The 54227-nt window shown below is 64.5% G+C and carries 58 protein-coding genes and 2 pseudogenes (1 of these 60 running past the window's edge); 33 read left to right on the plus strand and 27 right to left on the minus strand.

What is annotated here, in order from left to right; genetic code table 11:
• Window positions 1–377 precede the first annotated feature (377 nt).
• On the minus strand, window positions 378–836 hold the full coding sequence (locus AC0L3H_RS22730; protein ID WP_091598943.1) for a GNAT family N-acetyltransferase: 459 nt from the start codon (window positions 834–836) through the stop codon (window positions 378–380).
• Between the two features lie 293 nt (window positions 837–1129).
• Between AC0L3H_RS22730 and AC0L3H_RS22735 the strand changes: the two genes are divergently transcribed.
• Window positions 1130–1570 carry a hypothetical protein gene (locus AC0L3H_RS22735; protein ID WP_473492862.1) on the plus strand — a complete coding sequence of 147 codons (441 nt, stop codon included), beginning with the start codon at window positions 1130–1132 and terminating at the stop codon, window positions 1568–1570.
• Between the two features lie 31 nt (window positions 1571–1601).
• Here AC0L3H_RS22735 and AC0L3H_RS22740 read toward each other — a convergent pair whose 3' ends face one another.
• Entirely contained in the window at window positions 1602–1805 is a 204-nt protein-coding gene (locus AC0L3H_RS22740; RefSeq protein WP_473492863.1) for a hypothetical protein, read from the minus strand.
• Window positions 1806–1844: 39 nt separating this feature from the next.
• A complete protein-coding gene (locus AC0L3H_RS22745) occupies window positions 1845–1970 on the minus strand; it encodes a hypothetical protein (RefSeq protein ID WP_473492864.1) in 126 nt (41 codons plus the stop codon).
• A 193-nt stretch (window positions 1971–2163) separates the two neighbouring features.
• Here AC0L3H_RS22745 and AC0L3H_RS22750 point away from each other — a divergent pair, with 193 nt between their 5' ends.
• Window positions 2164–2466, plus strand: coding sequence for a hypothetical protein (locus tag AC0L3H_RS22750; protein ID WP_287068828.1), 303 nt, complete (start codon window positions 2164–2166; stop codon window positions 2464–2466).
• Between the two features lie 284 nt (window positions 2467–2750).
• Here the strand turns inward: AC0L3H_RS22750 and AC0L3H_RS22755 are convergent, their stop codons facing one another.
• The gene (locus AC0L3H_RS22755; RefSeq protein WP_473586966.1) at window positions 2751–3446 is read right to left on the minus strand and encodes an XRE family transcriptional regulator; all 696 of its coding nucleotides are present in this window, start codon (window positions 3444–3446) and stop codon (window positions 2751–2753) included.
• Window positions 3447–3904: 458 nt separating this feature from the next.
• On the opposite strand from AC0L3H_RS22755, the gene AC0L3H_RS22760 reads away from it, so the two are divergent.
• The 3 genes from AC0L3H_RS22760 to AC0L3H_RS22770 all read left to right on the plus strand — a co-directional run bounded on the left by AC0L3H_RS22760 (window position 3905) and on the right by AC0L3H_RS22770 (window position 5386).
• Complete coding sequence (locus tag AC0L3H_RS22760) at window positions 3905–4297, plus strand: hypothetical protein (RefSeq protein WP_473586967.1); 393 nt, start codon at window positions 3905–3907, stop codon at window positions 4295–4297.
• A 110-nt stretch (window positions 4298–4407) separates the two neighbouring features.
• Window positions 4408–5007: a DUF6456 domain-containing protein gene (locus AC0L3H_RS22765; protein ID WP_473586968.1), complete on the plus strand. Its 600-nt coding sequence runs from the start codon at window positions 4408–4410 to the stop codon at window positions 5005–5007.
• Window positions 5008–5113: 106 nt separating this feature from the next.
• Window positions 5114–5386: a hypothetical protein gene (locus AC0L3H_RS22770; protein WP_473586969.1), complete on the plus strand. Its 273-nt coding sequence runs from the start codon at window positions 5114–5116 to the stop codon at window positions 5384–5386.
• 284 nt (window positions 5387–5670) lie between these two features.
• Here the strand turns inward: AC0L3H_RS22770 and efp are convergent, their stop codons facing one another.
• On the minus strand, window positions 5671–6237 hold the full coding sequence (gene efp, locus AC0L3H_RS22775) for an elongation factor P (protein WP_128170705.1): 567 nt from the start codon (window positions 6235–6237) through the stop codon (window positions 5671–5673).
• Between the two features lie 129 nt (window positions 6238–6366).
• On the opposite strand from efp, the gene epmA reads away from it, so the two are divergent.
• The gene (gene epmA / locus AC0L3H_RS22780) at window positions 6367–7410 is read left to right on the plus strand and encodes an EF-P lysine aminoacylase EpmA (protein WP_473586970.1); all 1044 of its coding nucleotides are present in this window, start codon (window positions 6367–6369) and stop codon (window positions 7408–7410) included.
• Window positions 7411–7413: 3 nt separating this feature from the next.
• Here the strand turns inward: epmA and AC0L3H_RS22785 are convergent, their stop codons facing one another.
• Both AC0L3H_RS22785 and AC0L3H_RS22790 read right to left on the minus strand, forming a co-directional pair.
• A complete protein-coding gene (locus tag AC0L3H_RS22785) occupies window positions 7414–7782 on the minus strand; it encodes an endonuclease domain-containing protein (RefSeq protein ID WP_473586971.1) in 369 nt (122 codons plus the stop codon).
• A gap of 116 nt (window positions 7783–7898) precedes the next feature.
• The gene (locus AC0L3H_RS22790) at window positions 7899–8495 is read right to left on the minus strand and encodes a DUF922 domain-containing Zn-dependent protease (RefSeq protein ID WP_473586972.1); all 597 of its coding nucleotides are present in this window, start codon (window positions 8493–8495) and stop codon (window positions 7899–7901) included.
• Between the two features lie 231 nt (window positions 8496–8726).
• On the opposite strand from AC0L3H_RS22790, the gene msuE reads away from it, so the two are divergent.
• The 5 genes from msuE to AC0L3H_RS22815 are packed head-to-tail and all read left to right on the plus strand — an operon-like array spanning window position 8727 to window position 13409.
• Window positions 8727–9278 carry an FMN reductase gene (msuE, locus tag AC0L3H_RS22795; RefSeq protein WP_128170707.1) on the plus strand — a complete coding sequence of 184 codons (552 nt, stop codon included), beginning with the start codon at window positions 8727–8729 and terminating at the stop codon, window positions 9276–9278.
• Window positions 9279–9338: 60 nt separating this feature from the next.
• Window positions 9339–10703, plus strand: coding sequence for an LLM class flavin-dependent oxidoreductase (locus tag AC0L3H_RS22800; RefSeq protein WP_473586973.1), 1365 nt, complete (start codon window positions 9339–9341; stop codon window positions 10701–10703).
• A 26-nt stretch (window positions 10704–10729) separates the two neighbouring features.
• Window positions 10730–11578: an ABC transporter permease gene (locus tag AC0L3H_RS22805; RefSeq protein WP_473586974.1), complete on the plus strand. Its 849-nt coding sequence runs from the start codon at window positions 10730–10732 to the stop codon at window positions 11576–11578.
• Between the two features lie 57 nt (window positions 11579–11635).
• On the plus strand, window positions 11636–12634 hold the full coding sequence (locus AC0L3H_RS22810) for an ABC transporter substrate-binding protein (protein ID WP_473586975.1): 999 nt from the start codon (window positions 11636–11638) through the stop codon (window positions 12632–12634).
• 13 nt (window positions 12635–12647) lie between these two features.
• The gene (locus AC0L3H_RS22815) at window positions 12648–13409 is read left to right on the plus strand and encodes an ABC transporter ATP-binding protein (RefSeq protein ID WP_473492880.1); all 762 of its coding nucleotides are present in this window, start codon (window positions 12648–12650) and stop codon (window positions 13407–13409) included.
• A 71-nt stretch (window positions 13410–13480) separates the two neighbouring features.
• Here the strand turns inward: AC0L3H_RS22815 and AC0L3H_RS22820 are convergent, their stop codons facing one another.
• From AC0L3H_RS22820 to AC0L3H_RS22835, 4 genes and pseudogenes are all read right to left on the minus strand, one after another.
• A complete protein-coding gene (locus tag AC0L3H_RS22820) occupies window positions 13481–15448 on the minus strand; it encodes an acyltransferase family protein (RefSeq protein ID WP_473492882.1) in 1968 nt (655 codons plus the stop codon).
• Window positions 15449–15991: 543 nt separating this feature from the next.
• Window positions 15992–16354: an SPW repeat protein gene (locus AC0L3H_RS22825; protein WP_027154285.1), complete on the minus strand. Its 363-nt coding sequence runs from the start codon at window positions 16352–16354 to the stop codon at window positions 15992–15994.
• A gap of 138 nt (window positions 16355–16492) precedes the next feature.
• Window positions 16493–16713: pseudogene (locus tag AC0L3H_RS22830) on the minus strand (alkylphosphonate utilization protein).
• A gap of 358 nt (window positions 16714–17071) precedes the next feature.
• On the minus strand, window positions 17072–17299 hold the full coding sequence (locus tag AC0L3H_RS22835; RefSeq protein ID WP_091598836.1) for a hypothetical protein: 228 nt from the start codon (window positions 17297–17299) through the stop codon (window positions 17072–17074).
• A gap of 176 nt (window positions 17300–17475) precedes the next feature.
• On the opposite strand from AC0L3H_RS22835, the gene AC0L3H_RS22840 reads away from it, so the two are divergent.
• Entirely contained in the window at window positions 17476–18405 is a 930-nt protein-coding gene (locus tag AC0L3H_RS22840) for a hypothetical protein (protein ID WP_473586976.1), read from the plus strand.
• A gap of 140 nt (window positions 18406–18545) precedes the next feature.
• Entirely contained in the window at window positions 18546–20549 is a 2004-nt protein-coding gene (locus AC0L3H_RS22845; RefSeq protein ID WP_473586977.1) for an AI-2E family transporter, read from the plus strand.
• A 258-nt stretch (window positions 20550–20807) separates the two neighbouring features.
• Here AC0L3H_RS22845 and AC0L3H_RS22850 read toward each other — a convergent pair whose 3' ends face one another.
• The 7 genes and pseudogenes from AC0L3H_RS22850 to AC0L3H_RS22880 all read right to left on the minus strand — a co-directional run bounded on the left by AC0L3H_RS22850 (window position 20808) and on the right by AC0L3H_RS22880 (window position 27989).
• The gene (locus AC0L3H_RS22850; RefSeq protein WP_473517207.1) at window positions 20808–21737 is read right to left on the minus strand and encodes a phosphatidate cytidylyltransferase; all 930 of its coding nucleotides are present in this window, start codon (window positions 21735–21737) and stop codon (window positions 20808–20810) included.
• A gap of 165 nt (window positions 21738–21902) precedes the next feature.
• Window positions 21903–22559: pseudogene (locus AC0L3H_RS22855) on the minus strand (lysophospholipid acyltransferase family protein); the annotation flags it as partial.
• A gap of 8 nt (window positions 22560–22567) precedes the next feature.
• A complete protein-coding gene (locus AC0L3H_RS22860) occupies window positions 22568–22996 on the minus strand; it encodes a hypothetical protein (RefSeq protein ID WP_027154291.1) in 429 nt (142 codons plus the stop codon).
• Complete coding sequence (locus tag AC0L3H_RS22865; protein WP_473586978.1) at window positions 22993–24324, minus strand: phosphatase PAP2/dual specificity phosphatase family protein; 1332 nt, start codon at window positions 24322–24324, stop codon at window positions 22993–22995. Before AC0L3H_RS22865 ends, AC0L3H_RS22860 begins: the two co-directional genes overlap by 4 nt.
• Before the next feature lie 2 nt (window positions 24325–24326).
• On the minus strand, window positions 24327–26108 hold the full coding sequence (locus tag AC0L3H_RS22870; protein WP_473586979.1) for a bifunctional alpha/beta hydrolase/class I SAM-dependent methyltransferase: 1782 nt from the start codon (window positions 26106–26108) through the stop codon (window positions 24327–24329).
• 31 nt (window positions 26109–26139) lie between these two features.
• Window positions 26140–26742 (minus strand): CDP-alcohol phosphatidyltransferase family protein, encoded by a 603-nt coding sequence (locus AC0L3H_RS22875; protein ID WP_287194570.1) that lies wholly within the window; start codon window positions 26740–26742, stop codon window positions 26140–26142.
• Window positions 26743–26870: 128 nt separating this feature from the next.
• On the minus strand, window positions 26871–27989 hold the full coding sequence (locus AC0L3H_RS22880) for a nucleotidyltransferase family protein (protein WP_473586980.1): 1119 nt from the start codon (window positions 27987–27989) through the stop codon (window positions 26871–26873).
• Window positions 27990–28258: 269 nt separating this feature from the next.
• Between AC0L3H_RS22880 and AC0L3H_RS22885 the strand changes: the two genes are divergently transcribed.
• From AC0L3H_RS22885 to AC0L3H_RS22910, 6 genes are read left to right on the plus strand one after another with little or no spacing between them, the layout of a single operon-like run.
• The gene (locus AC0L3H_RS22885) at window positions 28259–29248 is read left to right on the plus strand and encodes a TIM barrel protein (protein WP_473586981.1); all 990 of its coding nucleotides are present in this window, start codon (window positions 28259–28261) and stop codon (window positions 29246–29248) included.
• Between the two features lie 39 nt (window positions 29249–29287).
• Window positions 29288–30346 (plus strand): sugar ABC transporter substrate-binding protein, encoded by a 1059-nt coding sequence (locus AC0L3H_RS22890; RefSeq protein WP_473586982.1) that lies wholly within the window; start codon window positions 29288–29290, stop codon window positions 30344–30346.
• A 56-nt stretch (window positions 30347–30402) separates the two neighbouring features.
• Window positions 30403–31956 carry a sugar ABC transporter ATP-binding protein gene (locus AC0L3H_RS22895; protein ID WP_473586983.1) on the plus strand — a complete coding sequence of 518 codons (1554 nt, stop codon included), beginning with the start codon at window positions 30403–30405 and terminating at the stop codon, window positions 31954–31956.
• Window positions 31953–32930 carry an ABC transporter permease gene (locus AC0L3H_RS22900; protein WP_473586984.1) on the plus strand — a complete coding sequence of 326 codons (978 nt, stop codon included), beginning with the start codon at window positions 31953–31955 and terminating at the stop codon, window positions 32928–32930. The genes AC0L3H_RS22895 and AC0L3H_RS22900 overlap by 4 nt, the downstream gene beginning before the upstream one ends.
• Window positions 32927–33805, plus strand: a complete 879-nt coding sequence (locus tag AC0L3H_RS22905; RefSeq protein WP_091598869.1) for a MurR/RpiR family transcriptional regulator — start codon at window positions 32927–32929, stop codon at window positions 33803–33805. Before AC0L3H_RS22900 ends, AC0L3H_RS22905 begins: the two co-directional genes overlap by 4 nt.
• A 30-nt stretch (window positions 33806–33835) precedes the next feature.
• Window positions 33836–34726 carry a ribokinase gene (locus AC0L3H_RS22910; RefSeq protein ID WP_473586985.1) on the plus strand — a complete coding sequence of 297 codons (891 nt, stop codon included), beginning with the start codon at window positions 33836–33838 and terminating at the stop codon, window positions 34724–34726.
• A gap of 297 nt (window positions 34727–35023) precedes the next feature.
• Here the strand turns inward: AC0L3H_RS22910 and AC0L3H_RS22915 are convergent, their stop codons facing one another.
• A complete protein-coding gene (locus AC0L3H_RS22915) occupies window positions 35024–35560 on the minus strand; it encodes an Hsp20/alpha crystallin family protein (protein WP_473586986.1) in 537 nt (178 codons plus the stop codon).
• Between the two features lie 58 nt (window positions 35561–35618).
• Window positions 35619–36083 (minus strand): Hsp20 family protein, encoded by a 465-nt coding sequence (locus AC0L3H_RS22920; protein ID WP_473586987.1) that lies wholly within the window; start codon window positions 36081–36083, stop codon window positions 35619–35621.
• A 230-nt stretch (window positions 36084–36313) separates the two neighbouring features.
• Here AC0L3H_RS22920 and AC0L3H_RS22925 point away from each other — a divergent pair, with 230 nt between their 5' ends.
• Together AC0L3H_RS22925 and AC0L3H_RS22930 are read left to right on the plus strand one after the other, a co-directional pair.
• Window positions 36314–36532: a hypothetical protein gene (locus AC0L3H_RS22925; RefSeq protein WP_023799042.1), complete on the plus strand. Its 219-nt coding sequence runs from the start codon at window positions 36314–36316 to the stop codon at window positions 36530–36532.
• 131 nt (window positions 36533–36663) lie between these two features.
• Complete coding sequence (locus AC0L3H_RS22930; protein ID WP_473586988.1) at window positions 36664–36912, plus strand: DUF982 domain-containing protein; 249 nt, start codon at window positions 36664–36666, stop codon at window positions 36910–36912.
• A 123-nt stretch (window positions 36913–37035) separates the two neighbouring features.
• Here AC0L3H_RS22930 and AC0L3H_RS22935 read toward each other — a convergent pair whose 3' ends face one another.
• Entirely contained in the window at window positions 37036–37323 is a 288-nt protein-coding gene (locus AC0L3H_RS22935; protein ID WP_091598882.1) for an usg protein, read from the minus strand.
• Between AC0L3H_RS22935 and AC0L3H_RS22940 the strand changes: the two genes are divergently transcribed.
• From AC0L3H_RS22940 to AC0L3H_RS22960, 5 genes are all read left to right on the plus strand, one after another.
• On the plus strand, window positions 37322–37546 hold the full coding sequence (locus AC0L3H_RS22940) for a hypothetical protein (RefSeq protein WP_473492906.1): 225 nt from the start codon (window positions 37322–37324) through the stop codon (window positions 37544–37546). The genes AC0L3H_RS22935 and AC0L3H_RS22940 overlap by 2 nt on opposite strands.
• A gap of 153 nt (window positions 37547–37699) precedes the next feature.
• Entirely contained in the window at window positions 37700–38017 is a 318-nt protein-coding gene (locus AC0L3H_RS22945) for a co-chaperone GroES (protein WP_023799038.1), read from the plus strand.
• Between the two features lie 58 nt (window positions 38018–38075).
• Window positions 38076–39704: a chaperonin GroEL gene (gene groL, locus AC0L3H_RS22950; RefSeq protein ID WP_473492907.1), complete on the plus strand. Its 1629-nt coding sequence runs from the start codon at window positions 38076–38078 to the stop codon at window positions 39702–39704.
• A gap of 98 nt (window positions 39705–39802) precedes the next feature.
• Entirely contained in the window at window positions 39803–40018 is a 216-nt protein-coding gene (locus AC0L3H_RS22955) for a hypothetical protein (RefSeq protein ID WP_091598888.1), read from the plus strand.
• Window positions 40019–40080: 62 nt separating this feature from the next.
• Window positions 40081–40398 carry a DUF982 domain-containing protein gene (locus tag AC0L3H_RS22960; RefSeq protein ID WP_473586989.1) on the plus strand — a complete coding sequence of 106 codons (318 nt, stop codon included), beginning with the start codon at window positions 40081–40083 and terminating at the stop codon, window positions 40396–40398.
• 208 nt (window positions 40399–40606) lie between these two features.
• Here the strand turns inward: AC0L3H_RS22960 and AC0L3H_RS22965 are convergent, their stop codons facing one another.
• The 5 genes from AC0L3H_RS22965 to AC0L3H_RS22985 form a co-directional block, all read right to left on the minus strand.
• Window positions 40607–41623, minus strand: coding sequence for an ABC transporter permease (locus AC0L3H_RS22965; protein WP_023799033.1), 1017 nt, complete (start codon window positions 41621–41623; stop codon window positions 40607–40609).
• Window positions 41620–43251: a sugar ABC transporter ATP-binding protein gene (locus tag AC0L3H_RS22970; protein ID WP_473492909.1), complete on the minus strand. Its 1632-nt coding sequence runs from the start codon at window positions 43249–43251 to the stop codon at window positions 41620–41622. The genes AC0L3H_RS22965 and AC0L3H_RS22970 overlap by 4 nt, the downstream gene beginning before the upstream one ends.
• Before the next feature lie 175 nt (window positions 43252–43426).
• Window positions 43427–44377: a substrate-binding domain-containing protein gene (locus AC0L3H_RS22975; protein ID WP_023799031.1), complete on the minus strand. Its 951-nt coding sequence runs from the start codon at window positions 44375–44377 to the stop codon at window positions 43427–43429.
• Window positions 44378–44684: 307 nt separating this feature from the next.
• Complete coding sequence (locus AC0L3H_RS22980; protein WP_473587012.1) at window positions 44685–44858, minus strand: EamA family transporter; 174 nt, start codon at window positions 44856–44858, stop codon at window positions 44685–44687.
• 35 nt (window positions 44859–44893) lie between these two features.
• On the minus strand, window positions 44894–45100 hold the full coding sequence (locus AC0L3H_RS22985) for a hypothetical protein (RefSeq protein WP_128171069.1): 207 nt from the start codon (window positions 45098–45100) through the stop codon (window positions 44894–44896).
• Window positions 45101–45332: 232 nt separating this feature from the next.
• Between AC0L3H_RS22985 and AC0L3H_RS22990 the strand changes: the two genes are divergently transcribed.
• From AC0L3H_RS22990 to AC0L3H_RS23020, 7 genes are all read left to right on the plus strand, one after another.
• Window positions 45333–46772, plus strand: coding sequence for a LuxR C-terminal-related transcriptional regulator (locus AC0L3H_RS22990; protein WP_473586990.1), 1440 nt, complete (start codon window positions 45333–45335; stop codon window positions 46770–46772).
• An 87-nt stretch (window positions 46773–46859) separates the two neighbouring features.
• Entirely contained in the window at window positions 46860–47084 is a 225-nt protein-coding gene (locus AC0L3H_RS22995; protein ID WP_023799025.1) for a hypothetical protein, read from the plus strand.
• A gap of 254 nt (window positions 47085–47338) precedes the next feature.
• Window positions 47339–49825, plus strand: a complete 2487-nt coding sequence (gene ligD / locus AC0L3H_RS23000; protein ID WP_473586991.1) for a DNA ligase D — start codon at window positions 47339–47341, stop codon at window positions 49823–49825.
• Window positions 49826–49914: 89 nt separating this feature from the next.
• Window positions 49915–50829, plus strand: a complete 915-nt coding sequence (gene ku / locus AC0L3H_RS23005) for a non-homologous end joining protein Ku (protein WP_473492913.1) — start codon at window positions 49915–49917, stop codon at window positions 50827–50829.
• Window positions 50830–50843: 14 nt separating this feature from the next.
• Window positions 50844–51929, plus strand: a complete 1086-nt coding sequence (locus AC0L3H_RS23010) for a tetratricopeptide repeat protein (protein ID WP_473587013.1) — start codon at window positions 50844–50846, stop codon at window positions 51927–51929.
• Window positions 51930–52153: 224 nt separating this feature from the next.
• Window positions 52154–52810: an alpha/beta hydrolase family protein gene (locus tag AC0L3H_RS23015; RefSeq protein WP_473586992.1), complete on the plus strand. Its 657-nt coding sequence runs from the start codon at window positions 52154–52156 to the stop codon at window positions 52808–52810.
• The gene (locus AC0L3H_RS23020) at window positions 52807–53577 is read left to right on the plus strand and encodes an exodeoxyribonuclease III (RefSeq protein ID WP_473492916.1); all 771 of its coding nucleotides are present in this window, start codon (window positions 52807–52809) and stop codon (window positions 53575–53577) included. Before AC0L3H_RS23015 ends, AC0L3H_RS23020 begins: the two co-directional genes overlap by 4 nt.
• Window positions 53578–53805: 228 nt before the next feature.
• Here the strand turns inward: AC0L3H_RS23020 and AC0L3H_RS23025 are convergent, their stop codons facing one another.
• Window positions 53806–54227, minus strand: the 3' portion of a protein-coding gene (locus AC0L3H_RS23025; protein WP_473586993.1) for a GFA family protein. Its footprint extends 46 nt past the window's final position; the window shows 422 of its 468 coding nt (coding positions 47–468); the start codon falls outside the window, past its right edge; its stop codon occupies window positions 53806–53808.

The following is a 54227-nucleotide window of genomic DNA, read 5'->3' on the forward strand; positions in this document are numbered from 1 at the left end:
GCTGCGTCTTGGTGTGTCCTTGCCGGGGGGGGCGGGGGGCCCCCCCCCCCGCCCCCCGCGCCGCGGGGCCCCCCCCCCCCCCCGGGGGGGGGGGGGGGGGGGCCCCCCCCCCCCCCGGAGAGGGGGCTTTCGTAGGGCGCAGTCCCCCTCTCCGTCTCGGCTTCGCCGAGCCACCTCTCCCCCACTTTCGTGGGGGCGAGGAACCCAAGCTGGAATGAATCGCGATCCTCCCCCTTCTGCCCCGCCGGGCATCTCCCCTGCAAGGGGAGATCGGCAGCTTCGCCGGCGACACCTACCCCGGAATGTTTGAGAGCCCGGCAGGCGGACGAGGGGCGGCGCCGACTTCAAACGATTGGCCTGACGGCAGGTGCCGCGACCTACAACCCCATCTTGTAGCCGAGATGGCTGGCGGTGAAACCGAGGCCCTCGTAGAAAGCGTGCGCCTTCTGTCGGCTCTTGTCGGTCGTGAGCTGAACGAAGCTGCAGTTGTGCGAGCGGCATTCTTCAACCGCCCATTCGATCATCTGCTTGCCGACGCCGCGAGACCGCCATTGCCGCGCGACGCGAACGCCTTCGATCTGGCCGCGCCAGGCACCTCTCCTGGATATACCCGGAATGAAGCTGAGCTGCAGGGTTCCAATCACTTGCCCGGCTTCGACAGCCACGGCCAGCAGTTGGTTGGGATCGGCATCGATCGCGCTGAAGGCATCGAGATAGGACGGCGCGAGCGGCGTCGACGCGTCTTCGCGACCAGCGCCAAGCGCATCGTCGGCAAGCAGCGCGACGATCGCCGGCAGGTCGGGCGCTTGCGCGCGACGGAATTTGATCTCGCTCATCGAGTGGGAGACATACGGCGCGGGCTTGGTGACGGCAAGTGCGGGTTGAGCGGCGGCGTCCTTGCGCATGACCATCTCGAGGACGGCGAGCTTTGCGCAAGAACTGTCTGTTCTCGGACACGACGGTTCAAATCTAACGGCTTCTGACGAGATTCTTAAGAAGAAGAGGCATAGAAGACTGCGCGCATTCGCCAAATGGGGTTGCCTTGGTCAATCGATCCGTCATCGCCAGCGTCGTGCTAACAGCGGCCATTTTAGTGGGGATGCCTGCAACGGCGGCAGCCGGTGCATCGTTGAAACCAAAAGACGGGCAGGCCGGCACCTGGACGGTCGAAGGTGAGTGCAAGCGCCTTGTCGCCCGCAACGAGAAGCTCGCTTGCACTGGTGAGGTCACGCGGACGAAATTCTCCGATGGGACAATTACTTTCAGGTTTTCCGACGGTGAGAACTGGCTGGTCTTTCGCACGAAGGAGGCGACGGCCCGGCTGTGGCAAGGCTACAAAACCATTCTCGACGTCGATGGCGTTGCCTTCGGCCCAGTCGGCAGCGCGCCTGAATTCATTACCAGAATAGCGGGTGCGGGATGCTCGTATGGGGCTCCTTACTTCGGCCAGGCCAATATAGATTGCAGGGCCGTTGTCGATTTCCGGATGTGGGCTGCGGCGGTCAACACGGACGGGCGGCTGCCGGTGCCGGATAGCGAATATATTCCGCCAACGCGATCCGCACCGTAGCTGTCATTCGCAGGTTTCGCCGACTTCCAGCTTACGCCGCCTGCCGTGACCAGAGGCGGTGGCCGTAGCGGCGGAAGAAGCGCGCCAGCAGAAGCTGCTGCCTGGCGCGGGCGAGATCGGCGCCGCGCCTTTCCTGGCGCCAGCGCGGCATGTTGCGATAACAGGCAATGAAGCGGGCGGCGTCCTCGAGCGCCTCCTCCGCCGACTGCCCCGGGCCGATCGCCGCCAGGAACAAGGCCTCGCCGAGCTTCAGCCGGTCGACCAGCGCCTTGCGCTAGCCATGGCCGAGGCGCGCCCGGCCTATGCCGTCGCGGCGGATAGCGGCGAAGGCGGCGAGCATGGCCGGGCTGTCGCCGGTATAGCCGCAGTCGCGGGCGAACTGGGCGGAGAGGGCGTCCATCTTCGTCTCCTTGGCTGGCGGCGGCGCGACGGAGACCCGGTCCCGTCGCCCATTCATCTGGGATGTCGTATATAAGCATAACTCAAAAAATGGCACAAGTTAAACTTTTGCATGGGTTGAGCGGAACCGACTCGACTCTTCGGGAAAAACCCCTAATGTTGTGAACAAAACAGGAACTGAGGCATCAGGGACGATGGCATTGCCGGGCAAGGAAGCAACGATCGCCGAGGTCGTCTCGATCGCGGTCGAGTGTATCGATTGCGGTCGAAACAGATGGTGGAAGCCGGCCGAGCTGAGGCGTTTCGGGGTGACCGCGCAGACGCCGCTGGCGGCGCTGTCGGGGCGGCTTCGCTGCTCGGCCTGTCGCGCCGATGGCCTGCCGGGCGCGGCGGTCTCGATCCAGGCGGCGTTCATCAATGAGCGGCAGCAGCGCCGCGCCGAGGCCCGGATGCTTGGCGAGCGCGAGGTTCCGCTGGAGAGATCCAGGCGGGCTTGATGGCGCCCGCTTGCGGGCAGGGGAATCGCATGGGAAGCCGAGGCTTCAAGGCTTTCACTCTACGATGTACCCCCACCCCTAGCCCCTCCCCACAAGGGGGAGGGAGACTCCGTTGGCGCTGACCTCGGCAGATTGCCTGACTCGGCGCTAAGGGAAGTAAAGGCGCGGCAGCATTCCCTCCCCCTTGTGAGGAGGGTTAGGGTGGGGGTCCTCTTCGCAAGAATCCCTATTGCCCCTGCCGGCGATGCCGTTGCGGGGAGAAGGAGCGCTCCGCCGCCGCCGCCCTAGTAACCCAGCAGTTCCTTGAGCGGGATGACGCGCCAGACGTGTTTTATCGCGTAGCGGTTGAAGGTCAGCGACTTCGGCGGATTGTACTGCTCGACGACCAACTCGGCAGCGGTCCGCTTGACCAGCTTTTTGAGGAAGGCCTTGCCGTTGCGCTCGTTTTCCTCGGGAAACATCTCGATCACCACGTGGTCGCCGGGCACAGCGTCGCGGCCGCCGCAATAGAGCATCTCGCCGGGCTCGTAGCGCGGCACCATCGAGTCGGAGAGCACGTGTAGCGCGAACACCTTGCGCAGATGGGCGATGCCGGGCGGGCGCTGGACATAGCCGGCGACCTCGCCGTTGAAGGTGAAGTCGCCGTCGTCGCCGCCGACCGCGGCACCCAGAAGCTCGATGTCCATCGGGCCGGCGGGCAGGGGGGCGGCGTCGGTGACGATCTCGGCGTCGGCGACATTGTCGGCGCCGTCGAGGAAGACGACCTCGCCCTTGCCGAGCGCCACCGGGTCGACGCGCAGGAAGGCGGCGGTCTTCAAAAGGTTCTCGGTTTTCGGCAGGTTGCGGCCGGTTTCCCAATTGCCGACAGCGGCGACGTCGGTGTCGTTGTGCTCGGCAATATGGCGCATCACCAGGCCGCGCTGCTTGCGCGCCTTGCGGATCGCCGCCCCGACCTTGATCGACAATGAGGTTTTCGCCATGGCGCCATCTGAAACATAAGAATCGGTTTCGTCCATGAAAGAATGGCTTGCATATTTTTTGAGTTATGCTTATTTATAGCCATGCACAAGCCACGCCCCATCTCGTTTTCCCATCCGTCCCGGCTGTCCTCCTCCCCGGCCGGGATGAAGCCCGAGGCTCGCGCCTCGGATTCGGTCGCCCTGCCGTCAGCGGCGGCGACCGGAACGGCCGGAGCCGTCCCCTCACGGCTCCGGCCCCGAATTTCGGCGCGTGCAATGCGGACCTTTCGTGCATCCGCACCGAGGCGGCACGGTCATCGTCTTCGACCGCCGCACGGGCAGGGCGGTTTCCCCTTGGAGAGGTAATCGGCGACGCCGCGCCGCCCCTCACCTGCCTGCCGGCATGCTCTCCCCGTGAACGGGGAGAGGAGGCAGCTTCGGCATCTACGCAACCCTTTCGGTCTCGATGGAAGAACAACATGCCCGCCTATACCGACACAAAATTGCAAAGCATCGCCCGCACGCCGGCCAGGCTGGCGCCGCCGGTCTGGCTGCCGCAGCGCCCGTTGATGCGCGAGATCCACGGGCCCGACGGCGAGGCCCTCAAGCTGCCGTCGCCGCGCCCCGCTGCCACCGTCGGACGCCAGCCGCATGTCGCGGCCATGCGCTTCATCGACTGCCTGTTCAACCGCTGCCGCGCACCGCTCGACCTGACGCTCGAGCAAAATCCCGAAAACGACGCGCCCGGCGGCCGGCCGGCACTGGCGATGCTGTGCTGCGGCTTGCGCACGCGGCCGCTGAAAAGCTACTGCGCCTATCACGCGGCGCGGTTCTGCGACCATCGCCGTACGGCTCTCGCGGACGCAGCGTGAGCGGCATCGGTCGAGAGTCTTCTCGCCAAGCACGGCGGCCCGGTTCCTCGCCCCTGCTGCGCGGAGGAGCCCAGGTTCTGCGAAGGCAGCAATGAAACGAGGAGCCACAGATGAGCAAGAAGACCGCCCAAAAGGCCAAGCCGCCCAAATTACCCACTGATGAGGCCGAGCAGGTGCGTATCCGCACGCAGGTCGGCCATGATTTCGCGCTGAAGGACGATGCCTTCGGCCGCAAGCGGCTGGCGACCGGCACGCTGGAGGCGAGGCGCGTCTATGAGGTGTCCAATAGCGGCCACACCGCGACCGGCGGGATCGTGCGCGTGCGCAACGTCGACCCGCTGACCGGCATCACCTCGCTGTCGCGCCAGCAGCGCGAGGCGGGCATGCGCTACCGCGAGGATTTTCGCGTCTCGGCACAGGACGGCGTCAAGCCGATGGCGCTGATCGAGCGCGTCGACGGCGGACGCATCGGCGGCGGCGTTGCCGACCGTATCCTGTCCGCCGGCCGCGCCTATGCCGACGCCACCAGGGCGCTTGCGCATTGGGAGGTGTCGGTCGTGGTGCAAAAAGTCTGCTGCGCCGGCGAAACGGTAAAAAGCCTGGCCGAACAGACCGGTGAGCCGCGGGATGTGCTTTCGAAACTGCTCAAGATCGGGCTGGACTTGCTGGCGGTGCATTACGGCATGATGCTGATGCGGCGGCCGCGGTGAAGGGGCAAACGGGGCGTTTGGCAATGCGTTTTGGCCAGCGTCCTCCAATTGAAGGGCGCGGGTTTCCCGACGGCCTGTTACGCTGCGCCATTGCTGGTAGATCACAATGCCAAAGATGCCGCAAAACGCTCATTTCGCAGATACGGCGCCGACGTCTTCGGCGCTGACCGCGTATGACGAGCACTGCATGCTGACTTATATCCGGCTGCTCGATGCTTCGGCGGACGGCGCCGATTGGCGTGAGGTCGCTCACGGCGTCCTGCACATTGACCCTGAGCAGGAGCCGGAGCGGGCATTCTGCGCCTGGGCGACGCATCTGGCACGTGCCCGCTGGATGACCGGGGTTCGTGTCGATCGGCATGATCGTGGCACGGAATGACGCCGGAGATTTTTCGTGGAACTGCCATCCCAATCTGACCGTTTAGACAGGAGACCAACTGGGAAGCGCCCGATGAACTCTTGGCAAATCAACACCTTGGAGGCCTGCTGCCTGCTTGCCGTCCCGCTGTCGATGATCCTTACGGTTCTGGTGGCGGGTTTCATCCTTGGCTGAATCTGCACTGTCCAGTGAAGGAGGCGGCACGCATGACGGCACCGGCCTGAGTTGCGCCTAGGCATTCATCGCGCGCGACACCTTCAGCGACGACAAAATGATCCTGCCTCTCAGTCCTTGGCGCGCTCCACATAGGCGCCATCGGCCGTCATCACCACCACGCGGGTGCCGGCGGTGATGTGCGGCGGAACCAGCGTGCGCACGCCGTTGGACAGCGTCGCCGGCTTGTAGGATGAGGACGCCGTTTGGCCCTTGGTCACCGGCTCGGTCTCGACCACCTCGAAGGTGGCGCGCTGCGGCAGCACCAGCGAGATGGCGATGCCGTTGTACTGCGAAATCTGCACCGCCATGCCTTCCTTGAGATAGGGCGCCATCTCGCCGACCACGCTTTCCGGCACCGCGACCTGGTCATAGCTTTCCGGGTTCATGAAATGATAGCCTTCGGCGTCGTGGTAGAGGAAGGTATGCTCGCGCTCCTCGACATAGGCGCGCTCGACCTGCTCGGTGGTGCGGTAGCGCTCCGAGACCTTCACCCCGTCGGAGATGCGGCGCATGTCGAGTTGGGTCACCGGCGTGCCCTTGCCCGGATGGATGTTTTCGGCAAAGAGGATCACATAGAGCTTGCCGTCCTTTTCGACGACATTGCCTTTGCGTAGGGAACTGGCGATGACCTTCACGGGCTTTATTCCTAACAGCGTTGACTGGCCTGGGAGCGCCGACCGGCGCAAATCGGCTGCGGGAGCCGTTCGCTGCGGCCTAGCGCATCTTGGCGGCAATCGCCAGTCCTCGATGCAAATCCTGTCGCCATGACCGCCGCCTCGCCCTGGTGGACGCCTGATGTTCACGCCGACCGGCGGCCGCGGTTGATCCTGCGCAACGCCATCACCGCGGCAGTGCGCGACTGGTTTGCCCGCCGCGACTTCGTCGAAGTCGAGACCGCGGCGCTGCAGGTCTCGCCCGGCAACGAGGCGCATCTGTCGGCCTTCGCCACCGAGGCGATCGGCCCGGATGGGCGGCGCCAGCCGCTCTATTTGCACACCTCGCCGGAATTCGCCTGCAAGAAGCTGCTCGCCGCCGGCGAGAAACGCATCTTCAGCCTGAGTGCCGTCTATCGCAGCCGCGAGCGCGGCCCGTTGCACCATCCGTCCTTCACCATGCTCGAATGGTACCGGGCCGATGAGACCTACGACAGCCTGATGCAGGATTGCGCCGGGCTTGTCGCGCTGGCCGCCGAGCGCGCCGGCACGAAACGCTTCGCCTTTCGCGGCCGCGAGGCCGATCCGTTCGCCGAGCCGGAACGGTTGAGCGTCGCCGAGGCTTTTATCCGCTATGCCGGTATCGATCTGTTGGTCACGGTCGCCGCCGACGGCAGCACCGATCGCGAGGCGCTGCATGCGGCTCTGGTCCAGGCGGGCTTGCGCACCGCGCCCGACGACAATTGGGCCGATCTGTTCAGTCGGGTGATGGTGGAAAAGATCGAGCCGGCGCTGGGGCAGGGGCGCGCCACGATTCTTTACGGCTATCCGATTTCGGAGGCCGCCCTTGCCCGGCCGGGCGCCGATGACCCGAGGACCGCCGAACGCTTCGAACTCTATTGCTGCGGCGTCGAGCTGGCCAATGCGTTCGGCGAGCTGACCGATGCCGACGAGCAGCGCCGGCGCTTCATCCTCGAAATGGACGAGAAGCAGCGCATCTACGGCGAACGCTATCCGATCGACGAGGATTTCCTCGCCGCACTGGCCATCATGCCGCAGGCAAGCGGCGCCGCACTCGGCTTCGACCGGCTGGTGATGCTGGCGACGGGGGCGGGCAGGGTCGAGGATGTGATGTGGACGCCGGTGGCGGGGTGAAAGTCAGCGCCTGTCCGCATCGGCCTCGATGATTATGTGCTGGCAGACATTGTCGATATCGCGAATGACGTCGTCGTTCCAGAAGCGCAGGATGGTCCAGCCGCTGCTCTTCAAATAAGTGCTGCGTGCTGCATCGCGCTGCGCGTGTTCAGTGTTCGCGTGCTGGCTGCCATCGGCCTCGACGACTAGGCGGTGTGTCGGACAGGCAAAGTCAACAATGTAGGGTCCGATTGGCGCTTGCCGGCGAAAGCTCAGCCCCATCAATCGATGGGCGCGAAGCTCGTTCCATAGTTTCAACTCGGCGTCGGTCATCACACGACGCATCGATTTTGCGTTCTTGCGCTGATGCGGCGGAACGAGATCGTGACCCATCAGACACCCTCGCTTTGGAGATTAGCGACGTCATGGATGACGGCGGATCTCCCCCGCAAGGGGGGAGATTGGCCGTCATCAACGCCTTCGCCAGCCTTGCTGCGGTTTCCATCCCCCTACCGCCCCATCAGCAAAGCGACGATCAGCCGCTGCAGATTGCCGCGCGGGGCGAATTCTACCCGGTCGAAATCGCGGCTTGCCTGCCGCTGCGCCTGGGAGAGTTCGGCAAGCCGCCTGGTCATTTCGGTCCTGATCTTGCTGCAGCCGGGATCGTCAGGGACGGACAGGCCGATGGTCGCCGTCTCGATCTTGCGGACCATGTCGAAGATGATGTCGCCATGCACCTTTTCGTGGGCGGCAAGGCCAGCGGCAAAAACGTCCCAGCTCTTCTGCACGGCGGCCGGAATTGGCCCGGACGCTTTGGGCAAGGTATAGGTTATGATGAGTTTTGGGCGCGCCGACACCAGCACGCAGGCATTGCCTTGCCGCTGGTAGTCCCTGACCCAGGTTAGCTTGAAATTGGTATAGGCCATGGCGCGGACCCTGCTTTTGCCGATCGTCGGCCCGCGTTCGCCCATCGAGGCATGGAGCTGGGGACCGGTCTGCCCTGAAACGGCGTAGGTCTCAACCTTCTCGACCGGCTTCCAGCCCGCCTGCGCCGGCGACGCCAGCAAAATGGCCAGGAGCAGATACTTCAGAACGGCTGTTTTCATGCGAATCCTCCGGGGCGATGCCTTTGGTGTGAAATCATCAACGCATGGCCGGAATGCGGTCAAGGCGCCCTTGCCGAACTCGCCGTTCGCATTTCGCGTCGAAAGAACCAATCAACGGCGATGTGCCGCAAACTCCATCCGCTTGGTGGGTTCGTTTTGAAATCTTCTTTCTCATTAAACTCTATAAACTTAGTAGAGTTAGCGCACACAAGCGTTTTGCGAGGAGCCAAAATGTCTAAAAATCTGGTGGTGGGGCTGTCGGGCAACCTGACCCGTCCGTCGAAGACCAAGGCGTTCATCAGCCACATCGTTGCGGAGGTGGCGAGCAGCACCGGTGCAGCCTCGACCGTTTTCGACATCGAGGATCTCGGTCGGTCGTTTCCGCTGGCAAGGCGCATTGGCGATCTGGATCCATCGGCCAGGAACATCGTCGAGCGATTGCTGGGCGCCGACGTCCTGGTGGTTGGCTCGCCGACTTTCAAAGGCAGCTACACCGGGCTTTTCAAGCATTTCTTCGACCTGCTCGACCCGTCATCCCTGCGGGGAAAGCCGGTCATCCTTGCTGCAACCGGCGGCGGCGATCGTCATTCGCTGGTGGTCGAACATCAGCTGCGGCCGCTGTTCGGCTTCTTCGAGGCGCTGACCCTGCCGACCGCGATCTACGCCTCCGACAAGGACTTCGCCAACGGCGTGCTGGTGTCCGAAGCCATCCATGCGCGCGCCAGGCAAGCGGTCGCCGAAGCATGCCGGGCGGTGCCACGCAGCGTCGGTCTTGCCGCCTGAACACGCCACCGGCCCCAGTGTCCTCAATCCGCTTCCCGCACAGCTCAGAAGGAGCCCGCAATGACCAGACCCAGCAAGTCGAGGCAGATCAAGCTTGGTGCTTTCCTGCCCGGTGGCGGACAGCATATCGCAGCCTGGCGCCATCCTGACGCGCCGACCGACGGCGCGACGAATTTCGAGTTCCACAGGCAGCTCGCGCTGACCGCCGAGCGCGGCCTGTTCGACGCCTATTTTCTCGCCGACAATCTGACCGTCGGCCTCGGCGCCCGCGAAGGCGGCAATGCCAAGATCGCCGGGTTCGAGCCGGTGACGCTGTTCGCCGCATTGGCGCCGCTCACCACCCATCTAGGCTTCATCGCCACCGCCTCGACCACCTATGAGGAGCCCTATACGCTCGCCCGCAAGTTCGCCTCGCTCGACCTGCTGTCGAACGGCCGGGCCGGCTGGAATGTCGTGACCTCGGCGGGTGACGAGACCGCGCGCAATTTCAATCGCGAGACGCAGCCTGCCCACGCCGAGCGTTATGCCCGCGCGCATGAACATGTCGAGACGGTCAAGGCGCTGTGGGACAGTTGGGAAGACGATGCCTTCATCCGCGACAAGAAGTCGGGGCGCTTCTACGACAAGGACAAGCTTCACGACATCGACCACAAGGGCCGGCATTTCAGCGTCAAAGGCCCGCTCAATGTGCCGCGACCGGTGCAGGGCCATCCGGTGGTGGTTCAGGCCGGGCAGTCGGAGGACGGACGCAAGCTCGCCGCCCAGTCGGCTGAGGTCATCTTCACCGCCCATCAGAACCTGGCCTCGGCGCAAGAATTCTACCGCGACATCAAGGCGCGCGTGGCGGCGGTCGGCCGCGATCCCGGGCAGGTGCTGATCATGCCGGGCGTAGCCCCCTTCGTCGGCCGCACCGAAGAGGAAGCCCGCGCCAAGCACCAGCAGCTGAACGAGCTGATCCTGCCCGAGGATGGCGTGGCCCTGCTCAATGGGCTAGCCGGCCAGACGCTCGACATCAGGGGTTACCCGCTCGACGGACCGCTGCCGCCGAGCCGGGAAACCGAAGGCATGAAGAGCCGCCAGGCGCTGATCCGCCAGATTGCCGACGAGCACAACTTCACCATCCGCCAGCTCTACCAGTGGGTGGCGACGGCCCGCGGCCACTACACCGTGATCGGCAGCGCGGCGCAGGTTGCCGATCAGCTGGAGGAATGGTTCGGCAACGACGCCGCCGACGGCTTCAACATCCTGCCGCCGTGGCTGCCCGGCGCGCTCGACGACTTCGTCGACCTGGTGATCCCCGAGCTGCAGCGTCGCGGCCTGTTCCGCACCGCCTACGAAGGCAGGACGCTGCGCGAGAATCTCGGCCTCAGGCGGCCGGAAAACCCCTGGACCGCCGCCCGCTCCAAGGTGCTGGCCGCCGAATAGATTCTCTTGAAGCAAAGGGCAAGACGATGAGTTTGCAACACATCGAGCAGCGGGTGACGATCGATGCACATGACGGCAGAACCGGCCTTGGCGCCGATTTCCCGCGCCTGGCCAACCGCACTGTGATCCGCTTCCTGTCCCGCTACGGCATCCTGATCGGCTTCCTCGCGATCTGGCAGGTGTCGAGCAGCGCGGGATGGGTCAACGCCGCGGTGCTGCCGCCGGTCGACACGATCGTCTCCGCACTGTGGAATGGTCTGGCCGGCGGCACCTTGCTTGGCGACATCGCCATCAGCCTGCAGCGCGCCGGCCTCGCCTTCGCGGCGGCGGTGGCGGTTGCCATCCCGCTTGGTCTGTTCATGGGCCAGGTGCGCGCCGTCGAAACCGCGCTTGACCCGATCCTGCAGGTTTTCCGGCAGACCTCGGCGCTGGCGCTCTATCCGGTGTTCATCCTGCTGCTCGGGCTGGGGGAGGCATCAAAGGTCTTCGTCATCTTCTGGGCGACGCTGTTTCCGCTGCTGCTCAACACCATCAGCGGCGTCAAGCAAGTCGATCCGAAACTGCTCGAGATGGCCCGGGTCTACGGCGCCACGCGGCTCACCGCGTTTCGCCGGGTCGTGCTTCCGGGGGCCGTCCCTTCGATCTTCGTCGGCTTGAGGCTGAGTGCGACCACGGCGCTCTTGTTGCTGATCGCATCCGAGATGATCGGCGCCAACAAGGGCGTCGGCTTCCAGGTGATGAACGCGCAGTACAACTTCCAGATCCCGCTGATGTTTGCAGCGATCGTCATCCTTGCCGGCCTCGGCCTGATCGCCAACCAGGCGCTGGTCAGCCTGCAGCGGCGGCTCTGCCGCTGGAGCAATCCCATCGACTGAACAGCTTTCAACCATCCTCTCCAACAGGCCCCATCCTCCAACACGAAAGTCCGGACCATGCCAATCACTCGCCGTTCCCTGCTTGCGAGCGCTCCCTTTGCCGCCGGCATCGTCGCCACCGGCCTGCCTCGCTTCGCCGTTGCGCAAGCCGCGCCGGTCACGTTGCGCTACCTCGCCAGCCGTGGCAGCATCTCGCCGCATGAGCTGGCGGACGCGCTCGGCTATTTCAAGGACGTCGGCGTCAAGCTTGAGAATGTCGGCTACTCCAGCGGCGGCCCGGAATCGCTGTTCGCGCTCGCCTCCGGCAGCGTCGATCTCGGCTCGGCCGCAACCGCTGCGGTGATCAATTCGATCTCCGGCGGCAACGACTTCGTCGCTGCCTATCCAAGCAACGGCATCAACGGCCAAGTGCGCAGCGTCTTCTACGTGCTGGAAGACAGCCCGATCAAATCGATCGCCGACATCGCCGGCAAGACCATTGCGGTCAACACGCTCGGCGCCCATCTCGACTACACCGTGCGCGAGGCGCTGCACGGCGTCGGCCTGCCGCCTGATGCCGCCAACCTCGTCGTTGTGCCCGGGCCGCAGCTTGAACAGACCTTGCGGTCACGCCAGGTCGATATCGCGGCACTGGGCTACTGGCAGGCGACGTTTGCCGGCGCGCTGGTCGACAAGGGCGGTGTGCGCGGCGTGTTCAACGACACCGACGTGCTGGGCGAACTGGCCGGCGGCTTCATTGTCCTGCGCCGCGACTTCATCGCAGCGCATCCGGACGGCGCCCGCAATTTCGTCGAACAGTCGACCCGCGCCGCCGACTGGTCGCGCCAGAACCCGAACGAGGCGCGCAAGGTGCTTGCGGAGATTTTCGATAAACGCGGCGAAAATGGCGAGCTGGCGCGCTACTGGACCGGCTTCGGCCTGCGCGAAGGGGCGAAGGTCGACGACCGCGACATAGACTTCTGGGTCGGCGTGCTCGAGCGCGACGGCCGGCTGCCCAAGGGCAGGCTGAAAGCCGCGGATATTCTTTACGGGCGCCGCGAAACGAAAACCAATTGATCGGGAGACGGCCATGGCCAGCACAAGCGGCGGCGAGGTCACGATACGCGACCTCTCCAAATCCTTCACCCTCGGCGGGCGCCCGCTTGCCGTGCTGAGGGCGCTCAACCTCGATATCCGCTCCGGCGAATGTCTCGTCATCGTCGGCGCCAGCGGATCGGGCAAGACCACGCTGCTGCGCATCCTTGCCGGTCTTGAGGCCGCCGACAGCGGCGGTGTCGCGATAGACGGCAGGCCGGTCCATGGCGTCGGCGCCGAGCGCGCGGTCATCTTCCAGGAACCGCGCCTGCTGCCCTGGCTGACGGTGCTCGGCAACGTCGCCTTTGGCCTCGAAGTGCGGGGCGTGCCCAAGGCGGAGGCCGAGGACAAGGCCCGCTTCTATACCGCGCTCGTCGGCCTGGCCGAATTCAGCGATGCCTATCCCAGGCAGCTTTCGGGCGGCATGGCACAGCGCGTCGGCATTGCCCGGGCCTTGACCGTGCAACCTGAAATCCTGCTGCTCGACGAGCCGCTAGGCGCGCTCGACGCCATGACCAAGATCGGCATGCAGGAGGAACTGGCGCGCATCTGGAGCGAGGAGAACGTCACCATGGTCATGGTTACCCATGATCTGGAAGAAGCGATCTATCTCGCCGACAGGGTGCTGATCCTGCCCAAGGAGAAGGGCGGCACAGCGCGGCTGGTCGAGGTTGAACTGCCGCGCCCCCGCGATCGCAGCGAGAGCCGGTTCGTGCGCTACCGCGAAGAACTGCTGCGCGAGTTTGGCTTGCACTGAGACTGGGGGCACTGAGACTGCGAGCACTGAGACTGCACCGAGACGCTGGTGAAAGGCGCGTCTTGCGCGCCTTACTTCCCGGCCGCCCCGGTCGAGAACAGCGCGCGCTCGACCGTCGGCTCCAGCGTTTGCGCAAAGGGCGTCGCCATGTGGTGGCGGTCGCGATAGGCCAGCTTGCCGTCGATGAAGACATGGCAGGTTTTGGCGTCGCAGAACCGGTCGGTCATGTCGATGTAGGTCGCGTTGGGGACGGCGCGCACGATGTCACGCTCCACCGCGGCCATGGCGTCGTTGGCGGCGTCGGTTCGCGGCGCGTCACATACCGATGGCGTCTGTCCACGCCACAGCGCGCGGGCCACGCAGGTGTCGACAAACAGGGTGTTGAACGGCACATCGCGGATGAAAGCGACTTTCAGCCCGGCCTGGCTGAACGCCTCCAGCGTTGCGCGCAGGCCGCCCTGCCAGTCCTGATCGAGGCTTTCGGATTGCCGGGCGTCGGGCGACAGTTTGCGCGAACTGGTCAGCGAGATCTCCGAGATCACCACCAGGCTCGGGCGCAGGGCGATGATCTCCTTGATCGATTGCTCGCGCCATTGATCGCACTCGGTGTAGTCGCGCTTCAGCTTCGAGCTCCAGACCGTCAGCCGCGACGCCCGGCAGGCGGCTTTGAGCCAGGTGACGACCTTGTAGTCGTTTCTCTTCGCCGCCTCGATCAGCGGCGTCGACCAGTGATCGGCATGCGAATCGCCGAACAGCGCGATCGAGTGCTCGGCATTCTTGGCGCCGAACTCACAGGCCTTCGGCGTCACGGTCTCGTAGTCGACAACGCAGCCTACCTTGGCGCGCGCGGTGGAGGGCTGCGCGGCAGTTTCGGCAATGATGCGTTGCGAGGGGTCGAGGCCGTCCACGGCAAGGCGCGCATTGGCGTAAGTCGCCACGACGCCGGCGCCGGTCAGCATTGCGGCGGGGATTAGTGCGCGCGCCGCGTTCGCCATCAGCCAGCCATTGCGACGGATCGGGTTTTCGATGAAATTATAGGTGAAGAGCGACAGCGCCAGCGTCAATGCCGCGCAGGCAAGCCGCCCGGGCCAGGACAGGTCGGGCACCATCATCGTCGCATAGACGATGACCGGCCAGTGCCAGAGATAGAGCGAGTAGGAAAGTTTCCCCAGCCATTGCATGGGCGGCAGCGCCAGCATGGCGCTCGGCCCTCTTTGGACATTGCCGGAGCCGCTGAGCAAAAGGAGCACGGTGCCGGCCACCGGCACCACCGCCGCGAAGCCGGGGAAGGGGGTGTCCTGCTCGCTGAAGGTCAGATAGGCACCGGCGATCAGCGCCAGGCCAAGCCATGCCAGTGCTGCGCCCAGTTGCGGGCGCTCTCGCCAGAATTTTGCCGGCGCCATCGTCGCCAGACCGCCGGCGGCGAACTCCCAGGCCCTGAGCGGCGAGAAATAGAAGGCCCAGGGCTGCGCCACAGTGGTGAGCCAGGCGCAGACGGCGAACGACACCGCGCCGGTGAGGCCGATCACCAGGATCGCCGTGCGCTTGCCCGGGCGCAGCCATGCCGCCAGCAGAAGCAGCCCCGGCCATACGAAATAAAACTGCTCCTCGACCGAGAGCGACCAGAAGTGGATGAAGGGGTTGTTCGCCGCGTCGGGGGCGAAATAGTCGAACGACCAGCGTATCAGCCAGAAATTGATCGCATAGGCCGAGGCGAACATGGCGCCTTTCGAATAGAGCGACTGTTCGTCCGGCGACAGGATGAAGTAGCCGGCGACCAGCGTGGCGAAGATAACGAACAGCGAGGCCGGCAGCAGGCGCCGGGCGCGCCTTGCATAGAACCGCCACAGGTCCAGCCTGCCGTCCTCGGCGATTTCCCGCAGCAACTGGCCGGTGATCAGGTAGCCGGAGATGACGAAGAAGATGTCGACGCCAGTGAAGCCGCCGGGCAGGTCCGACAGACCAAAATGGAACGCGACGACGCCGGACACCGCTAACGCACGCAGCCCTTCGATATCAGGCCGAAACGATGCTGACACGGCAAAACCCTCGCGAAGTCGTTGAAAAGCCACCCGTGCGAAGACTCGACGCAATGCATTGATATTGCAATGCAACAAATCTAACGCAGTGCAACATAAGTGGAAGTTTGCCGGGTGCAGCGCGGCATGCTCGTCGGCGTGTCCTAAGCGAACGCCGCGCCAGCGCTGCCATCCGCATCCGCGGCGGCGGTTTTTGGGCGGCCAGATTTTGGAGCACAAAAAGACAATTTGGCCGGGATACGGCGGGCGGGAGGCGTGCGAATTTGACTGGCGTCCGCTCTGTCTGTTCGTTTTAGCCGCATTTCTGCAACGCCAAATGATTCCACCAGGCTGCAAAAATACTCTAGCGGGCCCGATCTCAGGCTTTAGAAGGAGCCCGCCGCTCGCGCGCCGCGCTCCTCCCCTTAAAGCGCCTCGCCTTCGAAAGGAAATCGACGCGCTTTAAGTCTTTGTTTCTGTGCCTGTCGTTACCCCAAAACCGCTACGCGCCCTCGGTCAGGTCCGAGGGCATGCTTTTGGGCGACATGCATCAGTTGTCACCGATCACGCATGCGCTGGCGGATGATGACGGGAGTCCCAGACTGCCCAGGCCGATGCCGCAACCACCAGCACGCCGAGGACAACGTGGGTCGCCATTGCGTTGGCGTTTGCCACGAAGCCGAGCAGCCAGGGCGAGGCGATCAGCCAGAGCCCGACGACAAGGTTCACCCACTCTTCCCATTCGGCGAATACTGAAAGCGCCGCGAGAGCCAGGGCGCCGAGCAAGATCGCGGCAATCCAGGCGTTCCAGGCAGCAGTGGTTTCAGCAGCGAAGCCGACAACCCAAGGTGAGATGAACAGGCATGCCGCTAGGATCAGGTTGATCCAATCCTGAGGCTTCTTTCCTTCCATCAGATCGTTTGCCATGACAACCTCCACAGATGAAGCTTGACCAAAGCACTACGTCGCGTGCAACGCACGCTTAGTCATTGATATATCGCACTTTCGGCGGCTTTCAAGGAGTGGCTCCGGGGCGGCCGGTTACGCACCGAGTGCCGGGCGCGATTACGCCTTTTTCAGGAACTCGGTCTTCAGCACCAAGCCCTGACCTGCTTGGTGCTGCACTCGATCTCACCGGGATTGCCGGTGAGGCGGATGTTCTTGACCAGCGTGCCGCGCTTGATCGTCTCCGACGTGCCCTTGACCTTCAAATCCTTGATCAGGGTGACGGAATCGCCCTCGTTCAACTGGGTGCCGTTGCTGTCTCTTACGATCGCGTCCGTCATATCAGGGTCTTTCATCGAAGCCGGACAACGGACTATCCGGCGGATGGCGGCAAGGTCAAGCGTGGTGGCAAACTGTGCCATCTCTGGCGCGTGAAGCGGGCAGGGCACCCGCGCTGCTCATGTCAAGTGGCCGCATCGCCCGTCGAAGTCGGCGATGCCTCGTGGTTGAAGCCGACTTCACAGGAACGTGGAGGATTATAGGCTGGCGCGCCGCCGGCTAAGCCTGTCGATCAAGTGGCCTGTCGAACAAGTGACTTGTCGAAAAGGTGACCTGTCGAAATGCGGACCCGTCGATCGCGGACACCGCAAGCGGCATACGGCCGGTTAAAGATTGAGCCCCACAACGGATGGAGGGACTCTAGAAATTGAAATAGATCGCCGGCGGATACAGACTGGATCCATTGTTGTCGGCTGGCGCCGCCGTCGCATCAGACGACGTGATCCCGCTGGTGGACTTGTTGTCGAGCGGCGGCCGGTTTTTCTCGGCAGTCGCCGCTTTGGTATCGGTGGCAACGGCTTTCGTCTTGGCCTCCACGGCTTGCGACAGCGCGAGCACGGCAAGAAGTGCAGACAGGGCAAGTTTCATGACGAGGTCCCTCCATGGTTAACGTAAGGTTAACCGCGGCCGCCGGCCCGAACACGGCCGCCGTGTGGAAGGACGTGGAATTCTCCGGAATTTCTGGAATATTAGCTTGTGGAAAAGTATAGTGTGAGCAGGTGCCGGCGCGTGCTATCCTCGCGGCGGCATAAGGGGCGGGTAGGATGGCACAGCATATCGCGCAGAAATTGCGGCTGACCGCGGCCGTGCTGGGGACCGTCACCCGCAAGGACCTTGCGGCGGCGTTCCGGGGCGTCAACCCGAAGACGGCGTTCGACCTCGGCCGCGCCGATAAATGGCTGCAGGGGCGCTCCCAGCCACGCGAGTTCAGCGTTTACGACGACTGGACGAAGCTGCTCAAGCTGGAGCAGACCGGCGCCTGGATCGCCGAGAGCGACCTGCCAGGTTTTACCGCGGCGATCTGTGCCCGCCACGGCATCGACAGGGCCGAACTGGAGCGCCGCGCCAATGCGCATTTCGAAACCGCTGCCGGGCATGAGGAGCGAAGCCTTGGATTGGCCCTTGCCGGAACCTACGCCTGTTATTCGCGCGCCTTGTCGCCCTATTATCGCGGCCAGCTGATCAGGGGCAGCCTGTCGATTGAGGTCGGGCCGGGGGCGAACGGCCTGACCGCCGCCTATCGCGAGGCCTTTCCGACCGGGCAGCTGCTGCTCGGTGGGCAGATGACGTCGGCAAAACGCGGGCTTTATGCGCATCTGAAGGAAGCCAGCGGCGAAGCGCAATTCTTCTTGTGCCTGTTTCCGCACTCGCGGCCGGGAAGCGTGCTTGGCGGTTATTTGTGCGGCACCACCATCATCGGCCCGGAGCCGCAGCCGTCGCTGACCCGGATCCTGATGGTCCGCTTGCGCAATCCGGCGCCCCGGCCATGGGGCGGATATCTGCCGCCCGACGGATCGATCGCCGCCGATCTGGCATCGCTTGGCCTGTCCGTCGAGCAGACGGAAGCGGTTGACCGGCAGCTGGCGCAATTCCTCGTCGGAGACAGCGACGGCGGCGCCAGCCAGATCCCGCCGGCCGAGTTCCGCGCCATCGTCGACGTGTTCGACCGTCATTGGCTGAGCTATTCCGCCTGACACCGGGCCGTCTGACCCTCGGGCTAAGCGAGAGACGAAGACCGCTTGTCGCTCGCGCGGGGCTCGCTGGCACGAAGGTGGGGACGTTGCATGCCGGCTCAATATGCCTGATCATGGCCATGGCGGGATGGAGGCATCAAGTGGCGGCCAATCGGCGAAACGGCATGCATCCGTCGGAGCCCGGGCTGGTGGGCGTTGTTTCCGCTGCCATGGCCCTGCCGCGCATGTCGCTGCCCACCGTCGCGACCGTCGTGGCGGCGGTTGCGGCCCTGTATTTCGGGCGCGAGGTTTTCCTGCCGATCGCAATCGCTCTGTTGCTGACCTTTGCGCTTGCACCCTTGGTTTCGGCACTCAAACGGGTCGGCATTCCGCGTCTTCCTGCGGTCATCGCCAGTGTGCTGGGCGCATTCACCGTCCTTGCGCTGTTCTCCTTCATTGTCGCCACGCAGGTCAGCGAACTGGCGCAGAACATCCCGCTTTACCAGTCAAATATCCTGACCAAAGTCCGATCCCTGAAGGAGACCGGCGTCGGCGGCGGCGTCATCGCCAGGCTGAGCGAGGCGATCGAACGCGTTGGCCAGGAACTCGACAGGCAGGAAACCTCACCGCCCGCCGCGGATCAGCCACGGCGCGAGCCGGTGCCAGTCGAGATCATCGCACGCGAAAGGCCGATTCAGGTTCTGCAGAACCTGATCGGCCCGCTGATCAGCCCGCTGGCATCGGCCGGCCTGATCGTCGTCGTCGTCATATTCATGCTGCTTGAGCGCGAGGACCTGCGCGATCGTTTCATACGCCTCGTCGGCTACGGCGACCTTCATCGGACCACCGAGGCGCTCCAGGAAGCGGGCAAGCGGGTCGGCCGATATCTGCTCATGCAATTGGTCGTGAATATCGTCTATGCCATACCGGTTACAGCAGGGCTTTGGGTACTCGGCATACCCAATGCACTGCTGTGGGGATTGCTGGCGCTGGCGCTGCGCTTTGTTCCCTATATCGGCCCGATCATTGGTGCGCTGCTGCCGCTGTTCCTGGCGCTTGCCGTGGCGCCCGGCTGGTCGCTCGTGCTGTGGACCGCCGGGCTGTTCGTGGCCATGGAAATGATCACCGGCAACGTCGTCGAACCGTGGCTCTACGGTTCACGAACGGGGCTTTCGCCATTGGCCATCATCGTCGCGGCGATCTTCTGGACCTGGCTGTGGGGCCCGCTGGGCCTGGTCCTGTCGACGCCGCTCACAGTCTGCCTCGTCGTGCTCGGCAGGCACGTGCCGCAGTTCGAATTCCTCGACGTCCTGTTCGGCAACGAACCGGTGCTCGAACCCCACGCCCGGCTCTACCAACGGCTGCTGGCCGGCGATCCAGAGGAAGCCACGGATCACGCCGAGGAGATGCTGGAGGAAAAATACCTGTTCGAATTCTATGACAAGGTCGCCATTGCCGCGCTGCTGCTCGGCGAGCAGGATCGTGTGCGCGGCGTCATGGGCGATGAGCAAAGACGGCGGGTGGCGGCCAGCGCGCTGATGCTGGTGGCGAACCTCGACGACAGCGCACGGGAGGAAGCAGAGGAGGACGGTGATCCGGCCACAGTCGAGCCTGCCACGGCGGACAAGTACAAGGACAGGGACAAGCAGGCCCAAGCGGAGGGCGAGGACGACACTGAGCTGCCGGATGGCACGGACATGTCGGTGCTGTGTGCCGGCGGCCGCGGCGAACTCGACGATGCCGCCGCCGCAATGCTGGCGCAGGTGCTCGAAGTGCAAGGGGCAACGGTCTCGAAGGCGAGCTTTGCCGATATGGATCCGACTGGCATTCGCCGGCTCGAGCTCGACGCGGTCGATACCGTTGTGGTCGGATTCCTGAACCGTGACTCGGTCAAGCACGCCCGTTTCCTTGTTCGTCGGCTGAAACGTGCCAAGTCGGCGCTGCGGGTAGGGATCGTGTTCTGGTCGAATGACGGCGACGATAAAGTGGCAGCCGTCGAAATGGCCAATGACCTCAACGCCGATTTTGTGGCGTTTGGCATGGTCGAAGCCGTTCTGGGCGCGTTGTCGACCGATCCGCCGGTGGCGCTGAAACTCGCTGCCAAGCGCCGCATGCGCCGCCGGCCGCGCCCGGCCAGGAAGGCGCCGCTTGCCGCTGCAAAGTAAGAGACCGTTTGGAAACTCTACTCCGGCGGCCATCTGATGGCGTTTTCTGCGCTTCCGGTGCTCACGGACCAGCGCATGACCCCGGAAACCTTCGGTTTCCGGAAAGGATCATGCGCCAACCAAAGTGTTAGAGCGTCCTTTGCGCGTCCAATGGACGCGCGGCGCTCTAATGTCCGCTGCGCCCCGGTTCTCGAAACCACCACCATATGACTCGCCGGAGCGACTTTCGAAACAGCCTCTGAGGTCGTAGCATCGCTCTCACGTCCAGAAATAGCGCACCGTGTGAAAGAAAACCGGGGCGGCGAAGACCAGGCTGTCGGCGCGGTCCATCATGCCGCCATGGCCCTCGATCAGATGGCCCCAGTCCTTTACCCCCTGGTCGCGCTTGATGGCGGAGGCGACCAGCCCGCCGAGGAAGCCCATCAGGCAGGCGATGAAGGCGACACCCGCCGCCTGCAGCGGCGAAAACGGCGTCAGGAACGACAGCAGCGCGCCAAGCAGGCTCGACGTCGCCAGCCCGCCGACCAGCCCTTCCCAGGTCTTCGACGGCGAAACCTTCGGCGACATCAGGTGCCTGCCGAACAGCTTGCCGAAGATGTATTGCAGCACGTCGCTGCCTTGCACGGTGATGATCAGGAAAGCGACCAGCAACAAGTTGCGGCCTTCGAAGCCGGGCACGTCGAGCGTCAGCAGCGCCGGCACGTGGCTGACGCAGTAGACCGAGATCATGACCGCCCATTGCTGCGCCGAGATGCGCTCGAGAAAGCGCTCGGTGTCGCCGTGCAGCGCGGTGATCGCCGGCATCAGCAGGAAACAGTAGACCGGGATGAAGATGGTGAACAGCCCGTACCAGGCAGTCCACACCAGCCAGTACTGGAACGGGATGATGATGCCGAACATGCCGAGCAGCACCCAATGGTCGCTGCGACGGCTGTGCGTCAGCGTCACGAATTCGCGCAGTGCGGCAAACGAGATCAGCGCGAACAGGATGGTCATGCCGGCGCGGCCAAAGAAGAAGGCAACGGTGATCGCCACCACCATCACCCACCAGGCGTTGATGCGCTGGTTGAGATTGACCAGCGTCGAGGACAGCGGCTTCGGCGCGCGCCACGACAGGATGCCGGCGACCAGGCTTGCCGTGGTCAGCACCGCAGTTAGGCCGACAACCATGATAAGGGTCTCGTGCATTGGCATGTTGTTCTAGTCGTCTCTTGGAGCATCGTGTCTTGCAGCATCGTGCCGGATACCGGATCCGGCACGATCTCCAGCTCTTCGGTCTCTCCGCTCTTTGGGCTCGACGCTGTTTTGGTCGCATGATGTTCTTTGGAAAACCGGATTCCACTTTTCCGCATCATGCGTTAGCGGGCGGGGGTTCAGCGCCAGCAGTGTTTGGCGGGCGCGGTCGAGAAAGGCGCGGCGTTCCTCGCCGGGCGCAATGGCGATCGGCGCGCCGAAGACCACCCGGCAGAGCAGCGGCACCGGCACGAACTGGCCCTTGGGCAGCACCCGCGACATGTTCTCGATCCAGCACGGGATGAGTTCGACGTCGGGCCGCGCCATCGACAGATTGTAGAGGCCGGAGCGGAACGGCAGCAGCGGCTGGTCGGTCATGTTGCGCGTGCCCTCGGGGAAGATGATCAGCGAATGACCTTCGTCGAGCACCGACAGCATGATCGAGATCGGGTTCTGCGCCTCGTCCGTCCACTGCCGGTGGATGAGCACCGAGGACAGCATGTCCTGCGCGATGAACCGGCGCAGCCGCGATTTTCCCCAATAGTCGGCGGCAGCGACGGCATGGGTGCGGGCGCGCTGCTTCTCGCTGAGGCAGGCCGACAGCAGGATGAAATCGCCGTGGCTGGCATGATTGGCGAAGTAGATGCGCTGCCGGTTCGACGGCTGGCTGCCGTTCCAGATCGGCCGCACGCCGGTCACCGCCCAGGCCAGCGCCGACAGGCCGACCGACGTCACGGTCTGCAGCAGGGTGAAGCTCCTTGTGCCGAGCTTGCTCATCGTCGGGCTCAGAAAGACAAGGCGACGAGCGACGCCGCGACGAACAGGCCGAGCGCGATGCGCTGCTTCATCAGCAGGCGTTGCGTGCCCGCGATGCGCCGGTCGAGCGAGCGGATGCCGGCTGCTGCCGGTTTTACGCGCATGCGCGCCAGCACGTCGTCGACCGAGGCACCGCCGGCGGCCTCGCTGATGTGGCTCGCCATCAGCCAGAACAGCAATGCGTCGAAGGCAAGCAGGGCCGAGACGGCGAGAGTGACCACGCCGCTCGCTGCCGCGACCAGCCAGGCCGCTGCCGCCAGCGTGGTCGCCTGCGGCTGCGCTGCCACGGCAATGACCGGCGCGGCCGCCAATGCGGCCAGCACCAAAAACAGCGGCCACACCGCCTGCGTCATCAGCCCGGCGGCGAACGCTTCGGCCTTGTCTCGATGGGCACTCATGCCGGCTGGTCCACGTGAAGATGTACCGGCCGGCCCGCGGTGGCGAGCTTGGTTCGCGCCTGCGCCGGCGTTGGCGAGCGGCCGGTGGCAACCAGCCATGCGGCGACGGCGCCGGCGCTGCGCTGGAAGCCGAGCGCACAGCAGACAAGCACAGTGCCGTGGCTGCGCGCGTCCTCGATCGCCGCCACCGCTTGCGCCTGCGCCTCGGGCGAGGGCGGCAAAAGATCGACCATGGCGACAGCCGTCCAGCGGCAGGCGACGCCGCGCGGCCGCTCCAACTCGCCGGCAAGGTCGATCACCGTGCCGAATGCGCCAGCCTCGGCGACGGTGGGAAAGCGGCCGAGGAAGACACCGTCGCCAATGGCGACATGCGGCGGCAGCTTGCGCGTCCATATCCATGCATTGATCCTGGCGCCAAGCCGGTGGGGCAGCAGCAAGACACGGCTGGCTAGCGAGACGCTGCCGTCGGCCGTTTTCTGGAACACTTTGGCGCCGGCTCCGGCATAGGCGAAGGCAACGATGGCCAGCGCCAGCGCCGGCCACAGCAGGATGAGCCACAGCGCCGAAACGAAGGCGCCGGCAGCGGCGCCGGCCAGCGCCAGCGCTGCGACCAGCGCGTAGAACAGCGCCAGCCGCCGCGCGCCGGCGTCAGCGGTCAGCCGGAAGCCGGCGAACGGCAATTCGCCGTGGCGCGGAAACAGCCACAAGGCGAAAAAGCCGAGCAAAGCGCCGGTCGGGATATCGATGACATGGTGCTGCCACGTCGTCAGCACCGAGGCGCCGATCAGCAGACACCAGGCATTCCAGACGACGCCGGCCATGCTTTTCAGCCGATCGCGCCAATGATCCCAGATGATGACCAGCAGCGCGATGTGCAGCGACGGCGCCTGGTTGAACGGCTTGTCGAAGCCGCCGAGCACCGCGAACATGAAGCCTGGCAGGCCCGATGTCTGCGGCCGCACAAAGGTCGCCGTCAGCGGGAACAGGATGAAACAGGCGACGGCGACGATCTGCGCCGTGAGATAGCGGCCGGCGAGACGATCGACGCCGCGCTTGGTATCGTTGAGCAGCAGCGACAGGCCGTAGAACAGGTTGATCGACCAGTAGGGCACGATCGTCCAGGCGATGAACGGGATGTCGCGCTCCCAGGTGAAGACGATGCTGCCGACATCGTCGCGCTGCGACGCCAACCAGTTGGCGAAGCCGTAGCTCGCGTAGAAGAACGGCGCCAGGAATGCGAGCCACAACGCCGCGCGCAGCACGATGCCGGCGTACGGCTCGCGCGCAGGGGCAGAAAGGGCGGCAGGGCCAAGGACAGGCAAGACCATGCTCAGACGCGCCGCGCGACCGATACGGTGAAGATGCCCCACTGGTCGATGCGCTGGTCGAGCTTCTCGAAGCCGGCCGCCGCCACCAGCTGGTCCATCTCGCCTTGCGTGCGCCGGCGCATTACCCAGGCCTGGCCGCCGCGATGCGAGGTCAGGCTGCGCGCGATCATTTCGAGCTGCGGATGCCAGGGCTGGTTGGTGTAGACAAGCAGGCTGCCGGGCTGCATCGCCCTGGCCAGCCCGCCGAGCGAGCGGATGATCATGGCGTTGTCGGCAAACAATTCGTAAAGCCCGGAGACGATGGCGAGGTCCGGCGCCGGATCGAGCCCGGCAAGCATCTCGGCGTCGAAGGCGTCGGCCTGGTGGAACGATACGCTGGTCGGCAGGTGCCGCTCGGCGATCAGCTTGCAGCCGAGCGAAACGTTGAGCTCGGAGAAATCCTGCAGCCGCACGCTGGCCGGCGGCTCGGCGCATTTGGCAACGGCATCGAGCACGTAGCGGCCGTGGCCGGCAGCGATATCGACGATATGGACCGTGCGGCCGGCGGCCTTCAGCGTCCCGGTGGCGCTGCCGATCAGCTCTTCGAGATGCAGCTTGCGCTGGCGGATGCCGCGCCAGCCGATGGCGTCGAGAAAGGTGCGATCGATCATGCGGCCGAGCGGACCGGCGCCCCGCGACTGGTTCTCGTAGACATAGTCGAGGGTCGAGCCGGAATCGAAGCCGGTGGCTATCCCGGTCTTCATGCCTGACGACAGCCAGGCGCCGATACGGATCGAGGCGCGGCTCATTGCCCAGTAGAGGCCTTTCGGTGACAGCAAAGCGAGCGGCGAGGCCAGCCGGTCGGCCTCGTCGCGTGTGTAGCCAGCGCGGTCGGCCGCGGTCAGGTCGACCGGCTTCTGTGGCGTCGAGAACTGTCTTTCGAGGAACGGCTTGATCAGGTCGAGTGCCTTGCGGCGGTCGCGCTCGCCCAGCGTGTCGTGGAAGAAGCCCGGCAGCACATGCCGCTGCTTGGCCGGGCTGGCGAGATTGACGAAGAATTCGTGCTGCGGTCCATGCCGCACAACCCAGTCGCTGCCGGAGATCAGCAATTGCGTCGGCACGGTGATGGCGCGGGCATCCGAGACGATGCGGGCGGCGTGGTCGTAGAGCTCGACCAGGATGTTGGAAGCGATCGGCCGCGTGATCAGCGGATCGGCCTCGAAGGAGGCGATGCGCTCGGGGTCATGCGTCAGGAACTTGGCCTTGACGTAGGAATTGACGAAGAAGCGGCCCTTGATCTTCTGCCACAGCGCAATGCCTTGCTTGGCGAGAGGCACGTAGAGCTTGACCGAGAAGGCCGGCGAAGCCAGTACCAAGGCGCGAATCTGCGGTGCATAATCATGCACCCAGGCGGCGGCGAGCACCGCGCCGAAAGATTGCGCGATCAGCGCGATGTCGCGCTGGGAAAAACCGTCTCTGCCGATCTCGCGCACCACACAATCGATGTCGCGCACAAGTGCGGCAAAAGACGGCGCATAGCCGCGCTCGCCGGCCGAGCGGCCATTGCCGCGCGCGTCCCAGGCGTAGAAGGCATGGCCGGGCATATCGAGTTCGTCGACCAGATGCGCCATGCGGCCGCCATGCTCGTGGCCGCGGTGGAACAGCACAATCGCGCCCCTGGCGGGTTGCCCGACCGCCGGCCAGTAGCGGTAGAAGATCTCGGTGCCGTCATGGCTGCGGAAGCTGCGCTCCTGCGCCACCCGCTGCTCAACTGCGGAAGCAGCAATCGTCGGTTCGTGAAGCATTTTTTTTCCCCAGGCGGATGCGACCGCAATTTCAGTCGCCGCTCCCGTTAAGGCCGCTGCGTATCCGGTTGATGGCGGTCACCAGCGAGAGTGTAGCCATCGCCGGAAACACAAACGGCGTGATGGCTTCCACCCAGAGGCCGCAGGCGACGAGGACGGCGACGATGCCGAGCGCCAGCGCCCGATCGCTCTTGCCGAACGGCCCGGCATAATTGCGCCCGGTGCCTGCCGCGATGCCGAGCACGCCGGCGAACTCCACAAGCACTGCTGTGACGGCAAAGGCGACGACGCCCCAGGCAGGGAACAGAGCGGCAAAGGCCAGGATCAGCGCCAGGTCGGAGACGGCGTCGCAGAGCTCGTTGAGATACATGCCGAGTTTTGAGGCCTGGCCATGCTCGCGCGCAAGCATGCCGTCGATGGCGTTGAGCGCCATGCGCGCAAACAGCACCACCGGCATCAGCAGGAAGACCGCGCGATGACCGGCAAGGGCCGCGACCACAACGCCGGTCGCAACCGACAGCGCGGCAGCCAGCAGCGTGATCTGGTTGGCGGTGACGCCGGCCGCGGCCAGCCGGTCGGCGAGCGGCCGCAGCCTGGCCTGGAAGGCCGGTTTCAGCGCATAAAGCGTCGGCATGTGCGAACCCCCCGGCCGCGGTGCAACTGCGGCGAGGATGATCAATTGGCGCGCAAGACGCAAGGGCGACGAGCGGTTGTACAGGGTTACGATCAGCAGCGCCCGCCCGGAACCTTTATGCGCAGGCCCTACGGCTTCGGTGCGGCCGCCACGTCTTCAAGGTGGAATTCGCTAGGATCTCTTTCCAGCTTTCGAATAGCGCGGGCCAGCGCCGGCAGGACGGTTTCGCGCGTGCCGTGGTCAATCTGGGACAGTGTCTTGCGTATGGCTTCCTTCCAGGCCGCACCGCGGCCATATGCCTCCATGAAAGCATCGGCCAGATCTTCCGACTGCCGTTGTTCGATCATGGCTTCCATGATGGTTGCAGCCTGCATCTTGTCCTTGCGGCTCTTGGCGGTGCCGTCGTTGTCCGTCCGGCGGCGGCTGGCGATGATGAGCTTATGGATCGCGTACCGTTCGGGCGAAGGCACGTTCACCGGCACGCCGGCGCCGTGCAGGAGAACGGCCCGGATCGGTTCGTATATCAGGAAATCGAGAAAGCGCAGGGGCTGCGCCGACGCGCCACCAAGCGCGGGCATGGTTGTAGGATGACCCTCGTAGTCGGCCGAACCGGTGTTCGGAGTCAGGAATTCGACCCTGTATCCGGAGCGAGACGAGTATTGCGTCGTGAAGCGGCCATCAGCCTGGTGCGGAATCTCTCGGAATGTCGGGTCGACTTGCCTCAGCGTATCGAGCACGGGTGGCATTTTGTCATCGACGGCCGTCGAGATCGAATGAAACTGCGCAAAATCGGCATCGCCGGTGACCATTGACGTGCTAGATAGGCGAACGCCAAGGACGGCTGGATAGCATTGGTAAGCGACGGTACCGACCAGGACGCCACGAAGTCTGAAGAAGCCAGCTTCGGCGAGTGCCTGGACAATGTCGCCGGTCTTCCTTTCCGGCCGTGGCAGGTAGGCTTCGCGAACGAGTGTCGAAACCAGTTTTCGCCGCTCTTTGATGTCGGCTTTCAGGTCTTTGAAGTTTTCGACCCTCCTGGTGATTTCAGGATCGTCGACGGGGCCGACATATCTGCGTGTTTTGCGGCCGTCAGGGGTAGGTAGGTCGAGATACCAGTAGCGGCGGCCTTTCACCTCGGCTGTGACAAAGCGGCCGCCGATGTTGAATTCCGTCGAAAACGCGGCGTCCAGCGACCGCTGCGCCAACTCGGAATAGAGCGTCTGGTATGGGTGGGGTATTTGCTGCATGGGCGTTGTTACCGTTTTCGCGAAAAGGGTAATAACACAACTTCGCTCCCACGGCCATCATTGAGTTGTTACCGTTTTTGCGAAAACGGTAACAACTGCGCTTAAAGCATCATGAACGCGGATCAAATCGTGCGTCAGCAGTTCGTCTCTTCGTGGCCGCCTGCTCCTCGCTATGTACGCTGTACCGTCGCCCAGTCTTGAATCAAACGGCATATTCGACTTTACAAATAAACTATAGTATGTGAAGTTATGCCCAAGAAAGGTCGTCCATGACAGTCAATCGTTTCGCCACACGCCTCAATTCTTTTGCCTCGCGGCCGCAGGCCGAATGGCCGGATCTTGTCGGCAAGCCGTCCATGCTGCAGATGGCGGCGCGTGCGGCGAAAGTTGCGGGGCTGACCGACCTTGACCTCAACTTTCCCGATCATGTCGAGGAAAAACCTGCGGAAATGGCACAAAAACTCGGCGATCTCGGGCTTTCCATCAATGGTTTCGCCATGCGCTACTACTCCAATCCGGCCTTCAAGCTCGGCGCCTTCACCAATCCGGATCCGGCAGTTCGCCGCGAAGCCATCGACCTGACCAAGGCCGGCATCGACGCCGCGCGTCAGGCCGGCGCCAATCTGATGACGCTGTGGCTCGGCCAGGATGGCTTCGACTATGCTTTCCAGGCCGATTACGCGACGCTATGGCAACACGAAATTGATGGTATTCGTGAAGTGTCAGCGCATGATCCCGACTGCCTGATCAGCCTGGAGTACAAGCCCAACGAGCCGCGTTCCTACAGCCTGATGCCCGACGCGGCGACGACATTGCTGGCGATCCGCGAGATCGGCCTGCCCAATCTCGGCGTGACGCTCGATTTCGCCCATGTGCTCTATGCTGACGAGCAGCCGGCCTTTGCCGCAGCACTTGTGGCGCGCCACAGCAAGCTCTTGGGCGTGCATCTCAACGACGGCTACGCCAAGCGCGACGACGGCCTGATGGTCGGCGCGGTGCATACGCTGCAGACGATCGAGCTGCTTAGGCAGATCCGCCGCGACGGCTACGCCGGCGCCATCTACTTCGACACATTTCCCGACATGACCGGGCTCGATCCGATCCACGAATGCGAAGTCAACATCGCCACCGTCAAGCGCATGCTGCGCGTCGTCGAGCAGTTGGAGAAGGACAATCGCCTGTCCACCGCCATCGGCCGCCAGGACGCGGTCGCGTCGCAAGCCATCATCCAAGAAGCCATGCTCGGGCCGGAGAACTGAGGCTCGGCCTCAAAATCGTTCAACAAGGGAGGAAAGACCATGAAATTTCTGCTTGCCACCGCCACCGCTGCGTTGATGGCGCTGTCCATCGGCTCCGCCTATTCCACCGACCTCGCGCCGCTCAATTCCGACACCGAAAAGGACCGCATCGACTGGTCGCAACTCGAGGCCAAGTTCGGCGCGTTGCCCAAGCTGCCCGACGGCACCAGGGCCGGCGCCGTCTCCAAGACGCTGACCAACGAATACTGGCGCTCGCTGGGTGAGGGCTACAAGTCGTTGGGCGATCGCGTCGGCGTGCCGGTCGTCTACCAGGCGGCGCAGAGCGAGGGCGACCAGCTCGGCCAGCTGACAATCGCCGAAGGCCTGGTCACGCAAGGCTACAACGTGCTGCTCGTCTCGCCGCAGACCGACTCCAACCTGCAGCCGATCATGGAACAGGCCAGGGCCGCCAACGTGCCGGTGGTCAACGTCAATGACGCGGTCATCCCGCAGGCCGAGCACTATGTCGGCAATGTCCAGCGCGACAATGGCGTGCGCGTCGCCAAATGGTTCATCAAGAACCGGCCGGACGGCGGCAAGGTCGCCATCGTCGAAGGCCAGGCCGGCGTCTATGCCGCAGTCCAGCGCACGGATGGCTTCAAGGCCACGATCACCGAGACCGGCAAGTTCGAGGTCGTCGCCAGCGTGCCCGGCAATTGGGATCGCCAGACGTCCTACGACGCTGCCAGCAACATCCTGCAGCAGCACCCCGACCTGATCGGCTTCTATGCCAACAATGACGGCATGGCACTGGGCATCGTCGAGGCGGTCAAGGCCGCCGGCCTGCAGGACAAGGTCGCCGTCTTCGGCACCGACGGCATCTCCGACGCCTATGCCTCGATCCGCGCCGGCGAGCTGACCGGCACCGTCGACAGCTTCCCGGTGCTGACCGGCGAGGTGGCGCTGGAATCGGCGCTCCGGCTGGTGGCCGGGCAGAAGCTGCCGCGCGTTGTCGCCACGCCGCAGGCGCTTATCACCAAGGACAATGCCGACCGCTATTCCGGCGCCGGCGACGCCGTGCGCAAGGCGCTGCTCGAGGACGCGGCAGCGGGCAATTAAGGGCAGGACTGCGGGTGCCGGCCGGGCTGGCGCCCTTTGCCTGGAGAATAGAACCAATGTCTGTCCCGCGGCTGCAATTCGAGCGCATTTCCAAGGTGTTTCCGGCGGTGCGAGCGCTGAGCGATGTGTCCTTTTCCGTCGGCGCCGGCGAAATCCATGGCCTGCTCGGTGAGAACGGCGCCGGCAAATCGACGCTGCTGCGCATCCTGTCGGGGGTCTACAGACCGACCGCCGGAAGCGTGCTGATCGACGGCAGACCGGTGGCGCTGAACAATCCGGTCGCGGCGCGCGCCGCGGGCGTCGCCATGATGCATCAGGAATTGCAGCAGGTGCCGCATCTCAGCGTCGCCCAGAACATGTTCCTCGGTCATCCGCTGACGCGCGGCGGCATCTTCGTCGCCCGGCGCGAGCAGGAGCGCTGCTCTGCGGAAGCCCTTGCCGCCCTCGATCCGACCATCGATCCGGCAGTCCCGCTCGGCAGCCTGAAGGTCGCGCAGCGGCAGATCGTCGAGATCGCCCGGGCGCTGCTCGATCGGGCACGCGTCGTGGCGATGGACGAGCCGACATCGAGCCTGACGCCGAGCGAGTTCGAGCGGCTGGCCGAAGTCATTGCCGGGCTGGCGCGCGACGGCGTCGCGGTCGTCTATGTCTCGCACAAGCTGGACGAGGTGTTCGGCATCTGCCAGCGCGCCACAATCATGCGCGACGGCGTCGTGGTCGGATCCGTCGATCTGGCGCAGGTGTCGGAAAAAGCCGTCGTTTCGATGATGGTCGGACGCGAGCTTGCCCAGGAACAGCACCGCTCGCACACCTCCAGCGAGGTCAGACTGAGCGTGCGTGGCCTCGCCTCGGCAACCAAGGTCCATGACGTCTCGTTCGACCTGCACCGCGGCGAGGTGCTGGGCATTGCCGGCCTGGTCGGCTCGGGCCGCACCGAACTGCTGCGGCTGCTGGCCGGCGCCGACCGCGCCTCGTCGGGCAGGGTCGAGATCGACGGCAAGGCCATAAAACTCGCCAATCCGCGCCACGCCATCGCCGCCGGCATCGGCCTGGTGCCGGAGGAGCGCAAGCGCGAAGGCATCGTGCCGTTGCGGTCGATCTCCAGCAATATGGCGCTGGCCTCGATGGGCGTGTTCGCACCGCGCGGCGTCATCGATCACACCAGGCTGAAACGGGTCGCGGCCGAGAAGATGAAGCGGGTCAATTTGCGCCCGTTCCTGCTCGACCGGCCGATCCGGCTGTTCAGCGGCGGCAACCAGCAGAAGGCGATCATCGGCCGCTGGCTGGCGGCGGGAACGCGCATCCTTTTGTTCGATGAGCCGACCCGCGGCATCGATATCGGCGCCAAGGCGGAGATCTACCATTTGATCGAGGAGCTTGCCGCCGAAGGCCATTCGGTCGTCGTCGTGTCGTCCGAGCTTCCCGAGGTGATCCGGCTCGCCGACCGCGTGCTGGTCATGCGCGATGGCACGGTCGCCGCCGAGCTCGACCGGGCTGATCTCAGCGAACAGGCGATCGCGGCGCACGCCATACCCCAATCGGAGACGCAAGGCCGGCAAGGCGCAAGGCCATCGGGCCGGCAAGGCATAACGGACAGGACCAGCGGATGACTGATGTAACCGAACACACAGCAGCGCGCCCACGGGCTGAATTCCTGCACCGGTTTTCGCTGCGCGACGCCGGCACGCTGATCGGCCTGGTGGTGATCCTCGCCGTCTTCGGCGCGCTGGTCCCGGGCTTCTTTGCCGAGCGCAATTTGATCAACATCCTGCAGCAGTCGAGCATCAACGCCTGCCTGGCGTTGGGCATGACGCTGGTGATCATCTCGGGCGGCATCGATCTGTCGGTCGGGCCGACGGCAGCCCTTTCGGCCGTCATCTCGGCCTCGATGCTGGTTGCCGGCGTGCCGTTCCCGCTGGCCATCGCCGCCGGCTTCGCCATCGGCCTCGTCTGCGGCCTGCTCAATGGCGTGCTGGTCGCCTATGTCGGGCTGCAGCCTTTCATCGTCACACTGGGAACGCTCAGCACCTACCGGGCGCTGGCGCTGATCTATACCGGCGGCAATCCGGTGCTCGGCCTGCCAGCCGGCTTCCGCGCCATCTTCAACGGCTCGCTGTTGGGATTGCCACTGGCGGTCATCATCGTGGCCGTGGTCGCGCTGATCGCCTGGATCATCCTCAAGAAGACGCCTTTCGGCGAATATCTGCTCGCCGTCGGCGGCAATGAGGAGGCGGCCTACATAGCCGGCGTGCCGATCGCTCGCACCAAGATCGCCGCCTACATGATCTCGGGCCTGCTGGCGGCCCTTGCCGCGCAGATCCTGATCGGACGGCTGGGTGCCGCTGAGCCCATTCTCGGCAATCTCTGGGAGCTCGATGCCATTGCCGCGGCGGCCATCGGCGGCGCCTCGCTGATGGGCGGCAAGGGCAGCGTCGTCGGCACCATCCTGGGCGCCGTCATCCTCGGCACCATGCGCAACGGCCTGACGCTGATGAATGTCCAGTCCTTCTATCAGCTCTTGGCAACTGGCCTTATAATCCTCGCCGCGATGTTCATCGATCGCGTGACGAGGGGACGTGGATGACCTTGACCAGCCTGGATCTGAAAGCAGTAGGACCGCGGATCCGCATGATGATGCCGCATTTGACACCGCTCGAGGCGAAGGTGGTGGAAACCGTGTTCGGACGGCGCGGCTTCGACGAGACCATTCCGCTCAAGCAGATCGCCGAAGAAGCCGGCGTGTCGGAGGCGATGGTGGTGAAGATCGCCAAGAAACTGGGCTTTTCCGGCTATCGCGACTTCCGCACCGCGGTTTATGAATACAGCCGCCTGCCGACCGCCGAAATGCACCAGGAACTGTCGGTCGACGACAGCTCGGCCGAGATCGTCCAAAAAGTGTTCCGCACTTCGATCCAGGCGCTGGAGGAAACGCTGGCGATCCTCGACATGGACGATTTCGACCGCGCCGCAGATCTTTTGTACCGCGCCAGGAACCGCGATTTCTATGGCGTCGGCGGTTCGGCGCAGATCGCGCGCGACGTCTCGCACAAATTCCTGCGCATCGGCATCCGCGCATCCGTCTACGACGATTCGCACATGATGCTGATGTCGGCCTCGCTGCTCGGCGCCGACGACATCGCGGTCGGCTTCTCGCATTCCGGCAACACCAGCGCCGTCATCGATGCCATCCATCTCGCCCGCAAGAGCGGTGCGCGGACGCTGGCGATCACCAATTACGACAACTCGCCGCTGGCCGCCGTCGCCGACATCGTGCTGTGCTCGACCGCGCAGGGCTCGCCATTGATGGGCGAGAACGCGGCGGCGCGCATCGCCCAGCTCAACATTCTCGACGCGCTGTTCGTCGCGGTGGCACAGCGCGACTACCAGGCGGCGGAGCGCAATCTCGGCCGCACGATGTCGGCGGTGACCTCGAAACGCCGGGACAAGGGCGGCTCATGAAGGATCGGGGCACATGAAAGATAGGAACACATGACAGCTCCGCTGGTCACCGTGTTCGGCAGCCTGCACTACGACATCATGGTCGAAGCGCCTGACCGCCCGCGCAAGGGCGAAACCGTGACCGGCCATGCCTGGCAGCCGAAATGCGGCGGCAAGGGCGGCAACCAGGCGGTCTCGGCGGCGCGGGCCGGCGTGCGCTCGGCAATGATCGGCGCCGTCGGCGATGACGATTTTGGCCGCGCGCTTGTCGGCAATCTCGCGCGCCGCGGCGTCGACAGCCGCTTCGTGCGGGTCGCACCTGGCGCCGGCTCGGGCATGAGCGTGGCGATCTTCGACGCCGGCGGCGATTATGGCGCGGTGATCGTCTCGGGCAGCAATCTCACCTTGGGCGAGAACGACATCGTGGCCGCGACCGAGATGGTTGCGCAAACGGCGGTGCTGCTGCTGCAGAACGAGGTGCCGGAAGCCGCCAACATTGCCGCAGCGCGGGCGGTGAAGGCGCATGGCGGCCGCGTCGTGCTCAACGCCGCCCCCGCGCGAAAACTGTCCGGCGAATTGATCGCACTCACCGATATCGTCATCGTCAACGCCATCGAGGCGGAATTTTTGGCCGGCGTTGCGGTCGTCGATACGCTCGAGGGTGCTGCCGAGGCGGCACGCATGCTGATCGATTTCTACCCGGCGGCGATCGTCACGGCCGGCGGGGAGGGCGTTGCCTATTGCGGCCGCGACGGCCAGGCATTCGCGCGGGCCGCCCTTCCGGTGAAGGTGGTCAGCACCCATGGCGCCGGCGACGAGTTCGTCGGCGCGTTCGCGGCAGGCCTTGCCCGCGGCCATCGGGTCGAGGGCGCACTTGCTGCCGCCAACGCCGCCGCGGCCTTGCTGGTCGCCACGCCGGAACGGCAGCGCGAGGCGATCTGAGACGGGTGGCTGCCTCCGCCCGCGATCGTGACACGAAGCGGATGGCGAGGATTTTTCACAGGCCGATAAAGCCGACAATTGATACGAAAGCCCGCCACCCCAAGGGATGACGGGCTCCGTAGCCTGTGCGCCAGGAACGCCACGGTAGCGACGCTGCTACTCAATGCTCCGTAGATACTCATTATGCGGCCTTCGCGCCGTCAGGCGCATCGGCCGAACAAATGAAGCCCGCGCCTTTGGCGGGGAGCGCGGATCTGCGCAGCCGGGCGCGGCTGGCGCGTCCGGCTGCCGATGTCGTCAGTGCTTGCTCTTGCCGGGGCTGGCGGCACTGCCACTGATGGCGATGCGCTTGGCTTTCGTCCGTGCGCGCTCCGTCTTGGGCAGCGTCACGGTGAGCACGCCGTTGTGGAAGGCGGCGTTCACCTTGTCCTCCTCGACCTCGTAGCCGAGCGGGATGCGGCGCTCGAAGCGGCCGTAGAACCGCTCGGAGAACTGCCTGTCCTTGTCTTCGGTCTCGGAGCGCTTCTCGCCACGCAGCGTCAGCACGCCGTCATCGAGCATCACCTCGACGTCCTTTTCGTCCATGCCGGGAATTTCCGCGGTCACGCGGATCTCCTTCTCGCCGTCGGCGATTTCGACGCTCGGCCAGCTGCCGCGCGCCGACGAAAATCCGCTGAGCATCGGCATGCGCGTTTCGAAGCCGCGGAAGGGGTCGTCGATCAGGCGGTTCATCTCGCGATGCAACGCCATGAACGGGTCGCGGTCCTCGTCACGATAGAAGCTGGGAACCGGACTGTTCTCCCGGCCCCAGGGAATGAGATCACGAATAGCCATTGCTGTTCTCCTTTCTCGACTGGTTGTGTCAAAGGCGAACGCCAGAGATCGCCTTCGCTCAGGCGGCCTGCTTCGGCTTCTCGACCTGTCCGGCCTTCGGCGCGCCGTCTTGCTTGGCGATCGTGATGCCACGCGGCTTCATCTCTTCGGGCACTTGGCGAACGAGGTCGATCGTCAGCAGGCCGTTATTGAGCGAGGCGCCGGTGACCGTCATGTGATCGGCAAGCTCGAAGCGCCGTGTGAACGGTCGCACCGGAAGGCCGCGATGGAGATATTCCACCTCGTCCTGTTCCTTGCGCTCGCCAGAGACGATGAGAAGGTTCGGCTCGTGGCTGATGTCGAGATCGTTCTCGGAAAAGCCGGCGACGGCGATCCTCACCCGATAGGTGTTCTCGTCGCTTCGCTCGATGTCATAGGGCGGCCAGGTTTCGACTGCCTGAGGCGCGTTTTCCAGCAGGTTGAAGATGCGGTCGAAACCGATGCTCGACCGATAGAGCGGGGAAAAGTCGAATGCGGTTCTCATAGCTACATCCTCCGTGGAGCAACATAGTACGAGGGACGCCAAAGAGCTTGGCGCTCCCTGGTTCTGCCGGTCCCATTCGGCAACCGGCAATTTTCATCTGGTTATTGTCAGGCCGAAATCAAGACCCAGATTCTGTCCCGCTGCCAGAATTTTTGTTGCCGGATTGTACTGGTAATGCCGGTTTCAACCGACGTTTGAGGGTCGCGCCGGCACGCCGCATGGAGGACATCATGACCATGACACGCGACGACATCATTTCGGTGCTGGGCCCGGTCGACGACGCCGTCATCGCCGACATCGCCTCGACCGGCGCGACGATCGAAGAGTTGCGCGAGGCCTTTGCCTGGGTCGGCGCCGATGAGGCGCTGGTCAACGAGGGCCGCCCGCTGCCGTCGGCAAGGGTGGCGACGCTGATCGGGCTTCTCGAACCGCCGGACGACGACATATAGCGCCGGGTTTCGGCAAGCAGACTGGGAGACGGGGGAGGTCTTGAAGCGTGCAGCCATACGAACCATCTCGTCCAGTCGGGCGCCGATCGGGCCGCCTTCCTGGTTGTTCTCAAAAGGAAAAGGAGGAAGTGATGAACGACGTCCCATTTTCCGAGCCGATCACGCTGAAGCTCCAATCCGTCGGAGAGCGCAAGGTCGCCAGCAGCTGGGAAGCCATCGAATGCATGCAGCAATGGCCGGACCGGGCGCGCGGCCGCAACTGGCGCGCAGCCTTTCGCGCCTGCCGCGACGCGCTCGACGGTTGGCGCACCGCCCGCGAGGCGCGCACCGCCTTCGTCAAGGCGGCACGCACCGCCGGACTGCTGGTCACGGGACGTTAATCCACCTGAACATCAATCCACCTGAACGCCAATGAACCTGAAGCCGGGGAACCTGAAGCCGGGGCGGACGCGATGTGCTGCAGAGGCGGCGCCTTTCATGAAAAGCGCCACCTTTTCTCTATTTCACTGCAGCGTAATGACGCCGTCCACCGCCCGCCATTCGGAGGGCTGGATCAGACGGTGATGGGCGACGCGCACAGAATGCAGCGGGCCCTCGATCTCACGTTCCCAAAATTCGAGGAAATGCTTCAGCGTCGGGAAATCCGGGGCGATGTCGTATTGCTGCCAGATGAAAAGCTGCAGCAGGTCCCGATAGTCGGGAAGACGATAATGGATCTCTGCCGTCGTCAGGCCAAAACCCTGCATCTGGAGCCGGAATTCGTTGCTGACCTGGAACTCATTGCCGACCATGGCCGTCTCCTTTCCGAACGATCAGGCGTCCATCCTCCGCATGCAAAAACGCCTCCGCTTCCTCATCGGTTCCGGCCGCCGGCAGACGGTGCCGGGATCGACGACGATGTCGGAAGGTTGCGCCCCGGTTTCAAGTCGCATCCGTCGTTTCAAATCCTGGAATAGCGCCATCATTACAGTGCGTTATTACGGTGCGTTGGCACTCGACAACGGCGAGTGCTAAAATTTTTTCGGAGTCCTCTTGAAAGGCTGGATAGGCAGACTAATTCGATAGGCGCGTGATGCCTGAGCAGGGGTCGCGCACCGTCGCACCGACCCACTGGTCGGCTGCGAAGGGAGGTCCAAGAAAATCTGTTTGTCCCATGAGGAGAACGACATGGCGTTCCGTCCATTGCATGACCGTATCCTGGTCCGCCGCATCGAGGTCGACGAGAAGACCGCTGGCGGCATCATCATTCCTGACACAGCCAAGGAAAAGCCGCAGGAAGGCGAGGTCATCGCCGCCGGCCCCGGCGCGCGCGACGATAGCGGACAGTTGCAGCCGCTCGACGTCAAGGTCGGCGACCGCATCCTGTTCGGCAAATGGTCGGGCACCGAGATCAAGCTCAACGGCGAGGACCTGCTTATCATGAAGGAAAGCGATGTGCTGGGCGTGATTGAAATGACCGACCAGATAAAAAAGAAGGCCGCCTGAGCGGGGCCCGAACAAGCCATCAGTCAACGAAAAGCTGCCTATTTGAAGGAGTTATCCAATGGCTGCCAAGGATGTGAAATTCCATACCGAAGCCCGCGAGAAGATGTTGCGCGGTGTCAACATCCTCGCCGACGCGGTGAAGGTGACGCTCGGTCCAAAGGGCCGCAATGTCATCCTCGACAAGTCGTTCGGCGCCCCGCGCATCACCAAGGACGGCGTTACCGTCGCCAAGGAAATCGAGCTTGAGGACAAGTTCGAGAACATGGGTGCGCAGATGGTGCGCGAGGTCGCCTCGAAGACCAGCGACGTCGCCGGCGACGGCACGACGACCGCGACCGTTCTGGCGCAGTCGATCGTCCAGGAAGGCGCCAAGGCGGTTGCCGCCGGCATGAACCCGATGGACCTGAAGCGCGGCATCGACAAGGCGGTCGACGCCATCGTCGCCGAACTCAAGGCCAATGCCCGCAAGGTGACAAGGAACGACGAGATCGCCCAGGTCGGCGCCATCTCGGCCAATGGCGATGCCGAGATCGGCCGCTTCCTCGCCGAAGCGATGGAAAAGGTCGGCAATGAGGGCGTCATCACGGTCGAGGAGGCCAAGACCGCCGAGACCGAGCTCGAAGTGGTCGAGGGCATGCAATTCGATCGCGGCTATCTCAGCCCCTATTTCATCACCAACCAGGACAAGATGCGCGTCGAGCTCGAAGAGCCCTATGTGCTGATCCACGAGAAGAAGCTGTCCAACCTGCAAGCCATGCTGCCGGTGCTCGAAGCCGCTGTGCAATCGAGCAAGCCGCTGCTGATCATCGCCGAGGATGTTGAAGGCGAGGCGCTGGCGACGCTGGTCGTCAACAAGCTGCGCGGTGGACTGAAGGTCGCCGCCGTCAAGGCGCCGGGTTTTGGTGACCGCCGCAAGGCGATGCTGGAAGACATTGCCATCCTGACCGGCGGCACGGCCATCAGCGAGGATCTCGGCATCAAGCTCGAAAACGTCACGCTGGAGATGCTCGGCCGCGCCAAGAAGGTGCTGATCGAGAAGGAGAACACCACGATCGTCGACGGTGCCGGCCGCAAGGACGAGATCCAGGCACGCATCAGCCAGATCAAGGCGCAGATCGAGGAGACCACCTCCGACTATGACCGCGAGAAGCTGCAGGAGCGCCTGGCCAAGCTCGCCGGCGGCGTCGCCGTCATCCGCGTCGGCGGCTCGACCGAGGTCGAGGTCAAGGAGCGCAAGGACCGCGTCGACGACGCCATGCACGCCACCCGCGCTGCGGTCGAGGAAGGCATACTGCCTGGCGGCGGCGTGGCGCTGCTCAGGGCAGCGAAGGCGCTCGACAATGTCGCCGTCGACAACCCCGACCAGAGGACCGGCGTCGAGATCGTGCGTCGGGCCATCGAGCAGCCGGTGCGCCAGATCGCCGAGAATGCCGGTGCGGAAGGTTCGATCATCGTCGGCAAGCTGCGCGAGAAGACCGAATTCGGCTATGGCTGGAACGCCCAGACCAACGAGTTCGGCGATCTCTACGCGCAGGGCGTGATCGACCCGGCCAAGGTGGTGCGCGCCGCTCTCCAGGACGCCGCGTCGGTCGCCGGCCTGCTGGTGACCACCGAGGCGATGGTGGCCGAGAAGCCGAAGAAGGAAGCTGCCGCACCGGCAATGCCCGGCGGTGGCATGGACTACTAAGGTCAGGCCTCCAAAGCGAGGCTTCTGAACGGCAGATGGACCGTGTCCGCCAAAGCGGGCACGGTCTTGCCGGTCCGGACCAATGCGGAGCAGGTGCCATGGATGTGATGGACAGTTTTGGAAAGATCGCGGCGCCGACCCGCCCGAAGAACGATTTCAACTATGAAACCGATTGCAGGGCGGCGCTGGCGCCCCTGGTCGACGGCTTGCTGGACATGGCCGAGCAGGCCGGCTGGGATCGCCGCAAGGCGGCCTATACGCTGATGTTCCTGTCGGCCCAACGCGTCGGGGCCGGCCAGGAGGAGCGTAAATGATTGCCGCGCAGGCGCGCATGCCTGCGCCTGTTGGAGACAGTTGAACCGGAAAGGAGAGTGTCATGGACCGTTCTTCTTTTGAAAAGCCGGTCACCATCCTGACCGGCCTCGGCACGCCGACCAGGATAGAAAGCGCGGCTGAGGGCTATGCGCTGCTTGCCGACTGGCCGCGGGCGAGCCGGACGGCCGCGCACGACATCGCCGCCAAAGCCTGCCGGGCGGCGATGGACGGAGAGATCGACGCCGAGACGGCACGGGCGACCTTCGTGGCGTTCGCCCGCCGCAACGATCTTCTCGCGCCGCTGACGAGTTCTACCGTTGCCGGCGGGACAGTCATCGATTGGGCAACGCGTTCGCAGCGTCTCAACGCACCGGCATGAACGCGGCTTTTCCCCAAGTTGGAGAATGGCGAAAGCCGCAGCAACATCCAATCTCCTCCTCAAGGGGGGAGATTGGCAGCTTCGCCGGTAGCGCTTCTTCTGAGATTGGCGAAAGCCGATGCGACATCCAATCTCCCCCCTTGAGGGGGAGATGTCCGGCAGGACAGAGGGGGGTACTGTCCCGCCGACCTAGGTACTGCCCCTCGGACTACCGCCTTACCCGCGATTTCAGCCAGCGGTCGAAGGCCACGGCGAGGATCAGGATCAGGCCGATGACGATGCTTTGCGTGTAGGACGAGACGTTGTTGAACTGCAGCCCGTTCTGCAGCACGCCGATCAGTGCCGCGCCCACCACCGTGCCGCCGACCGAGCCAATGCCGCCGAACAGCGAGGTGCCGCCGATGACCACCGCCGAGATCACCGTCAGCTCGTAGCCGATGCCGGCGACGGCTTCCGAGGAATTGAGCCTGGCCGATAGCACGAAGGCGGCAAGGCCGGCGAAGAAGCCGACGATGATGTAGACCGAGATCAGGATGCGGTCGACGCGCAGGCCGGACAGCCGCGCCGCCTCGGCATTGCCGCCGACGGCGTAGACGGCGCGGCCGTAGCGCGTGTAGCGCAGGACGATGTGGCAGAGGATCGCCGCCGCCGCGAATATGATCGCCGGCACCGGCACCGGGCCGATCAGCCCGGTGCCGAACCAGCGCATCGAAGCGTCGAAGCCGGAGATCGGGCCGCCATTGGAGATCGTCAGCGTCAGGCCGCGAAACACGGTGAGGCCGCCGAGCGTGACGACGAAGGGCGGCACTTTCAGCCGGGTGATGGCAAAGCCCTGGACGCCGCCGGCCAGGGCGCCGACGACGACGGCGGCCAGAAGGGCTGCGAACCAGCCATAGCCTTGTGCGCCGGACGTCGACAGCGACAGCGTGTTGGCGGTGCCGCCCTTGGCCACCACCGCCGCGACCATGCCGCAGAAAGCCAGCAGCGAACCGACCGACAGGTCGATGCCGGCGGTGAGGATGACGAAGGTCATGCCGAGCGCGATCAGCCCGGTGATCGAGATCTGCCGCATGATGTTGAAGATGTTGATCGGGTCGATGAAGCTCGGCTTCAGCACGGTGAAGACGACGATCAGCAGCGCCAGGAACATCAGCGGTCCGAAGCTCATCAGCAGGCGCGCGACATTGATGCCGCCGCGCTGGCTCTGTTCGGTCGTGCTGGTCATTGCGTCGCTTCCTGCGTTTGATCGAGCGCCATCAGTTCCATCAGTTTTTCCTCGGTCGCCTCGATACCTGGCATCTCGCCGGTGATGCGGCCGCGCCGCATGGTGACGATCCTGTCCGACACCGCAAGCACTTCGGGCAATTCCGACGAGATCATCATGATGGCGATGCCGCGCCCGGCGAGCTGCACCAGGATCTGGTGCACCTCGGCCTTGGCGCCGACATCGACGCCGCGCGTCGGCTCGTCGACGATCAGCACCTTGGGGTCGCGCGCCAGCCATCGGGCGAGGATGACCTTCTGCTGGTTGCCACCGGACAGCCCCTCGATGGGCTGCTCGGGCGAGGCCATGCGGATCGACAGCGTTTTTCTGTAGCTCGCCAGCGCCTGGCGCTCGCGGCGCTCGGCCATGAAGCCGAGAGCGTTGGAGTAGCGGCCGAGCGCAGCGACGGAAAAGTTGGTGAGGATGCCGAGCGCGGCGAAGATCGCCTGATGCTTGCGGTCTTCCGGCACCAGGCCGATGCCGAGGGCGATGGCGTCGGCGGGTGTTTCAGGCGCGATCGTCTTGCCGTCGAGGGTGATGGTGCCGGCGGCGATGCGGTCGGCGCCGAAGATGGCGCGGGCAAGCTCGGTGCGGCCGGAGCCGACGAGGCCGGCGACGCCGAGGATCTCGCCGGCCTTGAGGTCGAGATCGATGCCTTCGAGCACGATGGCGTGCGGCGCCTGCGGATCGCGCACCGTGCGCAGGCCGCGCACGGAAAGCCTGACGTCGCCGGCGACATCGCGCAGCGTCGGCCTGGCATAAAGCTCGGACGCGGCGCGGCCGACCATTTTCTCGATGATTTTCGGCAGCTTGATCGGCCCGCCATCGCGGTCGAGATGGCCGGCCAGCCTGCCGTCGCGCAGCACCGTCATGCGGTCGCAGATCGCGGAGGCCTCTTCCAGCCGGTGGGTGACGAACATGATGGCGACGCCGTCCTTGCGCAGCCGGCCCATGATCGACATCAGTTTTTGCACTTCGGTTTCGGTCAGCGCCGAGGTCGGCTCGTCCATGATGATGAGCCGGCTCTTCAGCGACAGCGCGCGGGCGATCTCGACCAGCTGCTGCTCGGCCACCGACAGCGCAGACACCGGCGTCGCCGGGTCGAGGTCAAGGCCGACGCGGGCGATGATCGCGCGCGAGTCTACCTCCATCTTCCGCCAGCTGACCAGGCCCAAGCGCCCGAGCGGCGCGCGGCCGATAAAAATATTCTCCGCCACGGTCAGCGTCGGGATCAGGCTCAGTTCCTGGTAGATGGTGACGATGCCGAGGCGCTTGGCATCCTGCGGATTGTGCGGATTGAATTCGACGCCGTCGAAGACGATGCGGCCGCTGGACGGCGGCATCACGCCGGACAGGATCTTGAGCAGCGTCGACTTGCCGGCGCCGTTCTCGCCGAGCAGGCCGAGGATTTCGCCGGGCCGAACCTCGAGCGAGACATCGCTCAGCGCGGTGACGCCGGCAAAACGCTTGGTCACGCCCTCGACGGCGAGGAGGGGGAGAGATGGCGCGATGGCTTCAGCTGTGGGCAAAGGTTTCTCCCTGATTGCGATTGGCCGCGGGACAGCGCCCCCCTCTGTCCTGCCGGACATCTCCCCCACAAGGGGAGAGATTGCGCCTTGATAACTGGATTCGCCAATCACCAACGTTGCAGAGGGAGAGCCGGCGTTGAAGCTGCCAATCTCCCCCCAAGTGGGGGAGATGCCCGGCAGGGCAGAGGGGGGCGCGACAGAACGCTGCTTTCGCCACCGCGCGCCCTGGACCCGCCTACTTCGTCTCGCCCAGCCTTTCCGCCTTGTCGAGATTGTCCTTGCCGATGACGATCGGCGTCAGCAGCACAAGCTTTTCCTTCGGCTCGGTCTTGTCCCTGGCATAGGCGACGGCGATCTGCACCGCGGTGCGCGATTGCTCGCCGGGGAACTGTTCGACGGTGCCGGCCAGCTTGCCGTCGCGCACGGCGACCAGCGCTTCGGGAAGCGCATCGAAGCCGTAGATCTTGACGTCGGTGAAGTTGCGCGCCGCGCAGGCTTCGACCGCGCCCAGCGCCATGTCGTCATTGGCGCAGATGATCGCGTCGGGCTTGCCGTTGGCGGCAAGGCCGGCCTCGGTGACCGAGAGCGCCTCGGCGCGGGCGAAATTGGCGGTCTGCTCGAAGATGATCTGGTACTTGTCCTTCATCGGGTCGAGGACGTTGTGCACGCCCTTGTTGCGGTCGATCGCCGGCCCGGCACCTGGCTGGCCCTGCAGATGGAAGATCTTAGCGCCGTTCGGGAAAGCCGCCACCATGGCCTGCGCTTCGGCCTCGCCGCCCTTGACGTTGTCGGCGCCGACATGGGCGAGGATGCCTTCGACCCCGTCGACGCGGCGGTCGATGGTGACGACGGGGACGCCGGCCTGGATCGCTTGCTCGATGGCCGGGGCCAGCGCGTTGACGTCGAGTGGCGAGATGACGATGGCGTTGACCTTCTGCACGAGCGCTGCCTCGATATCGGCGGTCTGCTTGGGCGCCGAGTTCTGGCCGTCGCTTTCGACAAGATTGACGCCCTGCGCCTGAGCTTCCGCCTTGATCTGGTTCAGCATGTGCACGAAGAACGGAAAGCCGAGACTCGGCACCGAACCAAGAATGGTCAGCTTGTCTTGGGCGAAAGCCAGTTGCGGAGCGGCCAGCGCCATCGTGCCCATCGCCACGGACGACAGCAGGAATTCACGTCTGTTGATCAATTTAGTCTCCTCCCACATGAGCGCATGAACCCGAAAACCGGTTCCGATTTTCCGAAATTTCCTGCGTCGATCCAGAAATGGAGTGTCCTTTGAGCGCCCAGGGGGACGCAACGGCGCTCCAGCCGGTCCACCGCGACGTTCTCCTCCGCTCGGCGCCGGCGGGCGGATGCTAGCCAAGGCCGGAGATTTGCGCAAGAACAGGCGGTATTCGGTTCCGGTCGGGTCCCCGGCCTGTTGTTTGGCGGCTTCGCGGGGTTCGCCGGGTTGCCCGATCTCTCAGTCTGCCACCGCCGGCTTGCTGCTGTCAGCGACAGCAGGGTGATTGATCCAGATACGACCGCAGGACCATGAGCCCCGCGATCAGGCAGCGCATGCCCACGGCGCTGAGCGGATCGAGATGATCCAGCACAGTCTTCTGCGCAACATTGCCGAAGCCGCAAAAGGCAGCGGCAAGCAGAAGCAGACAGTTGGCCTGCACCAAAGCTTGCGCCGCAAAGGGCGGATCGCTGGTTGCTAGCGGGCGGCGAGCTTGTCCCACCGCTTGCAATACAGGCGGACGCCGACGGGCATGATCTCATAGCCGGCGTCATTCAACTGCAGCTTCATCTCCTCGAAATGCCGCTTTGAGCCACTGACGATCGATTCAGGGGTGTAGTCCCAGCCGTTGCGGGCGGCATTGGCCAGGATGTCGGCATAGAGGCGCATGCTCGTGATTTTCACATCCGATTCCAGCACCTGCCTGCATCCTCTAGCGAACGACGGCGACTGGGCGGCGGAAAAACTCAAGATCGTGCATGCCAGCATTATCGAAACAGGACGCATGGAAACCTCCCCCGGATTGCCGCTTTTTGCGGCAAACGACCTTGCAATTTGTGCGCCTGCGACGGGATCGGGCAGATGCAGTATTCGGCCTCCTGCATTTGTAGTATTCTGTCTTGGGACGGGTTCCACCATGACGGTCAATGACGCTTCGAAAGCGCAGACGCTCGACGCCTTGTCGGGTCGCGAGCGCGCGGTCGCGGAAAAATTCGCAACCGGCATGACCTATCGCGAAATCGGCGATGCACTTTTCATTGCCCCAACCACTGTTCGCACCCACCTTGCGGCCATCTACGAAAAACTTGGCGTGCGCACCAAGATCGGGCTCGCGGCGTATTTTGCCGGCGCTTCCGGCGCTCGGCCGGGCGGGCAGTCACGTCAGTCGGACGCTCCGCCGGTGCTCGCCATATTTCCGATCGAATGCCTGAATTCCGAAGAGCGCTGGCACCGCTTTGCCGACGGCCTGTCGTCAGACATCACCATCAACCTGGCGCGATACGCGGGCTTGCCTGTCATCGCCTTCCACACGATGAAATCGCTGGGCAGCAAGCCGGCCGATTTCGCGGCTGACGGCAAGGCGCTCGGCGCCACCTATTTCGTATCGGGCCAGTTGCGTGCGGACGACCAGAGGATTCGATTGACGATAGAGCTTGCCGATGCCAGTAGCGGCGTCGACCTTTGGAGGGAGCGCTACGATCGCCCGGCCGATGACATTTTCGCGCTGCAGGACAGCCTGGCCGAAAGCATCATCAACGTATTCGCCGGCAGTTATGGAACGCTGGCCACGGTCGGCCGCAATGCGGTTCGCCGCAAGCCGCTGGCCAGCTTGCGGGCCTACGATTTTTATCTGCTTGCCCTCGAACAGCACACCATGTTCAGCCGCGCCAGCAATGCCGAGGCGATCCGCTTCTTTTCGCGCGCGCTGGAGCTTGATCCTACCTTCGCCAACTGCTGGGCCGAACTCGCCTACGCCTATTCGATCGAGGCCTGCAACGGCTTTGGCGACGACGTGCTGACGTCGATCGAGAACGGGTGGATCACGGCCGAAAACGCCTTGCGTCTCGACCCGACGGACAGCTGCGCTCACGCATGCCTTGGCAATGTCAGGGCATGCCTTGGCGATCTCGAAGGAGCGGAGCGCGCGCACCGGCGGGCTCTCGAATACGGCTGCAACCACGCCGGCATACTGCTGCTGCTCGCCGGCAGCAAAGCGCTTGTCGCCGGCGATCCGGCCGAGGCGATCCCGCTCATCGAGCGTGCCATGCGCCTTAATCCATTGGCCCCGCCCTGGTATTTCGGCATGCAAGGCCGTATCCTGTTTGCCGCCGGCAGGCATCGGGAAGCTGTCGCGGCGCTCCGCAGGAGTTCGCCGGAGTCGCCGGACGTGCTGATGTTCCTGGCACTTTCGCATGCGGCCATGGGCGAGACCGGCGAGGCGGCGCGCGCCGCGGCCCGCTTGAGAGCCGATTTTCCAGGCTTTTCGGTCGAACGCTTCATCGCAGGCTATCCGGTGACCAACCGGGACGCCTTGCTTGCCATCCGCCACGCTGCCGAACTGGCGAAGCTGCCGTAGGCGAGTTTAAAAATTGACACGACCGTCTGTCTCGGCCATCCTTATGCCAGCCGTCTTCTCCTGCGGCGGCGTGTGTATGAGCAGTCTATGGCCAGTTCCGTCACCAGCCAGAATTCCAAGCGCGCTGCAGTGCGCAGGGCGCTCGGCCGCCACAAGGTCTACATCACCGCACAGAGCTTTTCCGCCGGCGCCTACAAGGCGCGTGTCCTCGTCGACGGCGAGGCTTATTGGGTCGACGAATTCCGGCTGAGCCAGCTCCAGCAGGGTCTGTCGCCTGCCGAGCTCGAACTGACGCCGGCCACCGACGATTGAGCTGCGTGAGCGCCGCTGCGGTGGAATTTTGATGCTGGCGGGACAGCGCCCCCCTCTGTCCTGCCGGACATCTCCCCCACACGGGGGGAGATCGGCAGCGTCACTGTTGACGCCCTGTTTGCGACGTTGGAGATTGGCGAAAGCATTCGTGACATCCAATCTCCCCCCTCGTGGGGGAGATGTCCGGCAGGACAGAGGGGGGCGCGAAGGAATGAGACGCTGGTTGCTGACTGCCGCGCGCTTCGGTCTTTGATATGCCAGCTCCTTCCAAACTCAAGGCCTATCGCGCCAAGCGCGAATTCAGCAAGACGCCGGAGCCCGCCGGCGGGCTGGTTGCCGCAGAAGGCAATCGCTTCGTCGTGCACAAGCATCACGCTACTGCCGACCATTACGATCTTCGCCTGCAGGTCGGTGACGTGCTGAAGAGCTGGGCGGTGCCTCGCGGCCCGTCGCTCAATCCGGCCGACAAGCGGCTGGCGGTCGAGACCGAGGACCATCCGTTCGAATATATCGACTTCGAAGGCGTCATTCCCGAGGGCGAATATGGCGGCGGGCCGATGATCGTCTGGGACACCGGCGTCTGGGCGCCGATGGACGATGTCGAAAAGAGCTTACGCACCGGCTCCTTCAAATTTCGTCTCGCCGGCGAGAAGCTGAATGGCGGCTGGATGCTGACCAGGCTGAAACCGAAGCCCGGCGAGGATGAAGGCAAAAAGAACTGGCTGCTGTTCAAGGAGCGCGACCTCGCCGCCGACGCCAGGCTCGATATACTGGAAGCCCGGCCGGAAAGCGTCAAATCCGGCCGTCGCATCGAGGAGCTGGCGGCAACCCCGAAGCCTGCCGCAAGGCCTGCGAAACCGGTGGCATTGAAACCCGGTGCGCTGCCGGGTGCGGTCAAGGCGCCGCTGCCTTCCCGGATCGAGTCGCAGCTGGCCACGCAGGTTCCGAAGCCGCCGGGCGGCGAAGGCCCTGCCGAAAAAACGCGCGAAATCTGGCTGCACGAAATAAAATTCGACGGCTACCGCACCATGGCGCATCTGGCCGACGGCGCGGTCAAATTGATCACCCGCGCCGGCCTCGACTGGACCAGGCGCTATGGCGACCTGCCGCTCGCCTTTGCCAGGCTGCCCTGCCGCGATGCAATCATCGACGGCGAGGTCGTCGTGCTCGACGCGAGGGGCATCAGCCGCTTTGCCCTTTTGCAGGAGGCGCTGGCCGAGGGCGCCGGCAACAAGCTCCACTACTATGCCTTCGACCTGTTGTATCTCGACGGCTGGGACCTGAAAAAAGCGCCGCTCGGCCGGCGCAAGGCGCTGCTGTCGCAATTGCTGTCCGGCCTGGGCGCCAACTCCGCCATCCAGTTCTCCGACCACGTCGAAGGCGATGGCCAGGCGCTCTACGACCAGGCCTCCGAGATGGGGCTGGAAGGCATCGTCTCCAAGCGCGCCACGGCGATCTACCAGAGCGGCCGCACCAAGACCTGGACCAAGACCAAGGCGCTGAAGACCGGCGATTTCGTCATCGCCGGCTACACCACCTCCGCTGCAGCCGAGGGGCTGGCCGCGCTCGGGCTCGGCGAATTCGAGGATGGCGAGCTGCACTATCGCGGCAAGGTCGGCACCGGCTTCGACGCCGCCACCGCCACCGCGTTGCTGGCCCGGCTGCAGCCGCTGCGCGCCGGCGCGTCTGCACCCGAAGGCGTTCCACGCGAGATCATGCGCGAGATGAACTGGGTGCGGCCGCTGCTTTCGGCCCATATCCACTATGCCAACCGGACCACCGATAATGCGCTGCGCCATGCCGTGTTCCGCGGGCTGCGCGATGTCGGCCTGTCGACGCCTGTATCGGCCAAGCGCAAGCGGCTGATCGCCGAGGCCGACCTCGCCACGATCTGGGTCACCAACCCGACGCGGCGGCTGTTCGGCAGAACCGGACCGACCAAGCTCGATATCGCCGTCTACTACGCGCTGGTCGGCGACTTCATGCTGCCGCACATTTTGGGCCGCCCGGTGTCGCTGGTGCGCTGCCCGACCGGCAAGCCGCAGGACTGCTTCTTCCAGCGCCATGCCTTCACCGGCATGCCAAAATCGGTGGCGACTTTTGAGGCGACCAATTCCGAGGGCGAGACCAAATCCTACCTGTCGGTCGAGGACGCCAAGGGCTATCTGGCGCTGGCGCAGTTCGGCGTCGTCGAGTTCCACACCTGGGGCACCCATCGCACGCGCCTCGACAAACCCGACCTGATCGTCTTCGACCTCGATCCCGGTGAGGGGGTTGGCTGGCGCGAGGTGGTCGAGGCGGCGGTGCATATCCGCGCCGAACTGGAGGCGATGGGGCTGGTGCCGTTTGCCAAAACCTCGGGCGGCAAGGGCATCCACATATCAGTGCCGGTGACGCAAAAACAGAACTGGAAAAAACTGCACCAGGCGACCAGCGCCATCTCCTCGGCATTGGCCGCCACGGCGCCCGACACCTTCACCACCACCATGGGCAAGGACAATCGCAAGCGGCGCATCTTCATCGACTTTCACCGCAACGCGCGCGGCCACACTTCGGCGGCACCCTATTCGCTGCGCGCCCGCACAAACCTGCCGGCCTCGACGCCGGTGAGCTGGTCCGATCTGGAATCCATCGACGCTCCGGAAGATTTGAATTATTCTTCGCTGCCGGGCCTTCTAAACACCTCCGGCGATCCTTGGGCCGACATGGAAGATTTCGCTAGGGATTTGCCGGTATTGTGAGGGCGATGTAGGTTTTGCGCGGCGCCGTTCGTCCTTTGGACGAAGCGCTGCGAAATGTTCGACGGTGCACGGCCGCGTAGGAGAGTTTCATGGCGCCCAGGGCAAGTTGGAAAGGTTACCTCAAGCTCAGTCTCGTCAGCTGTCCGGTCCGGCTGTATCCGGCGACGAGTGCCAGCGAGCGGATCAGCTTCAACCAGCTGCACAAGGACACCCACAACCGCATCAACATGAAGCCGGTCGATCCCGAACTCGGGCTGGTCGAGCGCTCGGATCTGGTCAAGGGCTACGAATACGAGGACAAGCAGTACATCATCATCGAAGATGCCGACCTCGAGGCGGTGCGCATCGAATCCAACCACACGATGAACATCGAGGCCTTTGTCGACGAGGGCGAGGTCGATGTCATCTATCAGGACGCGCCCTACTATCTGGCGCCCGATGGCGCGATGGCCGAGGAGACTTTCGCGGTGCTGCGCGAAGCCATGCGCAAATCCGGCAAGCTGGCGATTGCGCGGCTGGTGCTGTCCAGCCGCGAGCGCGTGGTGACGATCGGCGCGCGCGAGAACGGCATGTTCGTCTGCACCTTGAGGAATCCGAATGAAGTGCGCGGCACAGTTGAATATTTCGGCAACATCCCGGCCGGCAAACCCGACCCGGAAATGCTGCAGCTTGCCGAGGCGCTGATCAAGCAGAAGGAAACCACGTTCGATCCGAAGAACTACGAGGATCGCTATGAGATCGCGCTGATGGCGATGATCCGCGAGAAGCTCAAGGGTCACAAGCCGATCATTGCGGCCGCGCCCGAGCGCGGCAATGTGATCAATCTGATGGATGCGCTGAAGGCCAGCCTGTCGCAATCGGCCAAGCCGCCGGCCAGGAGCAAGAGCAAGGCCGATGAAGCGGCGAAACCGGCAACGAAATCCGCCAGGGGCGGCGCCGGCGCGGCCAAGGAAAATCCGCTCAAGGCCAATCTGCTCAAGGCCGTCGGCAAGAGCAAAGGGTGACAGCGCCCACCGGTATGATTTCCGGCAGCGTCTTCGGCGCGATCGGCGCGCTGGCGGCGTTCCCGCTGAGGCTGGCGGCGCGTGAAGTCGAGCGCCGGCAGGGCCAGTTGCGACGCGGCGTCAACAGGCGCACCAGCCATGTCGTGTTCGGCCGCAAACTTCTGGCCAAGGCCGGGGATGCCGAGATCGAGCGCCGCGTCGCCGCCGAGCGTGCGGCCGGGCGCAAGCTGATCAGCGAAAACGGTTTTTTGCGCCTGCTCGGGCTGATCAAGGCGCCGGAGGCTTCGGCGCTGCCCAGGCAGTCGCTCATTGACCAGTCGCGGCTTGCCGCCGCCGACCTCGACCTGTTGTCGCTTTTCGATGCCTTCGAGCATGATTGCGAACCCTATTCGTTTCGCGATTTGATCCTGGCCCGCAAATATGCCGGGCTGGTCGCCGGCGGCGCCTCGTGGGGGGCGATCGCGCGCTCGGTGCACCGCTGCGGCCCGGTCGCTTCGCTGACCGCCAAGTCGCTGAATGTCGGCTCGCAGCATGGGCGCGCCGATCAGATCTATCTCGAGGGCGGCCAGAGCGAACTCGACGGCCAACTGCTGTTCGATCTGGGAACGCCGGATGACGACACGCTGGAAGAACTGTTCGCCGACGCCGAAGCCGCGGAACAGGCTGAAGACCACGAGCAGGCGGCAGCACTCTACCAGCGCTGCCTGGCCATCGATTCGGGCGATGCGATCGCCGCCTTCAACCGCGCCAACTGCCTGCGCGCCGCCGGACGCGCGGCCGAGGCGGCGCATGACTATGCCCGCGCCATCAAGTGCGACCCCGGCTTTGTCGAGGCCTGGTTCAACCTGGCCGGGCTGATGAGCGATGAGGGCCGCGACGGCTCGGCGCGCCGGCATCTGCAGAAGGCGATCGCGCTCGACCAAAACTATGCCGATGCGGTGTTCAACCTGGCAAGGCTGGAGTTCGACGCCGGCAACCTCGCCGAGGCGCGGCGGAACTGGGCGCGCTATCTCGAGCTCGACGCCAGCTCCGAATGGGCGCGCATGGCGGCCAAGGGTATTCAGTTCATCGATTTGCAGCTGGCGCGGATGTCGGGGTGAGGGCTTCGTTTGATCGCGCTTGAACACCCCCCTCTGGCCTGCCGGACATCTCCCCCTCAAGGGGCGAGATTGGCTGTCACCGACGGTTTCGCCAACTGCCACCGTTGGGGAGTGGGCGGGGAGACGAAGCTGCTAATCTCCCCCCTTGAGGGGGAGATGGCCGGCAGGCCAGAGGGGGGTGGGACGGAACGCGGCCTCTATAAGTGGGATGAGTGGGCCGCCCCATGACCACCTTCCTCTTCGACGGCCCAGACACCGCCCCCATCACCATCCTGCTCGCCCATGGCGCCGGCGCGCCGATGGATTCTGCCTCGATGACCGCCACGGCAAAAGCGCTGGCCGAAGCCGGGTTTCGCGTCGCGCGCTTCGAATTCCACTACATGGCGGCCCGCCGCTACGGCCACCGCAAGCCGCCGCCGCGCGCCGAGACGGTGAACCCGGAATACGTCAAGGTGATCGCCGACCTCAGGGCGAAGGGCGTGAACGGGCCGCTCATCATCGGCGGCAAGTCGATGGGCGGCCGCGTCGCTTCGATGATCGCCGACGAGGTGTTTTCGAAGGGCGACATTTCAGGGCTGCTTTGCCTCGGCTATCCCTTCCATCCGCCGGGGAAACCGACGCAGCTTCGGACAAAACACCTCGCCGGTCTCAAGACGCCGACATTGATTTTTCAGGGCACACGCGACGAATTCGGGACCAGGGACGAGGTCGCGACCTACGACCTTTCCGACACCATCGAAATGCGGTGGCTGGAAGATGGCGACCACGATTTGAAGCCGCGCAAGAGCATCTCCGGTTTTTCGGCCGCCGATCATCTGAAGACGATGACTGATGCGGTGAAGGCGTGGACCGGCGCATCGTGCGCTGAAGCAGGCCGATGAAGATCGCCACCTTCAACGTCAACAACATCAACGGGCGGCTGCAGAACCTGCTCGCCTGGCTGACTGTCGCCAAGCCCGACATCGTCTGCCTGCAGGAACTGAAGGCAAGACAGACGCAGTTTCCGCGCACAGCACTCGCCGCGGCCGGCTATGGTGCGGTTTGGGTGGGACAGCCGACCTGGAACGGCGTCGCCATACTGGCGCGGGGTTCAGAACCCGTTCTGACCCGCGAAGCGCTGCCCGGCGACGACAGCGATAACCAGGCCCGCTACATCGAGGCGGCGGTCAGCGGCATCGTCGTCGCCTGCCTCTATGCGCCGAACGGCAACCCGCAGCCCGGCCCGAAATTCACCTACAAGCTGGCGTGGCACGAGCGCCTGAACGCGCATGCGGAAGAACTGTTCGACACCGGCCTGCCGGTGGTGCTGGCCGGCGACTACAACATCGTGCCCGAGCCGCGCGACATCTATCCGACCCGCTCCTATGACGACAATGCGCTGGTGCAGCCGGAGAGCCGGGAATCCTTCGCAGCGCTGCTCGACCAGGGCTGGACCGACGCGCTGCGCAAAAAACACCCGAAGGAGACGCTCTACACATTCTGGGATTATCGCCGCAACCGCTGGCAGCGCGACGCCGGCCTGCGACTGGATCATATATTGCTGTCCAAGAAACTGACGCGCCGGCTGGCCGGGGCAGGCATCGACCGCGACGTTCGCGGCGAGCCCGGCGCCAGCGACCACGCCCCGGTGTGGGTTGAGTTGCGGTGAGGGGGGAGCCAATCTCCCCCCTTGTGGGCAAGGCAATCGCATTTGGATTCTTGCGAAGGTGGACCCCCACCCTAACCCTCCCCACAAGGGGGAGGGAACGCTGCCGCGCGCTTTTTAACTTCCCCTTTGGCGCCGAAAGGCAGGCAATTTGCCGAGTTCGGCGCCAACGAAGTCTCCCTCCCCCTTGTGGGGAGGGTTAGGGGTGGGGGTCCATCGTAGAGCGAAACCTTAGCCCGGTCGCGCGCCTTCGCGGGCGAAGGCCTCGATCAAAGGTGTGTATCCTTCAAGGTCGGGTTGGGTGGCGAAGCTGTGGCTGGCGGCGGTCGTTGCCCAGGGCAGCCTTTCCGACGTGAAGACCTCGACGAAGGGCACATACCAATGGTGCTCGTCCAGCATGGTCGCGCGAACATTGACGAAGAAGTCCAGGCCGTGCGGATGGGTGAACATCCAGTTCTTGCAGTGCGAGCAGTAGAGTTGCCGGTGCGGGCCATGCATGCCGCCGACCACCGGCTCGCCTTGCGTAACGCTGAAGCCGCTGCTTGGCACCGCCATAGTCAGGGAATAAGCGCTCGCGCTCAGCTTCTGACAGCCGGTGCAATGACAGGCCATGGTCAGCAAGGGCGGCGCACTTATGCGAAAGCGTATCCCAC

The organism is Mesorhizobium sp. WSM4816 (genome assembly GCF_055811535.1).

What these genes read in the sequence shown, in the direction of transcription:
- AC0L3H_RS22785 (WP_473586971.1), bottom strand. Translation starts at nt 7,782, where the DNA reads ATGGGTCACGATCTCGTTCCGCCGCATCAGCGCAAGAACGCAAAATCG.
- AC0L3H_RS22885 (WP_473586981.1), top strand. Translation starts at nt 28,259, where the DNA reads ATGACAGTCAATCGTTTCGCCACACGCCTCAATTCTTTTGCCTCGCGG.
- AC0L3H_RS23010 (WP_473587013.1), top strand. Translation starts at nt 50,844, where the DNA reads ATGATTTCCGGCAGCGTCTTCGGCGCGATCGGCGCGCTGGCGGCGTTC.
- AC0L3H_RS22915 (WP_473586986.1), bottom strand. Translation starts at nt 35,560, where the DNA reads ATGGCTATTCGTGATCTCATTCCCTGGGGCCGGGAGAACAGTCCGGTT.
- AC0L3H_RS22890 (WP_473586982.1), top strand. Translation starts at nt 29,288, where the DNA reads ATGAAATTTCTGCTTGCCACCGCCACCGCTGCGTTGATGGCGCTGTCC.
- AC0L3H_RS22770 (WP_473586969.1), top strand. Translation starts at nt 5,114, where the DNA reads ATGCCAAAGATGCCGCAAAACGCTCATTTCGCAGATACGGCGCCGACG.
- groL (WP_473492907.1), top strand. Translation starts at nt 38,076, where the DNA reads ATGGCTGCCAAGGATGTGAAATTCCATACCGAAGCCCGCGAGAAGATG.
- AC0L3H_RS22870 (WP_473586979.1), bottom strand. Translation starts at nt 26,108, where the DNA reads ATGCTTCACGAACCGACGATTGCTGCTTCCGCAGTTGAGCAGCGGGTG.
- AC0L3H_RS22850 (WP_473517207.1), bottom strand. Translation starts at nt 21,737, where the DNA reads ATGCACGAGACCCTTATCATGGTTGTCGGCCTAACTGCGGTGCTGACC.
- AC0L3H_RS22945 (WP_023799038.1), top strand. Translation starts at nt 37,700, where the DNA reads ATGGCGTTCCGTCCATTGCATGACCGTATCCTGGTCCGCCGCATCGAG.
- AC0L3H_RS22905 (WP_091598869.1), top strand. Translation starts at nt 32,927, where the DNA reads ATGACCTTGACCAGCCTGGATCTGAAAGCAGTAGGACCGCGGATCCGC.
- AC0L3H_RS22835 (WP_091598836.1), bottom strand. Translation starts at nt 17,299, where the DNA reads ATGAAACTTGCCCTGTCTGCACTTCTTGCCGTGCTCGCGCTGTCGCAA.
- AC0L3H_RS22760 (WP_473586967.1), top strand. Translation starts at nt 3,905, where the DNA reads ATGCCCGCCTATACCGACACAAAATTGCAAAGCATCGCCCGCACGCCG.
- AC0L3H_RS22935 (WP_091598882.1), bottom strand. Translation starts at nt 37,323, where the DNA reads ATGGTCGGCAATGAGTTCCAGGTCAGCAACGAATTCCGGCTCCAGATG.
- AC0L3H_RS23015 (WP_473586992.1), top strand. Translation starts at nt 52,154, where the DNA reads ATGACCACCTTCCTCTTCGACGGCCCAGACACCGCCCCCATCACCATC.
- AC0L3H_RS23020 (WP_473492916.1), top strand. Translation starts at nt 52,807, where the DNA reads ATGAAGATCGCCACCTTCAACGTCAACAACATCAACGGGCGGCTGCAG.
- AC0L3H_RS22955 (WP_091598888.1), top strand. Translation starts at nt 39,803, where the DNA reads ATGGATGTGATGGACAGTTTTGGAAAGATCGCGGCGCCGACCCGCCCG.
- AC0L3H_RS22805 (WP_473586974.1), top strand. Translation starts at nt 10,730, where the DNA reads ATGAGTTTGCAACACATCGAGCAGCGGGTGACGATCGATGCACATGAC.
- AC0L3H_RS22910 (WP_473586985.1), top strand. Translation starts at nt 33,836, where the DNA reads ATGACAGCTCCGCTGGTCACCGTGTTCGGCAGCCTGCACTACGACATC.
- AC0L3H_RS22880 (WP_473586980.1), bottom strand. Translation starts at nt 27,989, where the DNA reads ATGCAGCAAATACCCCACCCATACCAGACGCTCTATTCCGAGTTGGCG.
- AC0L3H_RS22940 (WP_473492906.1), top strand. Translation starts at nt 37,322, where the DNA reads ATGGCCGTCTCCTTTCCGAACGATCAGGCGTCCATCCTCCGCATGCAA.
- AC0L3H_RS22930 (WP_473586988.1), top strand. Translation starts at nt 36,664, where the DNA reads ATGAACGACGTCCCATTTTCCGAGCCGATCACGCTGAAGCTCCAATCC.
- AC0L3H_RS22840 (WP_473586976.1), top strand. Translation starts at nt 17,476, where the DNA reads ATGGCACAGCATATCGCGCAGAAATTGCGGCTGACCGCGGCCGTGCTG.
- AC0L3H_RS22875 (WP_287194570.1), bottom strand. Translation starts at nt 26,742, where the DNA reads ATGCCGACGCTTTATGCGCTGAAACCGGCCTTCCAGGCCAGGCTGCGG.
- ligD (WP_473586991.1), top strand. Translation starts at nt 47,339, where the DNA reads ATGCCAGCTCCTTCCAAACTCAAGGCCTATCGCGCCAAGCGCGAATTC.
- epmA (WP_473586970.1), top strand. Translation starts at nt 6,367, where the DNA reads ATGACCGCCGCCTCGCCCTGGTGGACGCCTGATGTTCACGCCGACCGG.
- AC0L3H_RS22990 (WP_473586990.1), top strand. Translation starts at nt 45,333, where the DNA reads ATGACGGTCAATGACGCTTCGAAAGCGCAGACGCTCGACGCCTTGTCG.
- AC0L3H_RS22800 (WP_473586973.1), top strand. Translation starts at nt 9,339, where the DNA reads ATGACCAGACCCAGCAAGTCGAGGCAGATCAAGCTTGGTGCTTTCCTG.
- AC0L3H_RS22895 (WP_473586983.1), top strand. Translation starts at nt 30,403, where the DNA reads ATGTCTGTCCCGCGGCTGCAATTCGAGCGCATTTCCAAGGTGTTTCCG.
- AC0L3H_RS22965 (WP_023799033.1), bottom strand. Translation starts at nt 41,623, where the DNA reads ATGACCAGCACGACCGAACAGAGCCAGCGCGGCGGCATCAATGTCGCG.
- ku (WP_473492913.1), top strand. Translation starts at nt 49,915, where the DNA reads ATGGCGCCCAGGGCAAGTTGGAAAGGTTACCTCAAGCTCAGTCTCGTC.
- AC0L3H_RS22765 (WP_473586968.1), top strand. Translation starts at nt 4,408, where the DNA reads ATGAGCAAGAAGACCGCCCAAAAGGCCAAGCCGCCCAAATTACCCACT.
- AC0L3H_RS22925 (WP_023799042.1), top strand. Translation starts at nt 36,314, where the DNA reads ATGACCATGACACGCGACGACATCATTTCGGTGCTGGGCCCGGTCGAC.
- AC0L3H_RS22995 (WP_023799025.1), top strand. Translation starts at nt 46,860, where the DNA reads ATGGCCAGTTCCGTCACCAGCCAGAATTCCAAGCGCGCTGCAGTGCGC.
- AC0L3H_RS22900 (WP_473586984.1), top strand. Translation starts at nt 31,953, where the DNA reads ATGACTGATGTAACCGAACACACAGCAGCGCGCCCACGGGCTGAATTC.
- AC0L3H_RS22730 (WP_091598943.1), bottom strand. Translation starts at nt 836, where the DNA reads ATGAGCGAGATCAAATTCCGTCGCGCGCAAGCGCCCGACCTGCCGGCG.
- AC0L3H_RS22960 (WP_473586989.1), top strand. Translation starts at nt 40,081, where the DNA reads ATGGACCGTTCTTCTTTTGAAAAGCCGGTCACCATCCTGACCGGCCTC.
- AC0L3H_RS22745 (WP_473492864.1), bottom strand. Translation starts at nt 1,970, where the DNA reads ATGGACGCCCTCTCCGCCCAGTTCGCCCGCGACTGCGGCTATACCGGC.
- AC0L3H_RS22790 (WP_473586972.1), bottom strand. Translation starts at nt 8,495, where the DNA reads ATGAAAACAGCCGTTCTGAAGTATCTGCTCCTGGCCATTTTGCTGGCG.
- AC0L3H_RS22825 (WP_027154285.1), bottom strand. Translation starts at nt 16,354, where the DNA reads ATGGCAAACGATCTGATGGAAGGAAAGAAGCCTCAGGATTGGATCAAC.
- AC0L3H_RS22920 (WP_473586987.1), bottom strand. Translation starts at nt 36,083, where the DNA reads ATGAGAACCGCATTCGACTTTTCCCCGCTCTATCGGTCGAGCATCGGT.
- AC0L3H_RS22810 (WP_473586975.1), top strand. Translation starts at nt 11,636, where the DNA reads ATGCCAATCACTCGCCGTTCCCTGCTTGCGAGCGCTCCCTTTGCCGCC.
- AC0L3H_RS22865 (WP_473586978.1), bottom strand. Translation starts at nt 24,324, where the DNA reads ATGGTCTTGCCTGTCCTTGGCCCTGCCGCCCTTTCTGCCCCTGCGCGC.
- AC0L3H_RS22970 (WP_473492909.1), bottom strand. Translation starts at nt 43,251, where the DNA reads ATGTCCGGCAGGACAGAGGGGGGCGCTGTCCCGCGGCCAATCGCAATC.
- AC0L3H_RS22815 (WP_473492880.1), top strand. Translation starts at nt 12,648, where the DNA reads ATGGCCAGCACAAGCGGCGGCGAGGTCACGATACGCGACCTCTCCAAA.
- AC0L3H_RS22860 (WP_027154291.1), bottom strand. Translation starts at nt 22,996, where the DNA reads ATGAGTGCCCATCGAGACAAGGCCGAAGCGTTCGCCGCCGGGCTGATG.
- msuE (WP_128170707.1), top strand. Translation starts at nt 8,727, where the DNA reads ATGTCTAAAAATCTGGTGGTGGGGCTGTCGGGCAACCTGACCCGTCCG.
- AC0L3H_RS22755 (WP_473586966.1), bottom strand. Translation starts at nt 3,446, where the DNA reads ATGGCGAAAACCTCATTGTCGATCAAGGTCGGGGCGGCGATCCGCAAG.
- AC0L3H_RS22750 (WP_287068828.1), top strand. Translation starts at nt 2,164, where the DNA reads ATGGCATTGCCGGGCAAGGAAGCAACGATCGCCGAGGTCGTCTCGATC.